Genomic DNA, 55,573 nt, shown 5'->3' on the forward strand with positions numbered 1-55,573 from the left:
GCCCTCCAGGTGCCGACACTGATCCTCCACGGCGACGCCGACGCCTCCGCCCCCCTCCACCTCACCGGACGCCGCCTGGCACAACTCGTACCCGACAACATCTACAAGGAATACCCCGGAGCGGGACACGGCATCTTCCTCACCCACACCGAGCAACTCAACCAGGACCTGCACGACTTCATCGAGGACGCCTCCTCCTGAAGACGGTGTGGGCGACACGAACGCGTCCGACCACGCACGTCTACGGGATACCGCGCGGCAGCTCCACGGCCGCGGCGCGGCGAACCACCCCACCTCCGCTGCGGCAGGGCCATCGTCTTCCCAGCCCAGTCGTGTACCACTGTCGTGCACCACTGACCGCTGTCCGGCATCGCGCGCATGGCCGCTCAAGGCTGCCAGCGGGGAGCCTCGTCGTCAGGAGTGTCCGGGCTGGCGAAGTGGAAGGGAACCGAGAGGCGAGCAGCAAGGGCACCACCCACCCGCTCGGCGGCTACCGCCGCCAAGTGGCGTGAGCCGTAGTCCTCATTCCCCCCGAGATACCGCGCCGCCGTGGACCTGTAAACGGTGGCCACCGCATGGTCCCCTGCGGGGTCAACGGTCACGGCCAGCAGCCTCACGAACCAGTCGTGGACGGTGTCGCCGTCCCAAACCGCTTCGATCACCACAATGCGGCCGGCACAGCCGGAAGCACGGTAGGTCAGGGACTCCAGGTCGAGAGGGCTCTCCGGGGTGCGGGCGACGCGGTCCCCGTAGTGCAGGTAACGGTCATTGACGATGAGCTGAGCGGCGCCGACGCCTATGTCATGGGCAACGAGGCCGACATCGACGACAACGCGCACCGCCCTAAGGAAGGAGTCCTGGAGAACGTACCCGTCGATCTCGTCGCGGATCCCGGCCGGCAGGCTCTCCCACCACTCGGTCCTGGCCGCCTCGTCCATGATCCTCCAGAGCTCCCGTTCCCCGTGCCGCCGTCACGACAGGCCACGCACACCTTACGCATGCGGCGCGGACGTCCGTGCGGCCGCTGCGCGAGGGTGCTTTTTTCACTGAAGTGTGGAGCGCAGCCCCGAGTATCGGAGCCAAAGGCGACTGGGAGGCGGGAGCCGAGGGAGAGATTGAATGCCCGCCGGGTGACCGCCGCCGCCCGTCGAGTGGGGCACGCAACCCCACCCGACCGCAGGGCGATCCGACCCGACGCCCGAATTCAGCTGAGGTCGATAGCGTCGAGCAAACCAGGATTTCGGCTTGCACGACGCATCGAAGGCCCCGCCTCCATCTTCAGGCGGGGCCTTCTCTTCGGGCTCTTCGGGTTCGAACTCTGCGTGGTCTGCTGGGAGTTCGCGTCTACCGGATCGGCATCCCCGACAGCGTGCGGGCGATCACCAGGCGCTGGATCTCGCTGGTGCCCTCGAAGATGGTGTAAATGGCGGCGTCGCGGTGCATGCGCTCGACCGGGTATTCGCGGGTGAAGCCGTTGCCGCCGAGGATTTGTACGGCCTGGGCGGTGACCTTCTTGGCGACCTCGCTGGCGAAGAGCTTGGACATGGAGCCCTCTGCGGAGGTGAAGGGCTTGCCGGTGGTGGCCATCCAGGAGGCGCGCCAGACCAGGAGCCGGGCCGCGTCGATCTGGGTGCGCATGTCCGCGAGCTGGAAGGCGACGCCCTGGTTGTCGATGATCGGGCGGCCGAACTGTTCGCGGGTCCGGGCGTACTCCAGGGCCTCTTCGTAGGCGGCGCGGGCGGTGCCGACCGCCATGGCGCCGACGGCCGGGCGGGACGCCTCGAAGGTGGCCATCGCGGCGTTCTTCACCCTCCCCCAGCCTCCGGCCGGGGGGACCCCCACGCCGCCCGCCTTGGCCTTCTCGCGGGCCCGGGCGAGGCGCTCGTCGAGCTTCTCCTTGCCGCCGAGCAGGCAGTGGCCGGGGACCCGTACGTCCTCCAGGACGACCTCGGCGGTGTGCGAGGCGCGGATGCCGTGCTTCTTGAACTTCTGGCCCTGGCTCAGGCCGGGGGTGTTCGGGGGGACGATGAAGGAGGCGTGCCCCTTGGAGCCCAGGTCGGGGTCGACGACCGCGACGACGACGTGGACGTTGGCGATGCCGCCGTTGGTGGCCCAGGTCTTGGTGCCGTTGAGCACCCACTCGTCCTTGGCCTCGTCGTAGACCGCACGGGTGCGCATCGAGGCGACGTCGGAGCCCGCGTCGGGCTCGGAGGAGCAGAAGGCGGCGACCTTGACGTCGTTCGGGTCGCCGTACATCTGCGGGACCCAGGTGCCGATCTGTTCCTCGGTGCCGTTGGCGAGGACGCCGACGGCGGCCAGGCCGGTGCCGACGATGGACAGGGCGATACCCGCGTCGCCCCAGAAGAGCTCCTCCATGGTCATCGGGATGCCGAGGCCGGTCGGGTCGAAGAACTGCTGGGCGTAGAAGTCCAGCGAGTACAGCCCGATCTTGGCGGCTTCCTGGATCACCGGCCAGGGGGTCTCCTCGCGCTCGTCCCACTCGGCGGCGGCGGGCCGTACGACGTCCGCGGCGAAGCCGTGAATCCAGTCACGGACTTCCTTCTGCTCGTCGTTGAGCTCCATGGTGAACTCGGCCATGTCCCCTCCAGTGATGCAGGCAGTACGGTGTTACTAGCGGTAACGCGCAGTGTGTTACTCGCCAGTAAGGGATGTCAACTCCCCGGAGGACGAATTCGACGGGGAGTTCGGGTGTTACGTTGCGCGAGCGCCACGGATCACAAGGGTGGGGAGCACGACCATGGAGAGCACAGAGCGCAGCGGCCGCGGGCAATCGGCGACCGAGCGCAGACGGCGGGAGCTGCTGGAGGCCGCCGAGCGCATCGTGCTGCGCGACGGCCCGGACGCCTCGATGAACGCCATCGCCGCCGAGGCCGGCATCACCAAGCCGATCCTCTACCGGCACTTCGGCGACAAGGGCGGGCTCTACCGCGCGCTGGCCGTACGGCACACCGACGCCCTGCTGGCCAATCTGCGTACCGCGCTGGACGCCCCCGTCCTGCGCCGCGACCGGGTCGAGGCCACCCTGGACGCCTATCTGCTCGCGATCGAGGCCCGCCCGCAGGTGTACCGCTTCCTGATGCACCCGGCCGAGGGCGACAACGCCTCGGAGTCCGGCTTCGACGTGGGCCGGCACTCGGCCCCGCTGCTGCGCCGGCTCGGCGAGGAGCTCGCCAAGGTGATCACCGACCGGCTCGACCTGGGGCCGGGCGACGAGCTCACCGCACGGGTGTGGGGGCACGGCATCGTCGGCATGATGCACGGCGCGGGCGACTGGTGGCTGCGCGAACGCCCGTGCTCGCGCGAGCAGTTGGTCGCGCAGCTGACGGATCTGCTGTGGGGGCAGCTGGCCGCGGTCGAGGACCGCGCGGACGGCCCCGGCTTCTGACGGCGCCGGCGGAGAGTCGGCCGCTTCAGCGGCCGGACGCCTCCGCCTCGCCGGCCCACGGGGCCCGGGCCGCCGCGCGCAGCGCCCGGCGGCGGCGCAGCCCGGTGAGGCGGTCGACGTACAGCCCGCCGTCGAGGTGGTCGCACTCGTGCTGGAGGCAGCGGGCGAAGAACCCGGTGCCGGTCACCGTCCTGGGCTCACCCGTGGCGCTGAAGCCGGTCACGACGGCGTGGTCGTGGCGCGGGGTGCCGGCCTCGATGCCGGGGAGCGAGAGGCAGCCCTCGGGTCCGCGGATGATTGGGCCGTCGGTCTCGACGAGCCGGGGGTTGACCAGGTGCCCCAGATGGCGGCGGTCCTCGTCGTCGGGGCAGTCGTAGACGAACACCCGCAGCGGGACGCCGATCTGGTTGGCGGCGAGCCCGACACCGTGCGCGGCATACATCGTCGCGTACATGTCCTCGATCAGCCGGGCCAGCTCGCCGTCGAAGGCGGTGACCTCCTGACCGGGCGCGGTCAGGGCCGGATCGCCGAGCAGGCGCAGGGGGCGGGGCCGGCCGGAACTGCCGGGGATGGTGCGGGGTGGCATGGGATCCAGCGTACGGTCCTCCACGCACCGGATGACGTCGTACGGGTGGCGGGGTTCGGGCCCGGCGCCGGATCTCGATAGGCTGATCCCCGACCGAAGCCTCCGGCCGGTCATCGGCTGGGAGGGGGCGTTCCACCGGCAGCCTGACCCCAGGCGAGCGCCGGATGCAAGGAGGATCAAGGACGATGGCAGGCAACACGGAGCCGCTGTCGCCGCGGGCCAAGCTGGCCGTGACGGCGGGCAAGGCCGCGGCGGCGGTATCGCGCGCGGCGGGCCGCGGCAGCGGATCGGTGATCGGTGGGCGGGTGGCACTCAAGCTCGACCCCGACCTGCTGGCGCGGCTGGCGGGGCACCTGGACGTCGTCCTGGTGTCGGCGACCAACGGCAAGACGACCACGACGCGGCTGATCGCCGAGGCGCTGCGGGCCAGCGGCCCGGTGGTCTCCAACGCGCTCGGCGCGAACATGCCGGCCGGCATCACCTCCGCGCTGGCCGGCGGCTCGGACGCCAAGTACGGCGTCATCGAGGTGGACGAGAAGTACCTCGCCGGCGTGGCACGCGATGTGACGCCGAAGGCCATAGCGCTGCTGAACCTCTCGCGCGACCAGCTCGACCGGGCCGCCGAGACCCGCATGCTGGCGGAGAAGTGGCGCGAGGGCCTGGCCGGCTCCAAGGCCCTGATCATCGCCAACGCGGACGACCCGCTGATCGTCTGGGCGGCCTCGTCGTCCGCGAACGTGGTGTGGGTCGCCGCGGGCCAGGAGTGGAAGGACGACGCCTGGTCCTGCCCGTCCTGCGGCGGTGTGATGCAGCGCCCGGGCGAAGACTGGTTCTGCGCCGAGTGCGGCTTCCGCCGTCCCACGCCCAGCTGGGCGCTGTCCGGCGACCACGTCCTCGACCCGCACGGCAGCGCCTGGCCGATCAAGCTTCAGCTGCCGGGCCGGGCCAACAAGGCCAACGCGACCACCTCGGCCGCGGTCGCGGCCGCCTTCGGGGTGCCGCCCCAGGTGGCGCTGGAGCGGATGTTCTCCGTGCAGGCCGTGGCCGGCCGTTATGACGTGGTCACGTTCATGGAGCGGGAGCTGCGGCTGCTGCTGGCGAAGAACCCGGCCGGCTGGCTGGAGACCTTCTCGCTGATCGACCCGCCGCCGACCCCGGTGATCATGTCGGTGAACGCGCGCGGCGCGGACGGCACGGACACCTCCTGGCTGTGGGACGTCGACTACACCCGGCTGGCCGGACACCCGATCTTCGTGCTCGGTGACCGCAAGCTGGACCTGGCGGTACGGCTGGAGGTGGCCGGCCTCGACTTCCAGGTGTGCGAGAGCCTGGACGAGGCGGTGCAGCTGGCGCCGCCCGGCCGCATCGAGGTCATCGCCAACTACACGGCCTTCCAGGACCTGCGCCGCCGGGTGGGTAACTGACCGTGATCCACCCACCTTCACGACAAGGACGAGCAAGCATGAGTGACAACAGCCTGCGCCTGGTGTGGATCTACCCGGACCTGCTGAGCACCTACGGCGACCAGGGCAACGCCCTGGTGGTGGAGCGGCGGGCGCGCCAGCGCGGTCTGGACGTCCAGCGCGTGGACGTACGGTCCGACCAGCAGATCCCCACCTCCGGTGACATCTATCTGATCGGCGGTGGCGAGGACCGGCCGCAGCGGCTGGCCTCCGAGCGGCTGATCCGGGACGGCGGCCTGAGCCGTGCGGTCTCCAACGGCGCGATCGTCTTCTCGGTGTGCGCCGGCTACCAGATCCTGGGCCACGAGTTCATCAACGACCTGGGTGAGCGACAGCAGGGCCTGGGGCTGCTGGACGTGGTGAGCACCCGCGGTGAGGGTGAGCGCTGCGTCGGCGATGTGCTGGCCGACATCGACCCGCAGCTGGGGCTGCCGCCGCTGACCGGCTTCGAGAACCACCAGGGCGTGACGCACCTGGGCAAGACCGCCCGGCCGTTCGCCAAGGTGCGGTTCGGCAAGGGCAACGGCGTCGGCGACGGCTACGAGGGCGCGTACAACGACACCGTCTTCGGTACGTACATGCACGGCCCGGTGATGGCCCGCAATCCGCACATCGCGGACCTGCTGATCAAGCTGGCCCTGGACGTGAACGCGCTGCCGCCGGCGGACGACCGCTGGTACGAGGCGCTGCGCCAGGAGCGGATCGCCGCGGCGACCCAGCCCGCTTAATCACTTTTCACCCCTTTTCGTACGCCCGCAGTCCCGCACTGCGGGCGTACGTGTGCCGGGGTGCCCCGCGCTTGTAGGGTGAGCGGCATCCAACCGGACGACGGGGTCCGGGCGCCCGGTTGAGTTGCAGAGGGTTTTTCGAGCAATGCGTATTGGTGTACTCACCTCCGGCGGCGACTGCCCCGGTCTGAACGCCGTCATCCGCTCCGTCGTCCACCGCGCCACCGCCGACCACGGCGATGAGGTGATCGGCTTCCGCGATGGCTGGAAGGGCCTGCTGGAGTGCGATTACCGCAAGCTCGACCTCGATGCCGTCGGCGGCATCCTGGCGCGCGGCGGCACCATCCTGGGCTCCTCGCGGGTGCAGCCCGCCCATCTGCGGGACGGCGTCGAGAGGGCCCGCGGGCACGTCGCGGAGCTGGGCCTGGACGCGATCATCCCGATCGGCGGCGAGGGCACGCTGAAGGCGGCGCGGCTGCTGTCGGACGCCGGACTGCCGATCGTCGGCGTACCGAAGACCATCGACAACGACATCGCGGTCACGGACGTGACCTTCGGCTTCGACACCGCGGTGGGCGTCGCCACCGAGGCGCTGGACCGGCTCAAGACCACCGCCGAGTCCCATCAGCGAGTGATGATCGTCGAGGTGATGGGCCGGCACACCGGCTGGATCGCGCTGCACTCGGGCATGGCGGCCGGTGCGCACGCGATCGTCGTGCCGGAGCGGCCCTTCGACATCGACGAGCTCGCCGCGCGGGTCTCGGCACGGTTCGAGGCCGGCAAGAAGTTCGCCATCGTGGTCGTCGCCGAGGGCGCCAAGCCGCGCGAGGGCACCATGTCCTTCGACATCGGCGGCAAGGACATGTACGGGCACGAGCGGTTCGCCGGCGTGGCCCGGCAGCTCTCCGTCGAGCTGGAGAACCGGCTCGGCAAGGAGGCCCGCCCGGTCATCCTCGGCCACGTCCAGCGCGGCGGCACCCCCACCGCCTACGACCGGGTGCTCGCCACCCGCTTCGGCTGGCACTTCCGGTGCCGGCGCACCTCCCCGCGGGCGGGGCGCCGGACTCAGCCGTCTAGTCTGGTCGCCGGAGCATTGGTACGAATCAGGAGCGAGCGGATGGATCACGGCGGGCACGGCATGGACGGCATGAACATGGATCTGCCGCCGTTCACGCTGGGGCGGGGCCTGGAGTTCGGGGGTGATCCGGTCTTCCTCGTGGGCTGCCTGCTGGGTCTCGGGCTGTACGCCTGGGCGGTGGTCCGGCTGCGGCGGCGCGGCGACGCGTGGCCGGTGGGCCGGGTCGTCGCCTGGGCGCTGGGCGTGGTGACGGTGGCACTGGTGATGTGCACCCGGCTCAACGACTACGGCATGGCGATGTTCAGCGTGCACATGGTCCAGCACATGGTGATCAGCATGCTCTCGCCGATCCTGCTGCTGCTCGGTGCGCCGGTGACGCTGGCGCTGCGCGCGCTGCCGGCCGCCGGGCGCGGGCGCAAGGGCCCGCGCGAACTCCTGGTGGCGCTGCTGCACAGCCGCTACATGCGGATCATCACGCACCCCGCCTTCACCATCCCGCTCTTCATCGCGAGCCTCTACGCCCTGTACTTCTCCCCGCTGTTCGACTTCCTGATGGAGTCCCGCGCCGGGCACATCGGGATGATGGTGCACTTCCTCGCGGTCGGCCTGGTCTTCTTCTGGCCGATCATGGGTGTCGACCCGGGGCCGCACCGTCCGGGCTACGTGATGCGGATGCTGGAGCTGTTCGCGGGCATGCCGTTCCACGCCTTCTTCGGCATCGCGCTGATGATGGCCACGGAGCCGATGGTCAACACCTTCGTGCACCCGCCGGCCTCGCTGGGGATCGAGGCGCTGGCCGACCAGCAGGCCGCCGGCGGCATCGCCTGGGCGTTCAGCGAGATCCCGTCGGTCGTGGTGCTGATCGCCCTGGTCTACCAGTGGTACAAGTCCGAGGCGCGCCAGTCGCAGCGCGCCGACCGCGCCGCCGACCGCAACGGCGACAAGGACCTGGCCGACTACAACGCCTATCTGGCCTCGCTCAACGCACGGGGGCAGTGAGGCCGAGCCTCTGGCGGTACGGGCCGCGGCCGGGGACGATGGTCCCATGGCCGCGGCCCGTGGCATGTGCGCTCCGAGCCGCCGTGAGGAGGGTGCGGGTATGCCCGGATCTGCGAGGACGATGGCCGTACTGACGGTGAGCGGGCTGGTGGTGGCCACCGCGTACACCGTCGCGATGGGTGCCAACGGCTGGCTCTGGTTCAGCTGGGTGGTGCTGGCGCTGGTGTCGGTCGGCGTCTGGGCGGCGGCCCGCCCCGTCTGAGGACCGTCCCGAGGCCCTCCGCGCTCCGGTCCGGGGAAGGCGGCGCCGGCTCAGAAGCGGAAGACCGGCCCGGTGGCGGAGTCCAGCATGCAGGCGTTGGGGAACTCCTTGTGCCACTCGACCGGGCCGCCGCGCCAGGTGCCGGTCGCGCTGACGGTCACCGGGTTGTACTGCTTGGTGCAGGCGTGCGGTTCGCCGGGCAGTGCGTCCAGGTCGCCGCGCGCCCACGTCAGCGCGTCACAGGCGGCGCGGGCGTGCGGATGTCTGCCGTGGATGTCAGGGCAGCTGAGCCGTACGCCGCGGATCCAGCTGTTGCGGTCACCGGACACGGTCAGCAGCAGGCCCTGGTCGGCCACGGGCGGCTGGGGCTCGGTGACGGCCGGCGGCCGGGGGTCGGCGGCGCCTGCCGCGGCCGGCGGCGGCGGCTCGGCGGCGCCGGCCGGGGCGGCGCAGAACGTGCCCGCCAGCGCCGCGGACACGGTGGCGAGCAGCGCGCCGGGCACGGCGGCCCGGGCGGATCGGCGTCGACGGCTCACGGGCATCGGGTCTCCTGGGGGCGAGGGTGGGTTCAGGCCACCTCGCCGGGCCCCGGTGCACAAGCGGCCACGCCGTCGGGTCGCCCGTACGGGCCGCCGGCCCCGTCCGGTGGGCGTAGGGACGGACCGGCGGACGAACGGGAACAGGGTGGCCGGCGGCGGAGGAGGCGGCTCCGTCGCCGGCCACCGGACCGGGGCTAACCCACGCGCTCGATGCGGGCGCGGCGGATCAGGAACTTGCCCGTCTCACGGACCTGCTCGAAGGCCGCGTTGTTGAGCAGCACGCAGCTGCCCGAGGCCGAGGTCACGGAGACGGTCGTCGACTTGTTGTTGTCCAGGTTGGTCACCTTCAGTTTGGTCCCGGTGGGGAACTGGTTGCTGGAGGCCGCCGGTGCGCCGCCCTCGCCGGAGAGGGTCACCGTCGAGCCGGGACAGACGACGTCACCGTCGGCGGCGGGGGGTGCGGCCGAGGCGGACGGGTCACCGGCGGCGGACGGCTCGGCCGAACCGGGGGGTTGTTCGGCCGCGGGCGGGGCGCCGGCGGCCTCGCCCCCGCCTCCTCCCGTGCAGCCGGCGGCTTGCTGCTTGACCTGGATCTCCTTGATCACGGCTTGCCGGTTGGCGATCCGTGCCGCCGACTGCGCGTCCGGATGGGCCTGTTGATCGGCGATGAACTTCTGGTTGTTGCTCAGGGCGGTGGCCAGTCCGTCGCACGCCACCGATGCCTGGCTGGTGCCCGTCGTGACGATGGCGATGCCACCGACCAGCGCCGCGGCGCTGATGCCGACGACGATCTTCTGACGCCGGGTCACTCTTCTCTTGCGGGACATGTTCGGCTCCTGTCCTCGGGCCGGGCCCCCGGTGGGGTCCAGGCTCGTTCGACGGGGAGTACGGAGCGCCAACACGGGCTCGTTCAGGGCGAGTTCAAAGTTGTCCGCGCATGCCAAAGCCGACGCCGAAGCCGACGTCGGAGCCGCTCGGGCCGAGGCGGTGCCGGACGGCGGACGGGGTGTTGCGAAGATGTCGGGGTGCGCGTACTGATGCCGGTCCCCGACCGCGATTTCGACGTCACCGAGGTGGCGGTGCCCTGGCGGCTGCTCACCGAGGCGGGGCACGAGGTCGTCCTCGCCACCGAACGGGCCGGGACCCGGCCCGCCTGCGATCCACGGCTGCTGACCGGTGTCCTCTTCGGGGCGCTCGGCGCGGCGGCGGAGCCCCGCCGTTTCTACCACCAGCTCACCGAGAGCCCGGAGTTCTCCGCGACGGCCGGCTGGGCGGACCTGGACCCGGAGGCGTACGACGGGCTGCTGCTGCCCGGCGGTCATGCGCCCGGTATGCGGCAGTATCTGGGCTCGGAGGCGCTGCGGCGGCAGGTCGCCGGGTTCTGGGCGCTCGACCGTCCCGTCGGGGCGATCTGCCATGGCGTGCTGGTCCTGGCGCGGACCACCGACGCCGCGACCGGCCGCAGCCTGCTGGCGGACCGGCGGACGACCTGTCTGCCCAAGTACATGGAGCGGTCGGCCTACCTGGCGACCGCCTGGCGGCTGGGCCGCTACTACCGCACGTACCCGGCGTACGTGGAGGACGAGGTCAGGGCGGCGCTGGCGGACCCGGCGCGGTTCGAGCGCGGGCCGCGGGTGCTGGCCGCACGGGGCACCGCGACCGACGACACCGCGGCGTTCGTGGTGCAGGACGGCCGCTATCTCTCGGCACGCTGGCCGGGCGACGCCTACCTCTTCGGCCGGCGGTTCCTCGCGCTGCTGGAGGGCACGGCGCACTGACGGCGGGGCCGGGGGGCGCGCAGGGGCCCGGGCCGCGCCGATCCGGCCGGAGGTGGTTACCGGCGGACGCGGTTGCCCATAAACTCACTGCCCGCCCGGGGCCCTCATGACCTGGAACGACGCGGCCGCCGGGGCGATCCGACGGATGAGGGAGCGGCCCGTGTTCTACCAGGTGCTGAAGTACGTCCTGCTGGGGCCCTTACTGCGGCTGGTCTTCCGGCCGCGGATCGAGGGACTGGAGCACGTGCCGGAGGAGGGTGCGGCGATCATCGCCGGCAACCACCTCTCGTTCGCGGACCACTTCGTGATGCCGGCGATCGTGCCGCGCCGGGTGACGTTCCTGGCCAAGGCCGAGTACTTCACCGGGCCCGGTCTGAAGGGACGGCTCACCGCGGCGTTCTTCCGGGGGGTGGGGCAGATCCCGGTGGACCGGTCCGGTGGCCGCGCCTCCCGGGCGGCGATCTCGTCGGGGCTCGCCGTGCTGCGCAAGGGCCGGGTCCTGGGGATCTATCCGGAGGGCACCCGCTCGCACGACGGCCGGCTCTACAAGGGCCGTACCGGGGTCGCGTCGATGGCCATCCGGGCCGGGGTCCCGGTCGTACCCTGCGCGATGATCGGCACGTTCGAGGCGCAGCCGACCGGCCGGCGGCTGCCGCGCATCATGCGGATCACCATCCGCTTCGGGGCGCCGCTGGACTTCTCGCGCTATGCCGGGATGGCCGACGACCGCATCGCGCTGCGCGCCGTCACCGACGAGATCATGTACGCGATCCTCACCCTGTCCGGGCAGGAGTACGTCGACATGTACGCGGGCGAGGCCAAGGCCGCGGCGCAGGAGCGGGCGCGGGCCAAGGGGCGGCGCGGGCAGGGCGGCGGGGACGGCGGGCCCCCGGCGTAGTGGCCGGCCCGTCCGGGCCGCTTCCGCTTCCGCCGTCGGTGAACCGTGCCGTGCCGGTCTCCTGACGGCTCGTAAGGTCGCGCCATGACGACATCGGGCAGCGCAGTGGTGATCGGGGCGAGCGGGCAGATCGGGCGGGCGGCGGTGCGGGCGCTGGCGCGGGACGGCTGGCAGGTGCGGGCCGCCTCCCGAGGGGGCGGGTGGGACGACTCCTGGCCCGGGGAGGTGCGCCGCGTGGCCATGGACCGGGAGGACGATGCCGCGCTGGCCGCGCTGGTCGGTGACGGCTGTGACGTCCTGCTGGACTGTGTGGCCTACGGGGCGGCGCACGCCCGCCAGTTGACCGGGCTGGCGGACCGGATCGGGTCGGCCGTGGTGATCTCCAGCGGAGCCGTGTACGAGGACGACCGCGGGCGGAGCTTCGCGACGCAGGACGAGCCGGACGGTTCGCCGGCCTATCCGGTGCCCCTCCCGGAGTCCCAGCGGACGGTGCCGCCCGGTGAGGAGAACTACTGCACGCGCAAGATCGCCCTGGAGCAGGCGCTGCTGGCGGCCGGCGACCGGCTGCCGGTGACGCTGTTGCGGGCGGGTGCGATTCACGGTCCGTACAGCCCGCTCCCCCGTGAGCTGTACTTCGTCAAGCGGGTGCTGGACGGCCGCCGGGTGCGGCTGCTGGCGTACGGCGGGCGCAGCCGTTTCCATCCGGTGCATGCGGACAATCTGGCGGAGCTGATCCGGCTGGCCGCCCGCCGGCCGGGCTCGCGGGTGCTCAACGCGGGTGATCCGCAGGCGCCGACGGTCGCCGACATCGCGGTCGCGGTGGACGGTGCGATGGGGGCGCCGGCGAGCGAGATCGTGACGATCGACGGTGCCGCGCCGTCGTCCGACGTCGGTGAGACACCGTGGTCGCTGCCGCATCCGATGGTCTTCGACATGTCCGCGGCGGAGCGGGAGTTGGGCTACCGGGCCGTGACGACGTACGAGGAGTCGCTGCCCGCGACGGTCGCCTGGCTCGCCGACCGCATCAAGGGGCGGGACTGGTGGGAGCTGTTCCCGACGATGGCGTCCGTCTATTCCGACGCGTCGCTGTTCGGGTACGCGGCGGAGGACGCGTGGCTGGCCGGGCGGGGCGCCTGAGCGCCGCGGATCCGGGGGCCCGCCCGGGGCCGAAATCGGTTCGCGGGCGCGGCCGCGCGCCCGTACCGTGATCACCATGAGTGAGCGGATACGGGGGTGCCGACGATGAGCGCCCGGCTGCGGGGGATGGCGCAGGAGACGGAGCGGATCGTCGCGGCGGGGGTGTACCGCGCGCCCGGCGGGCGGACGGTGGACCTCGCGGCGGCCGTCGCGCGGGCGCGGGCGGGGACCCGGATGTACGGGCCGGGTCCGGTGGCGGTCGAGGGGCTGCCGCCGGCGCCGGGGGCGACGGTGTTCGAAGTGACGGGGGAAGGGAGCCTGACGGCCGGGCGGCGGCTGGCCGCGGCGGGCGGCGGCCCGCTCGCGGTGCTGAACTTCGCCTCGGCCCGGAATCCCGGCGGCGGGTACCTCAACGGCGCGCAGGCGCAGGAGGAGGCGCTGTGCCGGGGGTCGGCGCTCTACAGCTGCGTGCGCGAGGCCCCGGAGTTCTACGCGGCGCACCGCGCCGACCCCAGTCCCTTCTACAGCGACCGGGTGATCCTCTCCCCCGGCGTGCCGGTGTTCCGGGACGACCGGGGTGCGCTGCTCGACGAGCCGTACGAGGCAGGGTTCCTGACCGCGGCGGCGCCCAACGCGGGGGTGATCGCACGGCAGCGGCCGGCCGAGGCGGGGCGGGTGCCGGCCGCGCTGACGGCGCGGGCCGAGCGGGTGCTGGAGGTCGCGGCGGCGAGCGGGCACCGTCAACTGGTGCTCGGCGCCTGGGGCTGCGGGGTGTTCCGCAACGAACCGGCCGAGGTGGCGGGGGCGTTCGCGGCCGCGCTGCTGGGCGCGGGGCGGTTCGCCGGCTGGTTCGACCGGGTGGTGTTCGCCGTGCTGGACCGCCGGGAGCCCTCCCCCACCCGGGCCGCCTTCGAGGAGGCGTTCCCGGCGTCCGGCGGGCCGGCCGCGGGCACTGAGGGGGAAAGGAGCGGGGCGGCCGGACGCCCTCGGGCATCCGGCCGCCCCTTCTGCAGGTCACTGCAGGGTGGTTACCGCGCGGCCGGGAGGTCGGCGGTGCCCTTGGCGACGGCCTTGGCCGACGGCTTCGCCGGCTGCGGCGTGGCGTGCGGGGCGCAGGTCACGTCCTTGGCGTCGGTCTTCCCCTCCAGGAAGTACGCGTCGACCCGGTCGTTGATGCAGGGGTTGACCAGGCCGGTGACGCCGTGCGAACCGGCGTCCCGCTCGGTGATCAGGCGCGAGCCCTTGAAGCGCTTGTGCAGTTCGACGGCGCCCTCGTACGGGGTGGCGGCGTCGCGGGTGCTCTGCACGATCAGCACGCTCGGCAGGCCCTTGCCGGTGCCGACCTCGACCGGCCGCTGCTGCTTGGCCGGCCAGGTGGCGCAGGGCAGGTTCATCCAGGCGTTGGCCCAGGTCATGAACGGCGCCCGCTGGTGGATGCGGGTGTTGTCGCGGTCCCACTTCTGCCAGCTGGTGGGCCACTTGGTGTCGGTGCACTCGACGGCCGTGTAGACCGCGTTGCCGTTCTCCGAGGCGATGTTGCCGGCGGTGTCCTTGAGGTTCGGCCCGGCGTTCTCGACGAGGGGCTTGGCGTCGCCGGAGCGGTAGGCGCTCCAGACCTCGGCGACGGTGGCCCACATCGAGTCGTAGTACGGCGCGTTCTGGAAGAAGCCGGTCAGCTCGGCGGGTCCGACGACGCCGCCGATCGGGTTCTTCTTGGCGGTCGCCCGCAGCGTCTCCCAGGCGGCCTGGACCTTCTCGGGGGTGTTCCCGATGTGGTACGTGGCGTCGTTCTTGGCGACCCACTTCTTCCAGTCGCCCCAGCGGGTCTCGAAGGCGATGTCCTGGTCGAGGTTGGCCTGGTACCAGATCTTCTCGCGGGCCGGATCGACGACGCTGTCGACGAGCATCCGGCGGACGTGGCCCGGGAAGAGCGTGCCGTAGACGGCGCCGAGGTAGGTGCCGTAGGAGACGCCCAGGTAGTTGAGCTTCTTCTCACCGAGCGCGGCGCGGATGACATCGAGGTCGCGGGCGGTGTTGGTGGTGGTCATGTACGGCAGGAGGGCGCCACTGCGCTCGGCGCAGCCCTCGGCGTACTCCTTGGCGAGCTTGCGCTGGGCGCGCTTGTCGGCCTCGCTGTCCGGCACCGGGTCGGCCTTGGGGGCCTTGACGAACTCCTGCGGGTCCATGCAGGAGATGGGCGCCGAGTGGCCCACGCCGCGCGGGTCGAAGCCCACGAAGTCGTACGCCTTGGCGGTCTTGGCCCACAGCGGGTTCTTGGTGGTGATGCGGGTCGGGAACCGCATGCCCGAGCCGCCGGGTCCGCCGGGGTTGTAGAGGAGGGCGCCCTGCCGCTCCTGCTTGGTGCCGGTGCTGACGGCGCGGTCGACGGCGATCTTGATGGTGCGTCCGTTGGGCCGCGCGTAGTCGACCGGGACGGTGACGTAGCCGCACTGGACGGGGGACTTCATGCCCCAGTCCGCGGGGCAGTCCTGCCAGTCGATGCCCTTCTTGGCCGCGCGGGCGGCAGCGGTCTGGACACCGCGCGCTTCGGCCTTTCCGCTCGTGTGGTGTTCGCCCGCGCTGGCGGGCGTGGCGGCTATCGCTCCGGTGAGGAGCGCTCCGGTCACCAGGGTGCCGGCGGTGCCGAGCACTGCTTTTCTTCTCACGTGGTCGTTTCCCCCTGCTCGGTGGGCCACTTGTGGCGGCGTTGATCACAGGTCTACGAGGGGATCCTGTCGTCTCTCGTCCCCTCCTGAACAGGTTTGACCGGCAATTCTTTACCAAGCTGTAGGTTTCCGGGCGGGCGGATACCGGACCGGGAACGGCCGGACATGGCGCCGGAACCCCACCTTTTTCGGCCAAGCGGGGCGGGCGGCGGGGCAACGGATCGCGCGCCCCGCGCGGCGCCCGGGGAAGGGCCAACGCGTCGCGGGCGCAGGTGCGTTGACGAGCGCGGAGGCGTCCGGCGGGCGAGCCGTACGGTCGGTCCGTGGTGGCCGGCGGGACGCCGTCCGGAGCGGTTCGGTTGGCTGCCGGAACACCAACGAGGGGCGAGAACAGGTCAATTGCCGTGGACCTGCCCAGGAGGCATGTGCCAATCGCGCACCTTCAGTAACCTTCCGTGAAGGCTCTCCCACGCACTGCCACAAGGGAGGGCCTCGGCGTTTTCACGCCCGTCCAAGCCGCCGCGAAGGAGTTCCGAAGTGCCGGGTATCGATCAGGTGTTGTCCCAAGCCATGGGAATCCCGGGCGTTTTGGGCGCCGCCCTGATCGACTGGACCAGCGGCCTCACGCTCGGTACGGCCGGGCGGGCACCGCACGGCGACCACGACGCGGCCGCCGCGGACACCGCCGACGTCGTGCAGGCCGTCGCGCGCAACGCCACGTTCGACACCTCGGGCGGCACGGACGGCCCGGCCCTGGAGGACCTGATCATCACGGCCGCCGGCAGCTACCACCTGATCCGTTTCGTGCACACCGCGTTCGACAGCCAGACCTACCTCTACCTCTGGCTGGACCGCGCGCAGGCGAATCTCGCGGTCGCCCGGCTGCGGCTGCGCGATCTGGCGGCGGAGCTGGTCCCGTCCTGACCACCCGGCTCCGCCTGCTCGCACGAACGGTTAGGGAACCAGCCATGGGCCTGCCCATATCTCCTCACCCGCCCGCCCCGGCCGGGCTGCTCGACCGGTTCGCCGCCGAGCGCGTCACCGGCGCCCTGCGCGGCCCGCACGGCTGCTTCTACCTCCTGGACGGCGCGGTCACCTGCGTCGAGGACGCCGCTGCGCCGGGCATCGACGTCCGGCTCAGCGCGGCCGGCAAGGTGCCGCCGCAGGGCTGGCGGTACGCCGCGGAGCGGGCCGGGCCGCAGCGGCGCGGCGGCCAGTTCCTGGTCAGTGAGGGCTGGTTGACACAGGGCGAGCTGGAGGTGTGCCATCTCGCCGCGCTGCTCGACGCCGCGTTCTTCGCCCTGCCGCTGCCGCCCGACGCCACGTCCTTCACACCCGGTACGGCCCACTGGCTGGGCGTCGTCCGCCCGGTGAGCGCGGCCGCCCTCCAGCAGGCGACGGCCCGCCGCCGGGCACTGCTGGACCGGCTGCGCCGCTGGGCGGCGGCCGACACCTCCCCCGTCGTTGCGGTCCCCACGGACGACCGCGCCCCCGCGCCCACGAGCCGGCAGCGGCGGCTGCTGGCCCATGCCGACGGCCGGCGCACCCCCTACGAACTGGCCCGCACGCTGGGTCAGTCCGCCTTCGTGACGCTGCTCGACGTCCGCCGGCTGGCCGCGGCCGGTCTCGTCCGCATGCCGCCGGCGCCGGGCGGACTCCCCCGGCGCCGGCCCGGCGCCAGTCTCGACGGCTCCGCCCCGCCCGCCGCCGCAGGACCCCGTCCCCCCACCTGGCAACTCCCGGTACCGGACGTTCTCCATACCGCCGATCCGGATATTGCCCTCCTTGTCCGACTGCGTACGGCACTGGAGGAAAACCTGTGAACCCTTGCGCGCGAAGACCGTGCACGGCATGAGGCGCGCGCTCAGAAAACGCGCCGCGAAAAGGAGACTGATGACGATCGAACCCCGGATACGGGACGAATTGCACACGCTGCGCGATCAAGTGCGGCATTTCCAGGGCGGAATGGTCGCGAGCGTGGACGGCATGGTGATAGCCCACGATCTGCCCGATATCGAACCGGACGGCCTGGCCGCGCTCACCGCCGCGGCCATCGGGGTCGCCAAGCGCCTCACCGAGGCGACCGGGCAGGGTGCCTTCGAGGAGACCCTGACCCGCGGCTCCGACGGCTACATCGCGGCCTACTCGGCCGGCCGCCGCGCCGTCCTCACGGCCGTGGCCAGTCCGCACACCAACGTGGGACGACTCCATCTGCAGGCCAGGCGGGCGGCCGAGCGCATCGGCGCGCTCGTCGACTCGGCCCCGCGCCCGTAGTCGCCCCGCCGGGACCCTCCCGGCAGGCAGCGGCAGCTGCCACCCGGAAACACCTCAGAGAATGCGAAAGGTCACACCCCTCATGGCTCAAATGGAAACCGCTCTCGCCGACGCCATGTCGAACATCGAAGGCGCAATAGGCGTCGCCCTGGTCGACTACACCAGCGGAATGGCGCTGGCCACCCTCGGCGACCACCAGACCTTCGATCTCAATATCGCCGCCGCCGGCAACACCGATGTCGTCCGCGCGAAGATGCGCACGATGGAAATGCTGGAACTCCAGGGCGCCATCGAGGACATGCTCATCACCCTGACCGCGCAGTACCACATCATCCGTCCGGTGTCGGGCAAGAGCGGCAGCGGCCTGTTCCTCTATCTGGTGCTGGACCGCAAGCGCGCCAATCTCGCCCTGGCCCGCCACCGGCTGGCCCGGCTGGAGGCCGACCTGGAGGTGTAGGGCGCGCTCACCCGGTGACGGCGCGGGCGGCCTCGTCCAGGAGGCGGCGCAGCCGCAGCGCGTCGGGGGCGACGGCGGTGGCCAGCGCCCCGGGTCCGGCGAGCGGGGCCAGTACGCCCTGCCCCGGGCCGTCGCCGGGCTGCCCCTCCGGCGCCCCGCCGAGCAGCCGCACCTCGGCCGGCCCGTCCTCGAACTCCGGTCCCACGACGAGGAGTTGACCGAGGGCGCGGTTGCCGTCCAGCACGGCGGAGGTGTCCCAGCCGGGGCCGCCGGGCCCGTAGGCCGTCTCCTGGTCGAGCAGGGTGCGGCCGGCGCGGCGGACGATGAGCCGGCTGCGCAGTGCTCCGGTCTCCTCACCGCTGCGTCCCAGCACCTGCTCCTCGCGGAGCACCAGGCGCGCGGTGGGGGCCAGCTCGACGGTGGTGGTCATCCGCAGGTCGCTGCCCCGGGCGGAGATCAGCGGCTCCGGCAGCCAGTCGAGCCGCGCCCCCTCCCCGACGGTCAGGCGCACGTCGTAGGTGGCGGTTTCCCCGGTCCGGCCGGGCAGCGCGACGGTCGCCGCGGCGGCCGTGACGTGCAGTGCGGTGCCGGCCTCCGCGGTCGCCTCAAGAGCCAGCCGGTCGCCGCCGAGCGGGGCGCTCATCGCGCTGACGACACAGACCCGGGCCTGCCCGGCACCCGCGCGGATGCGGCGCAGCGCCAGCGGACCGTCGCCGTCGAGGACGGGCAGCCGGGTGGCACCGGCCGCGTCGGCCCGCGCGACGATGCGGGCGGTGGCGTGCAGCCCGGCGGACGGGGGTGCGGGAGCCGGCGGCCGGACCGCCCGTGGGGGGAGCGCGAGGGTCATGCCGGGCCCACGGTCCACTCCGCCAGGCGGGCGCGCACCCAGTCCGCCACGGGCCGGACACCGTTCTCGGCCTTCAGCGCCGTGAAGGCGACCGGCAGCTCACCGCGCTGCGCCTTGGCGTCGCGCGCCATCCCTTCCAGGTCGACGCCCACGTACGGCGCCAGGTCGGTCTTGTTGATGACGAGCAGATCGGCGCTGGTCACGCCGGGGCCGCCCTTGCGCGGGATGTCGTCGCCGCCCGCGACGTCGATGACGAAGATCTGGGCGTCGACCAGGCCCTTGGAGAAGGTCGCGGTGAGGTTGTCGCCGCCGGACTCGACCAGGACGAGGTCGAGCGGGCCGTTGCCCTCGGCACCGACCGCGGCCTCCAGGTCCTCCACCGCCTCCAGGTTGGCGGAGATGTCGTCGCGGATCGCGGTGTGCGGACAGGCCCCGGTCTCCACCGCCGAGATCCGCTCGGGCGGCAACACCGCCTCGCGGAGCAGGAATTCGGCGTCCTCGCGGGTGTAGATGTCGTTGGTGACCACCGCGATGGACAGCTCGTCGCGCAGGGCGCGGCAGAGCGCGGCGACGGTGGCGGTCTTGCCGGTGCCGACCGGGCCGCCCAGGCCGATGCGCAGCGCCCGCCGGGTCCCGTCCGGGCGTACCGGAGCGGCGGCGCTGTAGGTGTACCGCTCGGGGAAGGTGTCCTTGTGGTCGAGGTGCATGGTCACTCCGGTGGTTCGTACGGCCGCCGGGGGCGGCGGGGGTCCGGCGGGCGGCCGGGGGTCAGGAGGCGAAGAGGCGGACCGGCCAGGCGGCGTGTGCTTGCGCGGTGATGTCGAGCAGGGGGGCGGACGCGGCGGGCAGTGCGTCGATCCCTTCGGTGGCGACGCGTTCCGCCGCCGCGGCGGCTTGCCGGGCGACCAGGTCGACGTCGGCGGCCAGGTGCGCGAGCACGGCGGTGGCGTCGAAGGGGTCCAGGCTCAGCAGTCGGACGGTCGCGGTGGCCGGGCCGCTGATGCTCTCGTACGCCACGGCGTAGGCGGCGTCGAGCGGCGCGAGGCCCGCGGAACGGGCCGCCAGGCCCAGGACCACGGGCTGGTGCGCGCCGCGCGGGCGGGCCGCGGCGAGCGCGTCGAGGGCGGGGTCCGGCCAGGTGGCGCGGGCCGCCCGCATCATCTGGCGGCCCAGCCGTCTGGCGACCTGCCGCAGCGCCGGTACGGGCGTACGGGCGTCGGCCGCGTCGTCCAGGAGGAGCGGGTCGCAGCCGGCCGCGGCCGCGGCGGCGAGTGCCGCGGCGACCAGGCCGGCGGTGTGCAGCCGGCCCCGGCAGAATCTCTCCAGGGTGGCGGCGTCCTTGATGCGTCCCGCGGCGACGGCCGGTTCGGCGCCGCCCGAGTGGGCGTGTCCGCCGGCGGGAAACCGGCCGTCGGCGAGGACGAGCAGCGCGGCGCGGCTCATCGGCGGTCCAGGGTGTGCGTCGAGTGCTTCATCGTGGCGCGTCAGAAGAGGAAGTACCGCTGGGCCATGGGCAGTTCGGCGGCGGGCCGGGGTTCGACCAGCTCGCCGTCGATGGTCACCGTGAAGGTGTCGGGGTCGACCTGGACCCGGGGCAGCGCGTCGTTGTTGCGCATGTCCGCCTTGGTGACGCCCCGGGTGGAGCGGATCGCCTCGTACCGCTTCGCCAGCGGCAGGCGCTCGGGGAGGTTGTCCTCCAGGGCCTGCTGGGAGACGAAGTTGACCGAGTTGCTGCCGGGGGCCTTGCCGGTGGCGCCGAACATCGGGCGGGGCAGGACCGGCTGCGGGGTCGGGATGGACGCGTTGGCGTCGCCCATCTGCGCATAGGCGATCTGGCCGCCCTTGATGACCAGTTGCGGTTTGACGCCGAAGAACGCGGGGTCCCACAGCACGAGGTCGGCGAGCTTGCCGTTCTCCACCGATCCGACGAGGTGGTCGATGCCCTGGGCGAGGGCCGCGTTGATGGTGTACTTCGCGACGTAGCGCCGGGCGCGGTGGTTGTCCGCGCCGCCGTCGCCGGGCAGGGTGCCGCGGCGCCGCTTCATGACGTGGGCGGTCTGCCAGGTCCGCAGCACGACCTCGCCGATCCGGCCCATGGCCTGGGCGTCGGACGACATGATCGAGATGGCGCCGAGGTCGTGCAGGATGTCCTCCGCCGCGATGGTGGAGGGCCGGATCCGGGACTCGGCGAAGGCCAGGTCCTCGGGGACGGCGGGGTTGAGGTGGTGGCAGACCATCAGCATGTCGAGGTGTTCCTCGACGGTGTTGACGGTGTGCGGCCGGGTGGGGTTGGTGGACGCCGGCAGCACGTTCGGCTCGGAGACCATCGCGATCATGTCGGGGGCGTGGCCGCCGCCGGCGCCCTCGACGTGGAAGGCGTGGATCGAGCGGCCCGCGATGGCGGCGAGGGTGTCGCCGAGGAAACCCGCCTCGTTCAGGGTGTCCGTGTGGATGGCGAGCTGGGCGCCGCTCTCCTCACAGATGTTCAGACAGGCGTCGAGGACGGCGGGGGTGGCACCCCAGTCCTCGTGGATCTTGAAGCCGAGGACGCCGGCCCGCAGCTGGTCGCGCATCGAGGTGAGGGAGGTGGTGTTGCCCTTGCCGAGCAGTCCGACGTTGACCGGCAGGGAGTCCATCGCCTCGAACATCCGGGCCACGTGCCAGGCTCCGGGGGTGATGGTGGTGGCCTTGCTGCCCTCGGCCGGACCAGTGCCGCCGCCGACGAGGGTGGTCACGCCGGAGGCCAGCGCCTCGTCCGCCTGCTGGGGGCAGATGAAGTGCACGTGGGTGTCGATGCCGCCGGCGGTGAGGATCTTGCCGTTGCCCGCGATGATCTCGGTCTCGGGCCCGATGACCAGGTCGGGGTGGACGCCGTCCATGGTGTCGGGGTTGCCGGCCTTGCCGAGCGCGGTGATCCGCCCGTCGCGGATGCCGACGTCGGCCTTGACGATGCCCCAGTGGTCGAGGACGACGGCACCGGTGATCACGGTGTCCGGGGTGCCCTCGGCGCGGGTGGCGCGGGACTGGCCCATCGACTCGCGGATCACCTTGCCGCCGCCGAAGACGGCCTCGTCGCCGGCCCGGCCCGGGCCGCCCGAGCGGTCCTCGGTGATCTCGATGACCAGGTCGGTGTCGGCGAGCCGGATCCGGTCCCCGGCGGTGGGGCCGTAGAGGTCGGCGTACGCCTGGCGGGTGAGCTCAGCCATCGAGGGTGCCTCCGGTCTCGCCGCGCAGGCCCGGGACGATCCGCTTGCCCCCGACGGGGACCAGCTCGACCTCGGTGGGGATGCCGGGCTCGAAGCGTACGGCGGAGCCGGCCGCGACGTTGAGCCGCTTGCCGTGCGCGGCCGCACGGTCGAAGTCGAGGCCGGGGTTGGCCTCGGCGAAGTGGTAGTGGGAGCCGACCTGGACGGGGCGGTCGGCGGCGTTGAGGACGGTCAGGCGCGTGACGGGGAGCCCTTCGTTGAGGCGCACCGGCTCGTCGGCGTGGAGGATCTGTCCCGGGATCATCGTCTGCTCTCCCCCGGTCAGCTGATGGGTTCGTGAACGGTGACGAGCTTGGTGCCGTCCGGGAAGGTGGCCTCGACCTGTACGTCGTGGATCATCTCCGGCACGCCCTCCATGACCTCGTCGCGGGTGAGGACCTTGCGGCCGGAGGACATCAGCTCGGCGACGGTGCGGCCGTCCCTGGCGCCTTCGAGGATGTGCACGGTCAGCAGCGCGATGGACTCCGGGTGGTTGAGCTTCAGCCCCCGAGCCCGTCGCTTTTCGGCCACGTCTGCCGCCACATGAATCATCAAGCGCTCTTGCTCATGCGGGGTCAGCTGCATACGTTCCACCTCACCGTCTTCCCACCCGGACGCATTTGCCCAGGTCACAGGCGTAAGCACACCTGTGACGATAGGTGTACCACGCAGTAATTAAAGGAGGAGCAAACCGACTTCCAGCACTTGGCCATCAAGCGCCCCACACGTGGAGGCTAGTTCGGCGGGATTTCGGTGGCGTTACGACGAGGGTCCTGTCCGCGCCTTCCCCTTCGCCGCTTGTAACAGGGCGACACCACCGCCCGTCACGGCGCGGCAATGCGATTCCCGGTATCGCCGCACGGCTCCACTCCCCGGCGCGGCACCGGGAAATCCCGGCCGACTCCCGCCCCCTGACGCCGCGTCGAGCCCCCGGAACCGCCGGCCCCCACGCCCCGGCGTCCGCCACGATCACCACAAAACCGGCATGTCCCGCTCTGCGGACGCAACTGTCCGGTATCCGCTCTTGACGATCTCCAGGGCCCTCGGAATCCTCAGGTGCGCGTCAAATCAAGCTCCAACCCCCCACATCAGTATCGGAGCCCTACTGTGTCTCGTTCTGCACACATACGCCGGGCCGCGCTGGCCACCGGCACCGTGGCCGCCCTGGCCGCCACCCTCTTCACCACGGCCGCGGCCTCCGCCGATCCGGCACCGGCGGCCGCCCCTGACATCGACGTCAAGGCCGTCAAGGCCGATCTGGACCAGCTGCAGTCGATCGCCGACGCCAACGGCGGCAACCGCGCCCACGGAAAGGCCGGCTACAAGGCGTCCGTCGACTTCATCAAGGGCAAGCTGGACCAGGCCGGCTTCAAGACCCAGCTCCAGGAGTTCGACAACAACGGCGCCAAGGGCTACAACGTCATCGCCGACTGGCCGGGCGGCGACGAGAGCAAGACCGTCATGACGGGCGCCCACCTCGACTCGGTCGACGCGGGCCCCGGCATCAACGACAACGGTTCCGGCTCGGCCGGCACCCTCGAAGTCGCCCTCGCGGTCGCCAAGTCGAACCTCAAGCCCACCAAGCACCTGCGGTTCGCCTGGTTCGGCGACGAGGAGGACGGGATGGTCGGCTCGCAGGCGTACGTCAGCAAGCTCGGCGCCGACAAGTCGAAGATCGACGCGTACCTGAACTTCGACATGATCGGGTCGCCGAACCCCGGCTACTTCGTCTACGACGACGACGCGCGCCTGGAGAAGGTGTTCAAGGACTGGTTCGCCACCAAGAACATCGCCACCGAGAAGGAGACCGAGGGCGACGGCCGCTCCGACCACGCCGCCTTCAAGGATGCGGGCATCGCCGTCGGCGGCCTCTTCTCCGGCGCGGACTACATCAAGACCGAGGCGCAGGCGAAGAACTGGGGCGGCGAGGCGGGCAAGGCGTTCGACGCCTGCTACCACCAGTCCTGCGACACCTCGAAGAACCTCGACGAGAAGGCGCTGGACAACAACAGCGACGCCATCGCCAACGCCGTCTGGCAGCTCAGCTCCTGAGCCGCCCCTTCCCCGCAACGGTCAGCGCGCGCTGACCGTTACCTCTCCCGACCCGGTCGCCGGTCCCCGGCGGCCGGGTCGCGGTGTTCCGCGGCGATCCCGAACCGCCGCCGTTCGCCCGGAGCGGACGGGAGCTGCCGCACGGTCGAGACCGTGCTGATCACCTGCTCGTCCTCCGTACCCTCCTCGCGCCGCCCCAGCTCTTCGAGTAGCTGCAGGTCAGCGGCGGATACCAGCGCCACCAGCGGCTTGCCGTGACGGGTGACGACCACCCGCTCACCGCCGTAGACGACGCGGTTGATCAGATCCGCCAGCTCGGCCCGGGCTTGCGTCACCGGAATTTCGTAGGCCATGCTCCCATTCTAACGGGATGTACATCCTGTACATTTTTTACAGAAGAGAGGAGCGGTCATGCTGCGACCGACGGCCCGCTATGTCCTTCCGGAATTCACCGAGCGCACCTCACAGGGGACGCGCACGATGGACCCCTACTCCAAGCTGCTCAGCGAGCGCATCGTCTTCCTGGGCACCCCGATCGACGACGCCGCCGCCAACGACGTGATGGCGCAGCTGATCCACCTCGAACACGCCGCGCCCGAGCGGGACATCTCGCTCTACATCAACTCCCCCGGCGGCTCGCTCACCGCGATGACCGCCGTCTACGACACGATGCGCTTCGTGTCGTGCGACGTGGAGACCGTCTGCCTCGGGCAGGCCGCGTCCGCCGCCGCGGTACTGCTGGCCGCCGGCACCCCCGGCAAGCGACTGGCGCTGCCCGGCGCCCGGGTGCTGATCCACCAGCCGTCGCTCGACGAACCCATCGAGGGCCAGGCCACCGACCTGCAGATCCAGGCAGAGGAACTGCTGCGCGGCCGCGCCATGCTGGAGGAGATGCTGGCGCGGCACACCGGACAGCCGCGGGAGCGGATCGCCGCGGACATCGAGCGGGACAAGATCTTCGACGCCCCCGCCGCCCTGGAGTACGGCCTGATCGACGGCCTGACCCGCAACCGCAAGCGCTCGCCCCTCCAGCCCGTCGCGCGGTGAGCCGGATGCTGCCGCCCGAGCCGCCGCCGCTGCCGGCGCTGACCCGCGCCGAAGGAGAGCTGATCGACTGCTACCTGGAGGTGCTCGACCTGCTGGGCCGGATCAATCCGGCCCGGGCCGGCCATACCTACAGCGGTCTGCGCGCCGCCCAGGCACTGGTCGGCAAGGCCGGTGCGCTGCGCGACGCGCTGACGCTGATGCACAACCGGGGCGAGAGCGAGTTCCACCGCGCGACGCTGGCGCAGGCGATGCGGGTGCTGGACGGCGAGCGCCGGGCCGGTCTGGTGACCGTACCGCCGCCCAAGGAGTCCTGAGGCGCGACACGGACGGCGAACGGCTGCCCGGACGGCGTAGCGTCCGCGGCCGCTTGAGGGAGGCGACGAATTGCGGGGGACGGACGAAATTCCTGGGGTCCTTGATGTTTCGCCCCAGGTCCCGGGGGTGCGACACCCCCTCTCCCGCCACCTGAAGGAACAAATCTAACCAATCGGCCCAAATGTGGCGCATGTCACATACGGCATTTTCAACTCGGTATTCCACCAGTGAGTGCGTGACGATCCCTTCGACGACAAGACCCCGCCACAGCGGCGGGGCGGTCCGGACGGGCGCCCAATCCCGCCGCCGTGCCGGATGACCGGTCGACGAGGTGGATCGGCGGGAGCGGAGGACCCGAGCAGAACGGGGTGCGGGCCTTGCGGCCACGGACTCCTTGGGGTGAAGCCGTGCAGACGGCCGGGCATCTTCGCCTGCCCGAACCCGACAGGTCTCCCTTCGCAGGCGGCTGACGAAGGGTTTGCGCATGACCGTGCGCACGCACACGCCGAACCTGCTGGCGCGGGCCGGCACCGTTTCCGCCCTGACGCTGGCCACGCTCGGCGCGGCCACCCTCACGCCGGGGGTGACCCCGGACGCCGAGGCCGCGACCGTCGCCACCCATGCGCTGCGGGTCGCGGCCTCCAAGCGGGGCTCGCCCTACCAGTACGGCGCTCAGGGACCGTTCCGTTTCGACTGCTCGGGCCTGATGCTGTACTCGTTCAAGCGCGCCGGCCGGGCCCTGCCCCGCAGCGCGGCCGCCCAGTACGCCCACACCCGGCACATCTCCCTCGCCGCCCGCAAGCGCGGCGACCTGGTCTTCTTCCACTCCAGCCGCGGCATCTACCACGTCGGCATCTACGCGGGCAACGGCCGGATCTGGCACGCGCCCAAGACCGGCGACGTGGTCCGGCTGGAGAAGATCTGGAGCCGCTCGGTCTGGTACGGGCGGGTCCGCTGAGCCGCGGGCGGGGCCGGTCCGCCGCCGGTGCCACGGGCCGGGCTCCGCCGTGCCCGGCCCGTTGTCAGTGACCCACGGTAATTTGACGGGGTGACTTCACCGCTGGGCAACGTGCTGGCCGCCGCGGCGCGAGGAAGCTTCCCGCCACCGGACGGATCGGTGACGGTGCTCCCCCAGCCGTCCGCGCGGGACGTCGGAGTGCTGGCCTTCACCTGCCATGCCGTGGTGTTCGCGGACGTGGAGCCCTCGTGGGTGCGGGAGCGGATATCCCCCGGGGACCTCGCGGGGCCGCTCGCCCCGCCGTTCCTCACCGCGCTCGGCGGGCGGACCGGCCGCGAGGCGAACAACATCGACATGGTCACGGTCGCCGGAGCGCTGCCCGGCCCGCCACCGTTGGAGCTGGTGGAGACGGCGGACCGCGGTCACCCCCGCGCCGTCCGGGCGCTGCGCCACCGCGACGCGGTGCGGGCCTGGACGACCCCCGACGGCGGGACGCTGACCCTCGGCCGCGGGGTGGCCGGCCGCTGGGAGATGTCCTTCGAGGTCGCGGACAGCGGTCAGGGGCGGGGGCTGGGACGTGGGCTGGCGCGGGCCGCCCGGCACCTCATACCGGCCGACGAGGTGCTGTGGGCGCAGGTCGCCCCGGGTAATGCCCGTAGCGTCCGGGCCGTCCTGGCAGCCGGTTTCCTGCCGGTGGGCGCGGAGGTGCTGATGGTCCCGCCCGGGGACCGCGGCTGAGTGCCGTCCCGGAAGTTCCGCTCCGGTCGCCGGTCAGCCGGTCAGCAGCCGGCCGGCGAAAGGTTCCTGCAAGAGCGGGTCAGGGGACCGCGACCTTCCACGGCACCCTGATCCAGACGGTCTTGCCGCCGGACGCGGTGGGCACGACCGAGAGCCGGCCACCGGCTTCGGCGGCGAGGAAGCGGATGATGACCATGCCCCGGCCGTTGTCCTGCTGGACCGCGGCGGGCAGCCGGCGCGGACGGCGCGGGTGACTGTCGGTGACGCCCACCGCCAGCACCTCGTCGCGGTCGAGACGCAGTTCGACGGTGAAGGTCGGGGACTGGCCGCCGGTGTGCTGGACGGCGTTGGTGGCGAGTTCGGAGACGATCAGCCGCACGGAGTCTGCGATGCCGGAGTCCGCGGGCAGCCCCCAGCCGGCGAGCACCTCCAGAGCGTGTCTGCGGGCCAGGGCGACCGAGGCCGGCGCGCTCGGCAGGGTGAGTGAGGATTCCTGGTGGTCTGCCATCACGACGCCGTCCCTTTCCCACCGAGGCCGGCTCCGCTCCGCTGCGCTGGAACCGGAAGGGTGCCGCTGGGGGCACCGGTCCGGCCTCGGACCACTCGCAGAGCGTCAGAGTGCCACTCGGGCCGCCCGTGGTGGGCGGGATCCACCAACATCTACGGATATCTGTCGCCCGATGCGGTGAACTCTGCCACGCGAGACCGGATTTGGAGGGTGCGCCGGCGGCCCGGCGGCGCACCGCTTCAGGCGGCCGGCGCGGTGGCGAGGATCGTTCCGACCGCCCGATCGAGCTGATCTTGCGTCAGGTCGGCCCGGGCGGTGAGCCGCAGCCGGGAGATCCCGTCGGGTACGGACGGCGGCCGGAAACAGCCGACCGCGAGACCGGCCGCCCGGCAGTCGGCGGCCCAGCGTACCGCGGCTTCCGGCGACGGGGCGCGTACGGAGATAACCGCGGCGTCCGGCCGTACCGCGCTCAGGCCCGCCGCGGTGAGCCGGCCGTGCAGCTCGCGGGCGATCTGTCCGGTACGGGCGGCGCGGTCGGGTTCGCGGACCAGGAGCCGGAGCGCGGCGAGCGCACCACCGACCGCCGCCGGGGCGAGTCCGGTGTCGAAGATGAACGACCGGGCGGTGTTGACCAGGTGCTCGATCACCCGGGCCGGGCCGAGCACCGCGCCACCCTGCGAGCCGAGCGACTTGGAGAGCGTCACGGTGGCCACCACGTCGGCGTCACCGGCCAGCCCGGCGGCGGACAGCGCGCCGCGGCCGCCCTCCCCCAGGATGCCCAGGCCGTGCGCGTCGTCGACGAGCAGCGCGGCTCCCCGGCTGCGGCAGGCCGCGGCGAGTTCCGGCAGCGGCGCGGCGTCCCCGTCGACCGAGAACACCGAGTCGGTGACGGCCAGCGCCCGGCCGTCGTGGCCGGTCAGCGCGGTCCGTACGGCCTCCGGGTCGACATGCGGGGCGACGGCGACGCGCGCCCGGGAGAGGCGGCAGCCGTCTATGAGGGAGGCGTGATTGCCCGCGTCGGAGACGACCAGGGTGCCGGGCGCGGTGAGCGCGGTGACGGCGGCAAGATTCGCGGCATAACCGGATGACAGCACCAAAGCGGCCTCGAAGCCGCAGAACCCGGCGAGTTCCGTCTCCAGGTGGGCGTGCAGCTCGGTACTGCCGGTCACCAGGCGGGAGCCGGTCGCACCCGCGCCCCAGCGGTGAGCTGCCTCGGCGGCGCCGTGGGTGACCTCGGGGTGCCGGGCGAGCCCCAGGTAGTCGTTGCCCGCCAGATCGAGCAGCAGGGAGCGGGCCGGCCGGGGGCGCAGCGTGCGGACCAGACCGGCCCGTTGACGCTCGGTTTGCGCCACGTCGATCCAGTCGAAGGCCGCGCGGCGGTCCTGCCCGACGGGCGCGGCCGGGGGCTCCGTGGGAGGCGCGGGCGGGGCGTCGCGGAGCAGCGGCGGGGCGGAGTCCTGCGGCATCGGCGTCCTTCGTCTGTCGGCCTCGATTGTGGGCTGTCGATAGACGTTAGCGGTCGTTCCGCACGGCCACGGTGTGGCGATACACACACCCCGATCGGGACTCGTTGTGGGAATCCTCCTTGGCCGGGGGCGGTGGCGTAGGCCAGGATCATCGTCATGGACCTGCTGAACACACTGGTGGACAAGGGACTGCGGCGCGAGTTGCCGACCCGCGAAGAGGCGCTGGCCGTCCTGGCGACGTCCGATGACGAACTGCTCGACGTCGTGGCAGCGGCCGGAAAGGTACGCCGCCAGTGGTTCGGGCGGCGGGTCAAGCTCAACTATCTCGTCAACCTCAAGTCGGGCCTGTGCCCCGAGGACTGCTCCTACTGCTCCCAGCGGCTGGGATCGAAGGCCGAGATCCTCAAGTACACCTGGCTCAAGCCCGATGACGCCTCCAAGGCGGCCGCCGCCGGAGTGGCCGGCGGCGCCAAGCGGGTCTGTCTGGTGGCCAGTGGCCGCGGCCCGACCGACCGGGACGTGGACCGGGTCTCGGAGACCATCTCCGCCATCAAGGAGCAGAACGAGGGCGTGGAGGTGTGCGCCTGTCTGGGGCTGCTCTCCGACGGCCAGGCCGAGCGGCTGCGCTCGGCGGGCGCCGACGCGTACAACCACAACCTGAACACCTCGGAAGCCACCTACGGCGACATCTGCACCACGCACGACTTCTCCGACCGGGTCTCCACCGTCCAGCAGGCGCAGGCGGCGGGCATGTCGGCCTGCTCGGGTCTGATCGCCGGTATGGGCGAGACCGACGCCGACCTCGTCGACGTAGTCTTCGCACTGCGCGAACTCGACCCCGACTCGGTCCCGGTCAACTTCCTGATCCCCTTCGAGGGCACCCCGCTCGCCAAGGAGTGGAACCTCACCCCGCAGCGTGCGCTGCGCATCCTGGCGATGGTCCGGTTCGTCTGCCCGGACATCGAGGTGCGGCTGGCCGGCGGTCGCGAGGTCCATCTGCGCAGCATGCAGCCGCTCGCACTGCACCTGGTCAACTCCCTCTTCCTCGGCGACTACCTGACCAGTGAGGGCCAGGCCGGCAAGGACGACCTGGCGATGATCGCGGACGCCGGGTTCGAGGTCGAGGGCACCGACACCACGACGCTGCCCGAGCACCGGCGGGCGGGCTGCGGTGGTGCACAGCCCGCGGCCGACGCCGCCGAGGCGCCCGCCGCGACCGTTCCCGCCCCGTCCGACGAGACCCGCCGCGACCTGGTCGCGGTGCGCCGCCGCGGCGCCGGCACCGACCTGCCCCCCAATGCCTGAGCCGCTCGCCCCCCGCGATCTGCTCGCGCTCGACCGGCAGCACGTGTGGCACCCGTACGGGCCGATGCCCGGTACGGCCACGCCGCTGCTGGTCGAGTCGGCGTCCGGAGTCCGCCTCCGGCTGGCCGAACCGGCCGAGGGCCAGGATGAGTTGGTGGACGGCATGTCGTCCTGGTGGTCGGCCGTGCACGGCTACAACCACCCGGTGCTCAACGACGCCGCGCGCGGCCAGCTGGAACGGATGAGCCATGTGATGTTCGGCGGGCTCACCCACGAGCCCGGCGTGCGCCTGGCGAAGCGGCTGGTCGACATCACCCCGGAGCCGCTGCAGCACGTCTTCCTCGCCGACTCCGGCTCGGTGTCGGTCGAGGTCGCCGTCAAGATGTGTCTCCAGTACTGGCGCTCGGTCGGAAAGCCCGCCAAACAGCGGCTGCTGACGTGGCGGGGCGGCTACCACGGCGACACCTGGCAGCCGATGTCGGTGTGCGACCCGGAGGGCGGGATGCACGAGCTGTGGCAGGGGGTGCTGCCGCGGCAGATCTTCGCGGACACGCCTCCGGCCGGCTTCGACGCTCCGCCCGACGAGGCGTACGCGGCACACCTCCGCGAGCTGATCGGCCGGCACGCCGACGAACTCGCCGCGGTGATCGTGGAGCCGGTGGTGCAGGGCGCGGGCGGGATGTCCTTCCACTCCCCCGGCTATCTGCGCGTACTGCGCGAAGCCTGCGACGCGCACGGGGTGCTGCTCGTCCTCGACGAGATCGCCACCGGGTTCGGCCGTACGGGCGCCCTCTTCGCCGCGGAGCACGCGGGCATCGCGCCCGACGTCATGTGCGTCGGCAAGGCCCTGACCGGCGGCTATCTCACGCTGGCCGCGACCCTGTGCACGACGGCCGTCGCCGAGGGCATCTCGCGCGGCGAACTGCCGGTGCTGGCGCACGGCCCGACGTTCATGGGCAATCCGCTCGCCGCGGCCGTCGCCGACGCCTCGATCGGACTGCTGCTGTCCCAGGACTGGGCGCGGGAGGTCAGGCGGATCGAGTCCGGCCTGACCGAGGCGCTGGCGCCGGCCGGCCAGCTCCCCGGGGTCCGCGATGTCCGCGTCCTCGGGGCGATCGGTGTCGTCCAGCTCGACCACCCGGTGGACCTGGCCGCCGCGACCCGGGCGGCGCTGCGCGAGGGCGTCTGGCTGCGCCCGTTCCGGGACCTGATCTACACCATGCCGCCGTACATCACCGGTGACGACGACGTGGCACGCATCGGCGCCGCGGTGTGCGCGGCGGCCCGCGAGGGCTGAGGGAAAGGCGAAGAAGATGTCGGTGCTGTACGTGTCGGGCACGGGCACGGAGATCGGCAAGACCGTGACGACGGCCGCGATCGCCGCGACCGCGCTCGCCCGGGGCTGCTCGGTGGCGGTGCTGAAGCCGGCCCAGACCGGCGTCGCGGCCCACGAACCGGGCGATGTGGCGGAGGTCGAACGCCTGGCGGGCAAGGTCACCACGCTCGAACTTGCCCGCTACCCCGAGCCGTTGGCGCCCGCGACGGCCGCCCAGCGGGCCGGGCTGCCGCCCGTGGGCCCGCAGGAGATCGCCGAGGCGGCCGCGAAGCTGGACGCCTCGCACGACCTGGTCCTGGTCGAGGGCGCCGGCGGGCTGCTCGTACGCTTCGACGCGGACGGCCACACCCTCGCCGACGCCGCGCGACTGTCCGACGCGCCCGTGCTGGTGGTCGCCCAGGCCGGCCTGGGCACGCTCAACGCCACCGCACTGACCGCGCTGGCCCTGCGCACCCATGGGCTCAGCTGCCCGGGCGTCGTCGTCGGCAGCTGGCCGGCCGCCCCCGACCTGGCCGCCCGCTGCAACCTCACCGACCTCCCGACCGCCGCGGACGCCCCCCTCCTCGGCCTGATCCCGGAGGGCGCGGGCGCACTTGCACCGGGGACGTTCCGGGCTACGGCGGTGCGGGACGCTTGGATTTCCCACGTTTTTGTCTGACCCGCCGTGGTGGTTGCTCACCATGGCGCCTGCGGCGGGCCGGGTTGTTGTGGGTGCGGTGACGGACCTCCGGGGCCTGTTGTGTGGACTGCTTCGCTTTACGCTCCGCTGCGCTCCGCCTTCGCTCCTTATCGAGCCCTTGGAAGCGAAGCCCACACAACAGGCCCCTCCGGCCCGTCCCCTCCCGTGGGAGGGAAAGTTGAAGGCCGGTGGGGGCGAGCGTCCGTAAGACGCCCGCCCCCACCGGCCTTTTCCCTCCCCACTACGGGAGGGGCCGCGCCGCAGGACGAAGTCCGGAGGAGCGGCACCGCACCCAACACCAACCCAGCCCGCCGCAGGCGCAACGGCGAGACGACACACGGCGGGAAAGCCAACAACGTACGCGGCGCCGCAAAGCGCAACGGCGAGCAACCACCACGGCGCCGCAGACAAAAACGTGGGAACTACACCGCCCACGTCCGCAGCTCGGACGCGATCGCGCGCACGTCTGCCGTTCCCTCCTTGACCAGGCGGGCGAGGTCGCGGACCTGTTCGGGGGAGGTGGCGATCTTCAGGCCGCTGGCCACTAGGTAGCCATAGGCGACGGCGGTCGCGAACATCGCGTTGGAGCGCTCCAACGCCGGCACCTGGAGCAGGAGTTGGAGAAGGGCCGCGGCACGGTCCGGCGGGTCGGGGTACACGGGGACGCCGAATATCTCCGCCTCGTGGCGGCTGACCGCGGCCACGAGGGCGCCCCAGTCGGTGACCTGGGGGTCTCCGGGGGTGTGCTGTTCGGCGATGAGAAGGAGCCAGGCGAGATCGATACGCAGTGTCACGTCGTGCCCGGCTGCCCTTCGGGGTTGCCGGCGGGCGCGGCGGGGCCGGGCGCGCCATCCGCGTCCAGGCCGAATTCCTCGGCGAAGACCCGCTCGTACTGCTTCATGAAGTCGGAGGCGGCCTCAACGAAGGTCTGTCCGACCTCGCCGGCGTCCTTCAGGACCAGCTCCTCGATATAGCGGTTCATGCTCACTCCCCGCTGCAGGGCGCGCTCCCGCGCCGCTTCGGCGGTGGCCTCGTCCACGCGGACGTTCAGCTGCGTCTTCGCCACGCTTCCAAGCTAGCGCGCATTCGCTAGCACCGGCAAGCACCGGCGTCCGCATCCCGGTCCGGGCCCGCGCGCCGCTGCCGGGGCGGGCGGACCGGATGCCGCACGATGTGATCGGTCGTGAGAGGAGGCCCCCGCCGTGTCCGTCCCGGTCTCCGTCCCGCATCTGAAGCGCAGCCTGCGCCGCTTCGACATCATGGCGATCGCGGTCGCCGCGGTGATCTCCTTCGACGTGATCGGGCAGATCGCCGCCGGCGGGGGCCAGGCCGTCACCTGGATCGCGGTCATCGCGGTGGGATTCCTGCTGCCCTACGCCCTGGTTTTCGCCGAGACCGGCGCCGCGTTCCCGCAGGAGGGCGGTCCGTACGTCTGGGTGGAGCTGGCGTTCGGCCGGCTGACGGCCGTGCTGACCACGATGTTCTACTGGGTCACCAATCCGGTCTGGCTCGGTGGCTCGCTGGTGTTCGTGGCGGCGGCGGCCTGGGACCGCTTCGTCTTCCCGCTCGGCTCGGCGACGGTGGCCGACTACGTCTTCAAGCTGGTCTTCATCTGGGCCGCGATCCTGACCGCGGTGATCTCGCTGCGGCGCGGCAAGTGGATCACCACGGCCGGCGCGGGGGCCAAGCTCCTGGCGCTGGCCTTCGTCACCGTCACGGCGGCGGCGTACGGCATCCGGCACGGCTTCCGCGGACTGCACGACGCCGGCTTCGCCCCCACCGGCGCGGGGTTCCTGGCGCTGGTTCCGGTGCTGCTGTTCGCGTTCGTCGGCTTCGAGGGTCCCAATGCCGCGGGGGACGAGATGCTCGATCCGCAGCGCGACGTACCGGTGGCGATCGGGGTGTCCGGTGCCATCGCGACCGTCAGCTACCTGCTGCCGGTGCTGGCCATCGTCGCCGTCTCCCCGGGCGGGCGGATCACGGGGGTGGGCGGTTTCATGGAGGCCGCCCGGCTGGTCTTCGGGATCTACGGGGACGCGCAGGGGGCGCTGCTGGCCTTCGTCGCGGTGCTGTTCGCGGTGGCGCTCCTGACGCAGGGCAGCGCGTGGATGATCGTCGCCGACCGGATGCAGGCCATGGCGGCGGCCGACGGCGGTTTCTTCAGCCGGGGCCTGGGCGTCTTCCATGCGCGGCTGGGCACGCCGGTCCGGATGAACCTGCTGTCCGGGGTCACCGCCACCGCCTTCATGGTCGCCGCCATGCATCTGGCGAGCGGGGACACCTCGGCCATCTTCGGCGTGGTGCTGACCGTCGCGATCACCACGTTGCTGCTGTCGTACATCGCCGTGATCCCCGCCCTGCTGGCGCTGCGGCTGCGCCACCCGGAGGCGCCCCGACCGTACCGGGTGCCCTTCGGCATCGGGGGCTTCGCCTGCGCGGACCTGCTGGTCTATGCCTGGATCCTGCTCGGCTGCTGGGTGGCCCTGTTTCCCGGCACCCTGGAGCGGTTCGTCGGCTTCCCGTACGACTTCCGGGCGACCTGGGGCGTCTCGCGGCTGACCTTCGAGACGTTCACGCTGGGCACGGTGGGGGTGCTGCTGGCGGTCGCCGCGGCGGGGTACGCGACCCAGCGGATGCGGTCCCGGACCCGGTAGGGCGGTACCGGCCGCGGGTGAATGTCCGGCACCTGCCCCGGCGTTGGGGGGATCGTGATTGCATGATCACGATCCGGGCGGATCGGCCCGGCCGCACAGTCTTCCAGGGGGTCTCATGCCACGTCCGTTCCGTTTCGGCGTCAACATGCTCGCCATCGATACGGGTGCCGCCTGGCGCGAGAAGTGCCGGCGCGCCGAGGCGCTCGGCTATGACGTCCTGCTGGTCCCGGACCACCTGGGCATGCCGGCGCCGTTCCCCGCGCTGGTCGCCGCGGCGGAGGCGACGGAGCGGCCGCGGGTGGGCACCTTCGTCCTCAACGCCGGCTTCTTCCCGCCGGCGCTGCTGGCCCGCGAGGTGGCCACCACCGACGCGCTCACCGGCGGCCGGCTGGAGCTGGGGCTGGGGACGGGGTACGTCCGCGCGGAATTCGAGGCCGCCGGGCTGCCGTGGGGTACGCCCGGTGAGCGGGTGAACCGTCTGGTGCGCACCGTCGAGGAGCTGGACCGGCTGCTGGGCGATCCGGAGCACGCCCCGCGGGCGGCTCAGCGGCCGCGTCCGCCGCTGCTGATCGGCGGCAACGGGCCGCGGATGCTGCGGCTGGCGGCCGAGCGCGCCGAGATCGCGGCGTTCACCGGAGGACGGCAGGCGCCCGGCAAGCCGGAGGGCACGTTGGAGCTGCTGCCTGCCGTGGAGCTGGCGGCGTCGGTGGCCAGGTATCAGGGGTACGCGGCCGGGCGCCCGGAGCCCGCCGAGCTGAACATCCTCGTACAGCGGGTACTGGTCACCGACGACCGGCGGGCGGCGGCCCGGGAGATCGCCGCGCTGGGCGTCGGCCTGGACGAGGAGCAGGCGCTGGAGGCGCCGACGCTGCTGATCGGGACGGTGCGGCAGATGGCGGAGCAGCTGCGGGAGCGCCGCGAGCGGTACGGGTTCTCGTACATCACGGTCCTCGATCCCTACCTGGAGGCGTTCGCGCCGGTGCTGGAGGAGCTGCGGGGCAGCTGACGCCCGGCCGGCGGCGTCCGGCCTGTGGAAAACGTTCGACAGCGCGCTCGGGCCGGTGGTGGGATCGCGGAATGACTGATCTTCAGGTTCGGGCCGGGACGCCGGCCGATCTCGATGCCGTGCTGGCCTTCTGGAAGGGTGCCGCCGAGGGCACCAGCATCAGCGACGACACCGACGGTGTGGCGCGGCTGGTGGCCCGCGACCCCGAGTCGCTGCTGCTGGCCGAGCGGTCCGGCGAGCTGGTGGGCACGGTGATCGCCGGCTTCGACGGCTGGCGCTGCCATCTCTACCGGCTGGCCGTGCACCCCGAGCACCGACGTCAGGGCATCGGCGGTGCGCTGCTGGCGGCCGCCGAGGAGCGGTTCCGCGCGCTGGGCGGCCGGCGCGGTGACGCGATGGTGCTCGACCGCAACGAACTGGCCCGGCATGCGTGGCGTGCGGCGGGCTACGCGCCGGAGCCGCAGTGGAGCCGCTGGGTCAAACACCTGGGCTGAGCTGGGCTGACCGCCGCAGAACCCTCTTGGGCCCGCCCCGTCCCACGGGGCGGGCCCACCCGCAACTTTGCTCATCCTTTACCATGGTGTTTCCTCTCCCCGATGAAAGGTGTGTGAGCGTCCAGTCATGGGCGAGCCTCCCAGTTGTCGAACACCGCGGCGACACAGCGCGAACCTCCCGATCCTGTTCGATCATGGGACGGAGGTGACTCGATGACCGACCTGCTCCTCCTGGCCGTGGCACTCCTGCTGACCTTGGCCTGCGGTGTCTTCGTGGCGGCGGAATTCTCGCTGACGACCGTCGAGCGCAGCGACCTCCAACGGGCCGCCGAGCGCGGCGACCGGGGCGCGGACAGCGCCCTGAAGGCGGTCCGCAACCTCACCTTCCAGCTCTCCGGAGCCCAGCTCGGCATCACCGTCACCGGCCTGGTCATCGGCATGCTCTCCAAGCCGGCGATCGCCACCCTGCTGGCCGGACCGCTGGACGCGATCGGGCTGCCGCCCTCCGTGGCGGAGTCGCTGGCCCTGGTCCTCGGGACCGCGATCTCCACGGTCGTCCTGATGGTGGTCGGCGAGCTGGTCCCGAAGAACTGGGCCATCTCCAACCCGCTCGGCGTGGCCAGAAGGGTCGCCACCGCCCAGCGCGGGTTCAGCCGCGCCTTCAGGCCGTTCATCCGGCACCTGAACAATGCCGCGAACCACATGGTGCGCCGGATGGGCCTGGAGCCCGCCGAGGAGCTGGCGTCGGCCCGCGGCCCCCAGGAGCTGGTGGCGCTGGCCCGGCACTCCGCCAAGGAAGGCGCGCTGGAGGCCGACACCGCCGAGCTGTTCGTCCGTACCCTCAACCTCGCCGACCTGACCGCGGAGAACGTCATGACGCCGCGGGTGCAGGTGGTGGCGCTGGAGGTGCAGTCCACCGCCGAGGACGTCGCCAACGCCACCCGCGCGACCGGCCTGTCCCGCTTCCCCGTCTACCGCGGCAGCCTGGACAGCGTCGTCGGCGTGGCGCACATCAAGGACGTGTTGGCCATCCCGGCCGAGCGCCGCCCCCGCCACCCGGCCTCCGAGCTGCTGCGCGAGCCCCTGCTGGTGCCCGCCACGCTGACCGTGGACCGGCTGCTGGACCGGCTGTCGGGCAAGCGGACCATGGCCGTGGTCATCGACGAGTACGGCGGCACGGCCGGTGTGGTGACGCTGGAGGACATCGTCGAGGAGGTGGTCGGCGAGGTCCGCGACGAGCACGACCCGCTGGAGACCCCCGACCTGGCACCGGCCGGCACGGACGCCGAGGGCCGGCAGGTCTACCAGGCCGACGGCGCGGCCCGCACCGACCAGCTGGAGCGGATCGGCCTGCGGCTGCCGGACGGCCCGTACGAGACCCTCGCCGGCCTGATCGCCACCGAACTGGGCCGGATACCGGCCGCCGGTGACCGCCTGGAGGTGGCCGGCTGGACCATGGAAGTCCTGGATGCCTCCGGCCATCGCGCGGCGCGGGTGCTGCTGCACGCGCCGCTGCCGGGCAACAGCACCGACGAGCACAGGACGGAGGCCGGCCGGTGACCGCGCTACAGCTCTTCGTCGGCCTGCTGACGCTGGTCGTCAACGCCTTCTTCGTCGGCGCCGAATTCGCCCTGATCTCGGTGCGCCGCAGCCAGATCGAGCCGTACGCCGAGCGCGGTGACCGCCGCGCGACCAGTGTCATGTGGGGACTGCAGCACGTCTCGGCCCTGCTGGCGGCCGCCCAACTGGGCATCACGCTGTGCACCCTGGTGCTGGGCGCGGTCGCCGAGCCGGCCATCGCGCATCTCCTGGAGCCGGTGTTCAACGCGGTGGGCATCTCCGAGACCCTGGTCCACCCGATCTCGTTCGTGATCGCCCTGTCCCTGGCGACCTATCTGCACATGCTCTTCGGCGAGATGGTGCCGAAGAACGTCGCGCTCGCCGAGCCGGTGCGCAGTGCGCTGATGCTGGGCCCGCCGCTGGTCGCGCTGACCCGGGCGCTGCGCCCGGTGATCTTCGCGATCAACGCGCTCGCCAACGCGCTGCTCAAGGTGCTGCGGGTGGAGACCAGGGACGAGGTCACCGCGACGTTCTCGGACGCCCAGCTCGCGCGGATGGTCGAGGACTCCCGGCAGGCCGGACTGCTCGACGAACGGGCCCAGGACCGGCTGCGGGACGCCCTGGAACTGGGCCGCCGCCCGGTCCGGGACGTGGTGCTGCCGGTGGAGAAGGTCGTCCACGCCCGGATGGGGGTCACCCCCGAGGAGCTGGAGCAGCTGGCCGCCGAGTCCGGCTTCTCCCGCTTCCCGGTCGTCGACGAGACCCGCCGCATCCTCGGCTACCTGCACGTCAAGGACGCACTGGACGCCACCCCGCGGCATGAGCCGTTCCCGGTCTCGGCGCTGCGCCCGATCGCCCGCGTCAAGGCCGCGACGCCACTGGACGACGTACTGACCGCGATGCGCGGCTCCCGCACCCACCTTGCCGCGGTGATCGGCGACGACGGCCGCCTGGCGGGACTGGTGACGATGGAGGACGTACTGCGGGAGCTGGTTCTTTAGCCCCCAGCAGGTCAGGGGGCGGATACACCGGCACCGGAGGGCGGACGCCCGCCCCCACCGACCACCTCCAGAAGCCGAAAACGTGGGCCACTAAACTCATCGCTTCATGGAGATGAATGCCCCCTACACCAGTTTCGTCGCAGTCGGCGACAGCTTCACCGAAGGCATGTCGGACGGCCTGCCGGACGGCTCGTACCGCGGCTGGGCCGACCTGCTCGCCGCCCGGCTGGCCGCGCTGAGCCCCGGGTTCCGCTACGCCAATCTCGCGGTGCGCGGCAAACTGATCCGGCAGATCGCCGACGAGCAGTGCGGCCCCGCGGCCTCGATGGGCGCGGACCTGGTGACGCTGGTCGGCGGCCTCAACGACGTGCTGCGGCCCAAGTGCGACGTGGAGCAGGTGTGCGCCACGCTGGAGGACGCCGCGGGGCTGCTGGCCAGGGGTGGCGGCCAACTGGTGCTGATGCGCAGTCCGGCGCGGCAGGGCCCGGTGCTGGAACGCTTCCGGCCGCGCATGGAGCGCCTGTTCGCCCGGATCGACGAGCTGGCCGTACGGCACGGAGCGGTGGTCGTGGACCTGTACGGGTCCCGCGCGCTGGCCGACGCCCGGCTGTGGGCGGACGACCGGCTGCATCTGAACGCCGAGGGGCACCGCCGCGTGGCGGAGGCCGTCTGGCAGGCGCTCGGCCTGCCGGCCGCATCGGACTGGGACGCGCCGCTGCCGGCCGCGGTGGCGCCGGGCTGGGGTGCCCGCCGGGCCGCGGATCTGCGGTTCGCGCGGGAGCATCTGGTGCCGTGGATAGGGCGGCGGCTCACCGGCCGGTCCTCGGGGGACGGCCGGACGGGCGCGCACGCCGGTCCTGAGCCGGGCGGAGCGTTCTGGGTGAGCCCGGCGGACCACACGGACCCCGGACCGGTGACGGGGTGGGGACGCGCGGGGGCGTGAGCCGGCATCCGTCGCCGGACTCCGGCCGGTGCCGGTGCGGGGCCTGTAGGAAACCACAGGTTGGGGCGGGGCGCTGGCCTGCGGGAATCGCCAGTAGACTCTGACCACGTGACTGCTGTGTCTGCGAAGCCTCGCATCCCCAATGTCCTGGCCGGCCGCTACGCCTCCGCGGAGCTGGCTGTGCTGTGGTCCCCCGAATACAAGGTCAAGCTGGAGCGGAAGCTGTGGCTTGCCGTGCTGCGTGCACAGAAGGACCTGGGGGTGGCGGTCCCGGAGGAGGCGCTGGCCGACTACGAACGGGTCCTGGAGAACGTCGACCTGGCGTCGATCGCCGAGCGTGAGAAGGTCACCCGGCACGACGTCAAGGCCCGTATCGAGGAGTTCAACGCCCTCGCCGGCCACGAGCAGGTCCACAAGGGCATGACCTCCCGCGACCTGACCGAGAACGTCGAACAGCTGCAGGTGCGGCTGTCGCTGGAGCTGATGCGGGACCGTACGGTCGCCGTGCTGGCCCGGCTGGGCTCGCTGGCCGCCCAGCACGCCGAGCTGGTGATGGCCGGCCGCTCGCACAACGTCGCCGCCCAGGCCACCACGCTGGGCAAGCGCTTCGCGACCGCGGCCGACGAGCTGCTGGTGGCGTACGCGCGCCTCACGGAGCTGCTCTCCCGCTACCCGCTGCGCGGCATCAAGGGCCCCGTCGGCACCGCTCAGGACATGCTGGACCTGCTGGGCGGCGACGCGGACAAGCTGGCAGAGCTGGAGCAGCGGATCGCCGGCCACCTCGGCTTCGGGCAGGCGTTCACGTCCGTCGGCCAGGTCTACCCGCGGTCGCTGGACTACGAGGTGGTGACGTCGCTGGTGCAGCTGGCCGCCGCGCCTTCCTCGCTGGCCAAGACGATCCGGCTGATGGCCGGGCACGAGCTGGTGACCGAGGGCTTCAAGCCCGGCCAGGTCGGTTCGTCGGCGATGCCGCACAAGATGAACACCCGCTCCTGCGAGCGCGTCAACGGCCTGATGGTCATCCTGCGCGGCTACGCGTCGATGGCCGGTGAGCTCTCCGGCGACCAGTGGAACGAGGGCGACGTGTCCTGCTCCGTGGTGCGCCGGGTCGCCCTGCCGGACTCGTTCTTCGCGCTGGACGGCCTGCTGGAGACGTTCCTGACGGTGCTCGACGAGTTCGGCGCCTTCCCGGCGGTCGTCGCCCGTGAGCTGGACCGCTACCTGCCCTTCCTCGCCACGACGAAGGTGCTGATGGCGTCCGTACGCGCCGGTGTGGGCCGCGAGGAGGCGCACGAGGCGATCAAGGAGAACGCGGTCGCCTCGGCGCTGGCCATGCGGGAGCAGGGCGTCGAGCGCAACGAGCTGCTGGACAAGCTGGCCGCCGATGCGCGGATCCCGCTGGACAAGCCGCAGCTGGACGACCTGATGGCGGACAAGCTCTCCTTCACCGGCGCGGCGGCCGCCCAGGTCGCGTCCGTCGTCGCCCGGATCGAGGAAGTCGCCAAGCAGCACCCGGAGGCGGCGGCCTACACCCCGGGCGCGATCCTCTGACGGGACCGTCGTGCGTTTCACCCCCGAAGAACTGGAAGCCGCTCGCGACCGCCTCGTCCCTGACGTGGTCGCGAGCGGCCTTCACGTGCTGTTCTGCGGAATCAACCCCGGGCTGATGACGGCGGTGACCGGCCACCACTTCGCGCGGCCCGGCAACCGCTTCTGGCCGGTGCTGCACGCCGCAGGCTTCACGCCCCGCCGGTTCCGGCCCGACGAGCAGGAGGAGCTGCCGGCGCACGGCCTCGGCATCACCAACGTCGTGGCCCGGGCGACGGCCAGGGCGGACGAGCTGACCGCCGCGGAGTACCGCGAGGGCGGGCGGCTGCTGGCCGAGAAGGTGGCCCGGCTGCGGCCGCGCTGGCTGGCCGTCGCCGGGGTCACCGCGTACCGCGTCGCCTTTGACGACAAGCACGCCGCGATCGGGCCGCAGGAGCGGACGCTGGGCGACACCCGCATCTGGGCGCTGCCGAACCCCAGCGGTCTCAACGCCCACTGGACACTGCAGACGATGGCCGAGGAGTACGGGCGGCTGCGGGCGGCGGCATTCGCGGAGGTCGACCCCGCATAGGGCTCCGCGGGCGGGGGCGCGGCGGGCGCGTTTGAATGGAGGAACCGGGGCCTTCTGCGGACCGTACGGACCTTCGCCCCGGCCGCTCAGCTGCCGTTCGGCTGCGCGTCACCTTGAAGGCGTGTACATGCCACGGTGACAGCTCTACGCTGTCGCCGCCCGCGTACCCCCACTTCCGTACGGAGGCCCCCGTGCCTGCTCCGTCCCCCTCGCCGTCCTCGTCCTCGCACCGCGTCCGCCGCTCGCGGCGCCACCGGCTCACCGCGCTCGCCGGGGCGTTCGGTCTCGCCGCCGCCGGGCTCGGCATCTGGGCCGGCAACGGCTTCGGCGCCGAACCGGCCGCGGCCGCCGTGCCCACCCCTGACCACGTGGTCGTGGTGGTCTTCGAGAACCACGCGTACAACCAGGTGATCGGCAGCTCCAGCGCCCCGTACATCAACTCCCTGGCCTCCGGCGGCGCGAGCCTCACCGCTTCGTACGCCGAGACCCACCCCAGCCAGCCCAACTACTACGCCATGTTCTCCGGCGACACCCAGGGCGTCACCGACGACAGCTGCGTCACCCCGGGCTTCAGCAGCGCCCCCAACCTCGCCTCAGAGGTCACCGCGGCCGGCAAGTCCTGGGCCAGCTACAACGAGTCGCTGCCGGCCGAGGGCTCCACCACCTGCAAGTCCGGCAAGTACGCGCAGAAGCACAACCCCTGGTTCGGCTTCAGCAACGTGCCGGCCAACACGGCACACACCTTCGACGCCTTCCCCACCGACTTCACCAAGCTGCCCACCGTCTCCTACGTCGTGCCGAACCTGTGCAGCGATATGCACGACCGCTCGGTGTCGACCGGTGACACCTGGCTGAAGGACCACCTCAAGAGCTATGCGGACTGGGCCAAGACCCACAACAGCCTGCTGCTGCTCACCTTCGACGAGGACAACCGGCTCAGCGGCAACCGCATCCCGACCGTGTTCTACGGCCAGCAGGTGACGCCCGGCTCGACGTCGGGCACCACCTACAACCACTACGACGTGCTGCGCACCCTGGAGGACATGTACGGCACCTCGCACGCCGGCAAGGCCGCCAACGCCAAGGACATCAGCGGCATCTGGGCGAGCTGAACGTGTATCTCGCAGACCGCCGCGCCACTCCCGCGGCGGCCGTTTCGGGCGCGCGCCCGGGCCGGCCGCCGCGGGCTGCCGTGCCCGCCACCGTGCTCGTACTGGGCACCGTCAGTCTGATCACCGACATCTCCTCGGAGATGGTCACCGCGGTCCTGCCGCTGTACCTCGTCGCCGAACTCGGGCTGTCGCCGCTCGGGTTCGGGCTGCTGGACGGGGTGTACAACGGGGTGAGCGCGCTGGTCCGGCTGATCGGGGGACGGGCGTCGGACCGCGGCCGGGGCGGCGGCCACAAGACCGTGGCGGCGCTCGGCTACGGGCTGTCCGCCCTGTGCAAACCCCTGCTGCTGATGGTGCACACCCTGCCGCTGATCGGTGCGGTGCTCGCCGCGGACCGTACCGGCAAGGGGCTGCGCACCGCACCGCGCGACGCGCTGATCTCGCTGTCCTGCGAACCCGCCACCCGGGGGCGGGCGTTCGGGGTGCACCGGGCGATGGACACCGCGGGCGCGCTGCTCGGACCGCTGGTCGCGTTCCTCGTGCTGCGCGCCGCGGCCGACGGCTATGACGCGGTGTTCACGGTCAGCGGCTGTGTGGCCGCGCTCGGCGTGGCCGTCCTGCTGCTCTTCGTCCCCGGCCGCGCGCGGACCTCCGTGACGCCCCGGCCGGACACCGCCGCCCGCCCCACGGTGGGTAGCCTGCTGCGCCGGCCGGCGGTGCGCCGCCTGACCGGCTGTGCCGTCCTGCTCGGCCTGACCACGGTCAGCGACTCCTTTCTCTATCTCACTCTCCAGCGCCGGCTCGGCCTGTCCGAGGCGTGGTTCCCGCTGCTGCCGCTGGGCACCGCCGCGGCCTTCCTGCTGCTGGCCGTGCCGCTGGGCGCGCTCGCCGACCGGATCGGCCGCCGCCGGCTGTTCCTGCTCGGCCATCTCGCCCTGCTGGCCGCCTACGGGCTGCTGCTCGCCCCGCTCGGCGGGTCCACGGTCCTGACCTGCCTGGTGCTCGCCCTGCACGGCGGTTTCTACGCCTCCACCGACGGTGTGCTGGCCGCGGCCACCGCCGATGCCGTGCCCGAAGAGGTGCGCGGCAGCGGGCTGGCGGTCGTGCAGACCGGCCAGGCCGCGGCGCGCTTCGGCTGCTCGCTCGCCTTCGGCGCGGCCTGGACCGCGTGGGGCGACCGCTGGGCCCTGGGGCTGGCCACCGGCGGCCTCGCCCTCGCCGCCGCCCTCAGCGCCCGGCTGCTGCGGCGCGTACCGGCACCCGCCGTCCCCCTCTCGGAGCCCGTCACATGAATCGCACCTCCCGCCTCGTGGTCCTGCTCGTCACCGTGGTCGTCCTGGGCGCGGTCGCCGTCGGCGCGACCCTGCACGCCGCGGGGCGCGCCGCCCGCAAGGACCGTGCGCAGGCCGGCGGGCCGGCGGTGACCCCCGGGGCCGTACGGCTCGACGACCCGCACCGCGCCTTCTTCCGCAACATGGCCTGGGGGCCGCACCGCGACGAGATCACCGCGGTGCCGGCCGGCCGACTGTCCGGCCCGCGCACCGCGTCCGGCGTCCGCTGCCTGCGCTTCCACGCGGCCGCCGGCACCGGCATCTGCCTCGAGGCCGTGCACGGCGAACTCCGTGACAGCTACCGCGCCGTCGTCCTCGACCGCCGGCTGCACGCGCTGCGCCGCTACGACCTGGCCGGCACCCCCACCCGGGCGCGGGTCTCTCCCAGCGGCCGCACCGTCGCCTGGACCGTGTTCGTCAGCGGCGACTCCTACGCCGGAACCGCCTTCTCCACCCGTACCTCGGTCCTCGACACCCGCTCCTGGCACCTGGACGCCAACCTGGAGACCTATGCGCTGACCGTCGACGGGCACCGGGTCCACACGGCCGACATCAACGTCTGGGGCGTCACCTTCGCCGACGACACGCACTTCTACGCCACCGCCGCGACCGGCGGGACGACGTACCTCGTCCGTGGCGACCGCACCGCCCGCACCCTCCGGGCACTGCACAGCAACGTCGAATGCCCCTCGCTCTCCCCCGACGGCACCCGCATCGCGTACAAGAAGCGGGTCCGGGGCGCCGATCCGGACGCGCCGTGGCGGCTGTACGTGCTGGACCTGCGCAGTCTGCGCGAGACCGCGACCGGTGAACACCGCAACGTCGACGACCAGGCCGTCTGGCGCGACGGGCACACCCTGGTCTATTCGCTGCCCGGCGACTTCGGCTCCGATCTGTGGACCGTGCCCGCGGACGGCACCGGCGCGCCCCACCTCCTCGTCAGCGCGGCGCTCGCGCCCGCCTTCGACCGCTGACGACCCGTCACCGGGCCCCGGAAACCGCCGGCGTGGCCACGTCCCCCTCCCCCACCGCCACCAGCAGTTGCAGCGGCAGCTCACGGCCGCCCTGCCCCACCCCCACGCCGACCCAGCGGTCCCGCACCCGCCACCCGTGCATCCGCGGGACGTAGCCGCACAGCGTGTCGAGCGGCGGCCGCACCGGCAGCCCGACGGTCATCCGCTCCAGGGCGGGGGTGAGATCGAGCAGCGCGGGCCGGCCCCACCGTAAGGAGAGCGCCTGCACCAGCGCGGTCAGCGCGGCTTCGAAGTCCTCCTCGGCCTCCGCCACCTCGGCGGGGTCGGCGTCCCAGAACTCCCCGCTGACCCGCAGCCCGGCTATGTGGAAGCCCGGACCGCTCTCGACCGGGGCGGAGCGGCCCCGCCGGTCGGGGAAGTCCCGCAGGCGGAGCGCGTCGATCGTGGTCAGCTGCTCGTCAAGCGTCATGCCTTCAGTAAACCGGTGGGGTCTGACAATTGACGTTTCCTCGGCCGACGTCTCCGCTGTCCCGCAGGTCCTTCCCGCCTGCCCCGCCGCCAGGACCGTCTCCCCCTGCCGGGGGAGGTGCGCTGTCAGTGGCCGCTGGCACGATGACGGGGTGTCCTTCTCGCTCTCGACGGTGTTCCGTCCGCTCACCCGGGCCGTCACCTACACGCGCTGGCTGCACCAGCTGATCGCCTCGGTGGCCGGGACCCTGGCCGGCTTCGTGCACGGCGGGACGTTCCGCTCGACCGGCATGGAGGTGTGGCTGTGGATCGCGGTCCTGCCCGTGCCGGTGCTCCTCGCGGCCGCGCTGATACCCGCGGTCCGGCGCGTCGAGGGCCTCCAGGCGCAGTTGCTGCTGACGCCGGGCCCGCAAGGGCCCGAGGAGCGGGCCGGAACCGGCATCTCCACGAGCCCCTCGCTCTCCTGGCGTGATCGGGGCCGGACGGCCGGATGGCTGCTGCTGCGGCTGGCGGTGGGGGTGCCGGTGTCCGCCCTGACCGTGCAACTCCCTGTACTGAGCTTCGCGTTCCTCCAGGCCGCCGCCGGTCACCGCACGCACTTCCGGGGTCTGCCGGCGATCGACGCACCTCATGGGTGGTACGCCCTGCTCGTACCGCTCCCGCTCGTGGTGCTGCTGGCGGTCGCCGTGTGGGCGGGGTCACTGATGGCCGCCGCGGCAGGGCGGCTGCTGGGGCCCTCGGCCGCCGAGCGGCTGGCCGTGCTGGAGGCCCGTACGGAACGCATCCTGGAACACAACCGGCTCGCCCAGGAGTTGCACGACTCGATCGGCCATGCGCTGACCGTGACCGTCCTCCAGGCCGGCGCGGCCCGGGCCGCCGGCTCGCCGGAGTTCACCGACCGGGCGCTGGCTGCCGTCGAGGAGACCGGACGGCAGGCGCTGACCGATCTGGAACGGGCGCTGCGGCTGCTGCGCGAGGACGTGCCGCACCCCGCCGCACGCCCGGTGCTCGCCGACGCGGAGCGCCTGCTGGAGTCGGCGCGGGCCGCGGGCTCGACGGTACGCGCCGAGCTGAGCGGCCCGTTGGCGGCGCTGCCCGGCCCGGTGTCCCGGGAGGGGTACCGGATGGTGCAGGAAGCCCTGACGAACGTGCTGCGGCACGCCGGCCCGGTGCCGGTGTCCGTCCGGATAGCCGCCGACGCCGACGCGCTGGAACTGGAGGTGCGCAACCCGATGCCCGCTTCCCCGGCACCCGCCGCCGTCGGCCGCGGGCTGCGTGGCCTCCGCGAACGGGCGGCGCTGCTGGGCGGCAAGGCCGTCGCCGGACCGGACGAGGACGGCGAGTGGCGGGTGCACGCCCGGCTCCCGCTGGCCCGGCTGAGGTGATCCGGTGCCGGTATCCGTACTCCTCGTCGACGACGAGCCGCTGGTCAGAACCGGGTTGCGGGCCATTCTGGAGGCGCAGCCCGACATCGAGGTGACAGGTGAGGCGGCCGACGGTGCGGCCGTCGTCCCGCTGGTGCGGCGGCTGCGGCCGGATGTGATCGCCATGGATGTGCGGATGCCGCTGCTGGACGGCATCGAGGCGACGCGCGCGGTGTTGCGTTCGGTGCCCGAGCCACCGCGGATCCTGGTCGTCACCACCTTCGAGGACGACGACTACGTCTACGAGGCGCTGCGGGCGGGCGCGGACGGCTTCCTGCTCAAGCGCGCCCGGCCGGCCGAAATCGTGCACGCCGTACGGCTGGTGGCCGAGGGTGGTTCGCTGCTGCTCCCGGCGACGCTGCGCACCATGGCCGCCGGCCGCCGCAACGACCGGGCCCGGGCGGACTTCGACCGGGCGGCGCTCACGGAACGGGAGCGGCAGGTGTTGCGGCTGATGTCCCGGGGGCTGTCGAACGCGGAGATCGCCGCGGCCCTCGTGCTCGGCGCGGAGACCGTGAAGACCCATGTCAGCTCGGTGCTGGGGAAGCTGGGCGCCCGGGACCGCACCCAGGCCGTGATCGCCGCGTACGAGTCGGGTTTCGTCACGCCGGGCTAGGAGGTGGCCCGGAGATCGGCCCGCGGCGCTCCCCTAGGCCCGACCCGGCCACGGGGGGCTCGCCGCACACCCCCTGACCGGCTACGATCCGCCAGACACGGCAAGCTAGGGAGACGGACGTTGGGGCGGCTCACCGGCGGGGACCCCTCCCTGCTGCGACGGATCAACTCCGCGGTGGTGCTGCACGCACTGCGCGCCGCGGACTCCCCCACGCTCACCCACCTCGTCCAGGTGACGGGCCTGTCCCGGCCGACGGTCGAGGGCGTGGTCGAGGGACTCATCGAGACCGGCCTGGTGGTCGAGGTGCCCGCCGAGGAGGGCGAGGCGCGGCGCCAGGGGCGCCCGGCCCGCCGCTTCCGGTTCCGTGCCGAGGCCGGGCACCTGCTGGGCATCGAGATCGGTCCGCACCGGATCTCGGCGCTGCTGGCCGATCTGAGCGGGCGGGTGCGGGACACCGCGCAGCGCGCGGTCGAGGAGTCCGCGCCGGCGGACGAGCGGCTGGAACGGGTCCGTGCGGTGGTGGCCGAGTTGCTGCGTCGTACGGGCGTGCCGCGCAGTGCGCTGCGGGCCGTCGGGGTGGCCACCCCCGGCATCGTGGAGGCGGACGGCACGGTACGGCTGGGCACGGCATTGCCGGGCTGGACGGGACTGCCGCTCGGTGACCGGCTGCGACGCTCGTTCCGCTGCCCGGTACTGGTGGAGAACGACGCCAACGCGGCGGCGGTGGCCGAGCACTGGCAGGGCGCGGCGGCCGGCTCCGACGACATCGTGTTCGTCCTGGCGGGGCTGAGCCCCGGTGCCGGCTCGCTGATCGGCGGGCGGCTGCACCGCGGCTTCGGCGGGGCCGCCGGGGAGATCGGTGCGCTGCACCTGCTCGGCCGTGAGGCGACGCCGGAGAAGCTGCTGTCGACGACCGGCACGCCGCTGCACCCGCTGGACGAGGCGCAGGTCGCCACGGTCTTCACGGCGGCGCGGGACGGCGACGCGCGGGCCCGGGACGCGGTGGACCGCTTCATCCGGCGGCTGGTGCACGACGTCGCGGCGCTGGTGCTGGCGCTCGACCCCGAGCTGGTGGTGATCGGCGGCTGGGCGGCCGGGCTGGACGGCGTGCTCGCGCCGCTGCGCGAGGAGCTGGCCCGCTACTGCCTGCGCCCCCCGCAGGTCGCGCTGTCGCGGCTGGGCGAGGCGGCGGTCGCCACCGGCGCGCTGCGGCTCGCCCTGGACCATGTGGAGGGCGAACTCTTCGCGGTGGAGGGCACGGTGACGGCCCGCAGGTGAACCGGCGGGCGGATACGGCGGATGTGGCTGCGGGCGGGCCCACTGCTCGGCCTCACGCTGATGGCGGCCCGGCGGCCGGCGCCCGTCCGCCGGCCACAGGACCGTGGAGGGCGGCGGCTCAGCCGGCCAGCAGCGGCATCGCGTCGGTCTCGCCGAAGGTCAGCCGGCAGGTGTCCGCGCGGTACGTGGACACCGCGACGGCGGCCGGGCGGCCGGCGGAGACGTAGCGGGTCGTCACGACGAGGACGGGCGCGCCGGGCAGCCGGTCGAGCTCCTTGGCGTCCTCCGCGCGGGCCGAACCCAGCTCCACCGTGCGGTCCTGGCCGTCCAGTTCCCGTTCCTGCAGCGCGCGCAGCACCGCCCGGGCACTTCCCGGTGCGCTGAGCGAGGCCGCCGCCGTGCAGTCGGGGACCGTGGCCGCCGGGACGTAGAGGAGTTCGGCGGCGACGGGCTGGCCGTGCGTGACCCGGCTGCGGCGCACGATGTGCACCTGCTCGCCGGGGGCGGTCTCCAGCAGACGGGCCACCGGCGCGGGCACGGTGTCGCTCGTGGCGGCGTCGACCGGCTGCCAGTCGTCGCCGGGGGCGCCGGGCCAGGTGTGCCGGGCGGGGTCGACGGCGACGCCGACGCGCGGCGGGGCGACCGTGGTGCCCACGCCGCGGCGCCGCTGCAGCCTGCCCTCCAGCTCCAGCTGTTCGAGCGCCTGCCGGAGCGTGGCCCGGGCGACGCCGAAGCGCGCCGCCAGCTCGCGTTCGTTGGGCAGAATCTCGCCGACCGCGAACTCCGAGTCCAGCGCCTCGCTGAGCACGGTCTTGAGGTGCCAGTACTTCGGTTCCGGCGCCGTTTCGAGCTGCGTGGTCCCCACCCTGTCCTCCGCACTGGCCATTGCCCCGCGGGGCAGCACTCCCATGGAGCCGGGCCCGCACGCGGGGTGTGGTGACGGGCCCCGTACGTGCGCGTCCGTTTATGAGCGCTTCTTTATTAAAGGTTGTTGCAGTATCCCGACGATATGGCTGCCTCCACCCTTGGTCAAGACCAATCCCGCATCCGTTTCCCCCCGCACGGCCGTGCTCACCGTGCTGCACACCTCGCCCGACCAGGCGCCGGTCGGCGACGCGCGGCGCGACGAGAGGGCAGGTGGCATGGCGCCGCGTCACCTGGTGCGTCACCGAACTCCTCGGCCCGGCAAGGGCGCAGGAGCCCTGGGCGAGGGCGCAGGAGGCCGCCCGGGCGCTCGGAGGCGGCGGCCGGCACGGGCTCGCCGCCGGCCCCGGATCGACGTGGCACCCCGCCGCGCGGCTGCTGCGCGACGGGGCGCCAGGTGCTCCACAGCCCCCGGAAACGGGCTGCGTGCCGTCGCTCAGCCGGTTGCCAGCGACCCCAGCTTGTCGGGGTTGCGCACGATGTAGATCGTCTGGATCCGGCCGTCCTTGACGCCGAGCTGGATGACGGAGTCCGGCACCTCTCCGATGTGCCCCAACAGCGCGATACCGCCGTTGAGTTCGCGAATGGTGAACTCCAGTCCGGGCGGTGCGGACCGGGCCACGCCGAAGACGAAGCGGGCGATCTTGTCCGCGGACTCGATGACCCGCAGCGGCGCCTTGGCCTTGCCGCCGCTGTCGCCGACCAGCCGGGCGTCCGCCGCGAGCAGGGCGAGGAGTCCCTGCAGATCGTCGCCGGCCGCCGCGGCCAGGAACCGCTCGGTCAGATCGCGCTGCTGCTCCGGGTCGACCTCGTAGCGCGGCCGGCCGTCCTCCACGTGCTTGCGGGCCCGGCCGGCCAGTTGGCGCACCGCGGCGTCGCTGCGGTCCAGGATGGTGGCGATCTCCGCGTACGGATAGCCGAATGCCTCGCGCAGCACGAACACGGCGCGCTCCAGCGGGGAGAGCGACTCCATGACGACGAGGACGGCGAGGGTGACGGATTCGGCGAACACCGTCCGTTCGGCGCCGTCCGGCGCGGTGCCGACGGTGTCGGTCGCGAGCGGTTCCGGCAGCCAGGGCCCCACGTAGGACTCGCGGCGCGCCTGGACCTGCCGCAGCCGGTCGATGGCGAGCCGGGTGGTGATCCGTACGAGGAAGGCGCGCGGCTCGCGCACCTGGGTCCGGTCCGCGCCCGTCCAGCGCAGCCAGGCGTCCTGGACGACGTCCTCGGCGTCGGCCACCCGGCCGAGCATGCGGTAGGCCACCCCGAACAGCACGGGGCGGTGGTCTTCGAAGACGTCGGTCGCGGTTTCCTTCAGCACCCTTCCATCCCAGCGGGCCACCTCCGCGTTGTCCAGCGGAAACGGCGCGGTGCGACGCGTGCCACGGCGACCGCACGGCCGCGGCACACGTCGTCCTGACCTACGAAAGCCGCTGCCGCTTCAGGAGTTGGACCAGTCGCGGCGGGAGAGCACCAGCCGGTACCCGTCGGGGTCCTCCAGGGTGACGCCCCACTCGTCCCAGTACGGGTTGTACGCCGCGACCCGCGTACCGCCGACGCGCTCCAGCCGCTCGATCAGCTCGGCCGGCACCTCCTCGCCCAGGTAGACGACGAGCAGGTCGTCGGCCGTCGGGGAGGGCAGGTGCGTGCCGGTCGGGTCGAAGGTCAGCTCCAGGTGCCACCCGGCGTCCGGTCACCTTCCTCGGGGCCGCCGTGCGGCGGCGCGTACCGGGACCGTAAACGTCCCGGTCGCATCCTGGCGATCGGCCGATGGTCTTGCGACCATGGCCCGGGTCCGGTGGGTCGCGGGACCCACGCCCCGGGGTGCGGCCGGGACCGAACGGGCCGCTGTTCACCGGCCGTTCCCCCACCCGGCACCGAACACCGATACGAACAGGTCATCACCGAGTCCGGTCGAGGCATGGAGGTTTCAGATGGCGCAGGGATCCGACGGCGGCTTCGGACGGCGGTCGTTGCTGCAGGGCGCGGCGGCGGGTTCCGCGGCGCTGACGCTGCCCGTGCTCTCCGGCGCCGCGCCGGCGCAGGCCCGCAGCGGTCGGCCGGGCGCCGACTGGGGCGTGCAGGTCGGGGACGTGACCACGTCCTCGGGTCTGGTGTGGGTGCGCGCGGACCGGCCGGCGCGGATGGTGGTGCAGACCGCGGCCACCGAGTCGTTCCGCAACGCCAGGACGTGGCACGGGCCGGTGCTGGGGGCGGGGACGGACTTCACCGGCGTCACCTCGCTGCACGGTCTGCCGGCCGGCGAGCAGATCCACTACCGGGTGCTGCTGGCCGACCCGGACGACCCCCGGCGGTCCGGCGAGCCGGTCACCGGCACCTTCCGTACGGCCCCCGGGGACCGGCGGCAGGACGTCCGCTTCCACTGGTCGGGCGACCTCGCGGGCCAGGGCTGGGGCATCAACCCGGAGCGCGGCGGCTACCGCATCTACGAGGACATGCGGCGCCGGAACCCGGACTTCTTCCTGTGCAGCGGCGACAACATCTACGCGGACAACCCGATCACCGAGAAGGTGACGCTCCCGGACGGCCGGATCTGGCGGAACGTGACGACCGAGGAGAAGGCGAAGGTCGCCGAGACGCTCGCGGAGTTCCGTGGCGCGTTCCGCTACAACCTGCTGGACGACAATCTGCGCCGGTTCAACGCCCAGGTGCCCACGATCACGCAGTGGGACGACCACGAGGTGCACAACAACTGGTATCCGGGGCAGTTGCTGGCGGACGACCGGTACACCGAGAAGGACGCCGATGTGCTCTCCGCGCGGTCGCTGCGCGCCTTCGGCGAGTACTTCCCGATCCGGACGCTGCGGCCGGACGGCGGCGGCCGGGTCTACCGGGTGGTGCGCCACGGCCCGCTGCTCGACGTGTTCGTGCTGGACATGCGCCGCTACCGCAACGCCAACTCGCCCGACCGGCAGACCGACGATCCGCAGGGCATCCTGGGCGCCGAGCAGCTGCGCTGGCTCAAGCGGGAGCTGTCCCGCTCGCAGGCGGTGTGGAAGGTGATCGCCTCCGACATGCCGCTGGGCCTGGTCGTCCCCGACGGCAAGACCGACTTCGAGGCGGTGGCACAGGGTGATCCGGGCGCTCCCCTGGGGCGCGAGCTGCAGATCGCCGAGCTGCTGCGGCACATCAAGCACGCCCGCATCACCGGCACCGTGTGGCTGACAACGGACGTCCACTACACGTCGGCGCAGCACTACGCACCGGAGCGGGCCGCCTTCAAGGATTTCGCGCCGTTCTGGGAGTTCGTGTCGGGGCCGCTGAACGCGGGCGGGTTCCAGGCCGTGAAGCTTGATGGAACCTTCGGGCCCGAGCAGGCGTTCATCAAGGCACCGGACCGTGCCAATACCTCCCCCGCGGAGAGCCCGCAGTACTTCGGGGAGATCGATATCGACGGGGGCAGCGGGGAGTTGACGGTGCGGTTGCGTCAGGAGGGCGGAGAGGTGTTGTTCAGCAAGGTGCTCCAACCGGGACGGGTAGGACAGTAGAAACGAATGCGCCGATTGCGTCTTTTACCCGTCGGACACAAAGTGTTGGCGATCAGGCAACACCTGTCGGCCAGGCTGTATGCATGACTGAAGCATCCTCTGCGCGTTCCTCCCGTCGCCACCACTGGCGGCGGGACGTCATCGAGCTGGCCGCCCTCTTCACGGCCGTGGCGGTGGCCGACGCCGTCGCCAACATCGTCGCCCACGGCCCGTCGGGCCCGGTGCTGCTGTGCGCCTCGGCGGTGGCCCTGCTGGCCACGGCGGTCTTCCACGTCTGGTGGTCACGACGCCACGAAAACGCCCCGCCGCCGACCGATACCGGCGCCACGGCGGCGTCCCCCAGAGACCGGGCCCCCGGGGCCGGCGGCCGGGAGACGACGCTGTGGCGGATGCGGACCACGGTCCGTGACGAGCCGGGCAGCCTGGCCGAGGTGTGCACGGCGCTGGCCGCCCGGCAGGTGGACATCCTCAGCCTGCAGACCCACCCGCTGTCCGACGGCACGGTCGACGAGTTCCTGCTGCGCGCGCCCGGCTCGCTGGCTCCCGGGGAGCTGACCCGTACGGTGGCCGGCGCGGGCGGCCGGCACAGCTGGCTGGAGCGGGCCGACGCGCACGACCTCGTGGACGCGCCGACCCGGATGCTGGGCCTGGCGACCCGTACGGCTCTCGACTCCGCCGAACTCCCGCTCGCACTGCGCCAGTTGCTGGGGCGCTGCACGATCCACTCGGTACCCGCCCGCTCGCTCACCGGTCAGCCGCTCGCCGAGCAGGTGCCCGCCGAGGGCGTACTGGAGGACCACACCATGAAGTTCCGCGATCCCTCCGGGGGGTCCTTGACCATCGAAAGGCCGCAGCTGCCTTTCACCCCCACCGAGTTCGCGCGGGTCCGCGCGCTGGTCGAGCTGGACGCCCGGCTCGGCCAGCGGGTGCCGCCGCGGCGTGAGGTGCTCACGCTCCCGGAGGGCAACGAGATCACCGTCCGCCGGGCCGACACCTCCGACCTGGCGGCGGCCCGCGAGATGCACGACCGCTGCTCGCCCCGGACCCTGGCGCTGCGCTACCACGGCCCGGTGGGCGACGCGGACCGCTACCTCGGGCACCTGCTGAGCCCGCGCTTCGGCCGCACCCTCGCGGTGGAGACCGCTTCCGGCCGGCTGGTGGCGCTCGGCCATCTGCTGTGGGACGGCGACGAGACCGAGGTGGCCCTGCTGGTCGAGGACACCTGGCAGCAGCGCGGTATCGGCGCGGAGCTGCTGCGCCGGCTGGTGGCGATGGCGGACGAGGCCGGCTGCGAGAGCGTCTACGCGATCACCCAGGCGTCCAACACGGGGATGGTGGCGGCGATGCGCGGTCTCGGCCTGCCGCTGGACTACCAGATAGAGGAGGGCACGCT

57 protein-coding genes, 3 pseudogenes and 1 riboswitch (1 of these 61 cut by a window edge) are annotated in these 55,573 nt (G+C 72.6%); of the genes and pseudogenes, 39 read left to right on the top strand and 21 right to left on the bottom strand.

What is annotated here, in order from left to right; genetic code table 11:
* Positions 1-201 (top strand): alpha/beta fold hydrolase (locus OO62_RS21845; protein ID WP_033269220.1); only part of this gene is annotated, 201 nt, incomplete at its 5' end.
* Between the two features lie 185 nt (positions 202-386).
* Here OO62_RS21845 and OO62_RS21850 read toward each other — a convergent pair.
* Positions 387-938 carry a hypothetical protein gene (locus OO62_RS21850; protein ID WP_051733509.1) on the bottom strand — a complete coding sequence of 184 codons (552 nt, stop codon included), beginning with the start codon at positions 936-938 and terminating at the stop codon, positions 387-389.
* 406 nt (positions 939-1,344) lie between these two features.
* Positions 1,345-2,598, bottom strand: a complete 1,254-nt coding sequence (locus OO62_RS21855; protein ID WP_033269221.1) for an acyl-CoA dehydrogenase family protein — start codon at positions 2,596-2,598, stop codon at positions 1,345-1,347.
* Positions 2,599-2,758: 160 nt separating this feature from the next.
* On the opposite strand from OO62_RS21855, the gene OO62_RS21860 reads away from it, so the two are divergent.
* Positions 2,759-3,406: a TetR/AcrR family transcriptional regulator gene (locus OO62_RS21860; protein ID WP_033269222.1), complete on the top strand. Its 648-nt coding sequence runs from the start codon at positions 2,759-2,761 to the stop codon at positions 3,404-3,406.
* 25 nt (positions 3,407-3,431) lie between these two features.
* Here the strand turns inward: OO62_RS21860 and def are convergent, their stop codons facing one another.
* Entirely contained in the window at positions 3,432-3,992 is a 561-nt protein-coding gene (gene def, locus OO62_RS21865; protein ID WP_033269223.1) for a peptide deformylase, read from the bottom strand.
* 185 nt (positions 3,993-4,177) lie between these two features.
* Here def and OO62_RS21870 point away from each other — a divergent pair, with 185 nt between their 5' ends.
* The 5 genes and pseudogenes from OO62_RS21870 to OO62_RS40010 all read left to right on the top strand — a co-directional run bounded on the left by OO62_RS21870 (position 4,178) and on the right by OO62_RS40010 (position 8,522).
* Positions 4,178-5,416: a Mur ligase family protein gene (locus OO62_RS21870; RefSeq protein ID WP_033269224.1), complete on the top strand. Its 1,239-nt coding sequence runs from the start codon at positions 4,178-4,180 to the stop codon at positions 5,414-5,416.
* 38 nt (positions 5,417-5,454) lie between these two features.
* Complete coding sequence (locus OO62_RS21875) at positions 5,455-6,183, top strand: type 1 glutamine amidotransferase (RefSeq protein ID WP_033269225.1); 729 nt, start codon at positions 5,455-5,457, stop codon at positions 6,181-6,183.
* 145 nt (positions 6,184-6,328) lie between these two features.
* Positions 6,329-7,207: pseudogene (locus OO62_RS21880) on the top strand (6-phosphofructokinase); the annotation flags it as partial.
* A gap of 93 nt (positions 7,208-7,300) precedes the next feature.
* The gene (locus OO62_RS21885) at positions 7,301-8,260 is read left to right on the top strand and encodes a cytochrome c oxidase assembly protein (RefSeq protein ID WP_033269325.1); all 960 of its coding nucleotides are present in this window, start codon (positions 7,301-7,303) and stop codon (positions 8,258-8,260) included.
* Positions 8,261-8,360: 100 nt separating this feature from the next.
* Complete coding sequence (locus OO62_RS40010; protein ID WP_033269226.1) at positions 8,361-8,522, top strand: hypothetical protein; 162 nt, start codon at positions 8,361-8,363, stop codon at positions 8,520-8,522.
* Between the two features lie 50 nt (positions 8,523-8,572).
* Here the strand turns inward: OO62_RS40010 and OO62_RS21895 are convergent, their stop codons facing one another.
* Positions 8,573-9,064, bottom strand: a complete 492-nt coding sequence (locus OO62_RS21895) for an SSI family serine proteinase inhibitor (RefSeq protein ID WP_033269227.1) — start codon at positions 9,062-9,064, stop codon at positions 8,573-8,575.
* A gap of 191 nt (positions 9,065-9,255) precedes the next feature.
* Positions 9,256-9,888, bottom strand: a complete 633-nt coding sequence (locus tag OO62_RS21900; RefSeq protein ID WP_033269228.1) for an RlpA-like double-psi beta-barrel domain-containing protein — start codon at positions 9,886-9,888, stop codon at positions 9,256-9,258.
* A gap of 198 nt (positions 9,889-10,086) precedes the next feature.
* Here OO62_RS21900 and OO62_RS21905 point away from each other — a divergent pair, with 198 nt between their 5' ends.
* The 4 genes and pseudogenes from OO62_RS21905 to OO62_RS38240 all read left to right on the top strand — a co-directional run.
* Positions 10,087-10,839, top strand: coding sequence for a type 1 glutamine amidotransferase domain-containing protein (locus OO62_RS21905; protein ID WP_051733510.1), 753 nt, complete (start codon positions 10,087-10,089; stop codon positions 10,837-10,839).
* A gap of 160 nt (positions 10,840-10,999) precedes the next feature.
* Positions 11,000-11,737 (top strand): lysophospholipid acyltransferase family protein, encoded by a 738-nt coding sequence (locus OO62_RS21910; RefSeq protein WP_033269229.1) that lies wholly within the window; start codon positions 11,000-11,002, stop codon positions 11,735-11,737.
* An 84-nt stretch (positions 11,738-11,821) separates the two neighbouring features.
* Complete coding sequence (locus tag OO62_RS21915; protein WP_228332608.1) at positions 11,822-12,874, top strand: NAD-dependent epimerase/dehydratase family protein; 1,053 nt, start codon at positions 11,822-11,824, stop codon at positions 12,872-12,874.
* 105 nt (positions 12,875-12,979) lie between these two features.
* Positions 12,980-13,801 (top strand): annotated as a pseudogene (locus OO62_RS38240) (TIGR02452 family protein); the annotation flags it as partial.
* A 101-nt stretch (positions 13,802-13,902) separates the two neighbouring features.
* Here the strand turns inward: OO62_RS38240 and OO62_RS21930 are convergent.
* Positions 13,903-15,540 (bottom strand): alpha/beta hydrolase, encoded by a 1,638-nt coding sequence (locus OO62_RS21930; protein WP_078617310.1) that lies wholly within the window; start codon positions 15,538-15,540, stop codon positions 13,903-13,905.
* Between the two features lie 537 nt (positions 15,541-16,077).
* Between OO62_RS21930 and OO62_RS21935 the strand changes: the two genes are divergently transcribed.
* The 4 genes from OO62_RS21935 (at position 16,078) to OO62_RS21950 (ending at position 18,271) form a co-directional block, all read left to right on the top strand.
* Positions 16,078-16,464 (top strand): hypothetical protein, encoded by a 387-nt coding sequence (locus tag OO62_RS21935; protein ID WP_033269233.1) that lies wholly within the window; start codon positions 16,078-16,080, stop codon positions 16,462-16,464.
* Between the two features lie 44 nt (positions 16,465-16,508).
* Entirely contained in the window at positions 16,509-17,363 is an 855-nt protein-coding gene (locus OO62_RS21940; protein WP_051733512.1) for a hypothetical protein, read from the top strand.
* A 70-nt stretch (positions 17,364-17,433) separates the two neighbouring features.
* Positions 17,434-17,814, top strand: coding sequence for a roadblock/LC7 domain-containing protein (locus OO62_RS21945; protein ID WP_033269234.1), 381 nt, complete (start codon positions 17,434-17,436; stop codon positions 17,812-17,814).
* A gap of 82 nt (positions 17,815-17,896) precedes the next feature.
* Positions 17,897-18,271, top strand: a complete 375-nt coding sequence (locus OO62_RS21950; protein WP_033269235.1) for a roadblock/LC7 domain-containing protein — start codon at positions 17,897-17,899, stop codon at positions 18,269-18,271.
* A 7-nt stretch (positions 18,272-18,278) separates the two neighbouring features.
* On the opposite strand, the gene OO62_RS21955 is transcribed toward OO62_RS21950, so the two are convergent.
* The 6 genes from OO62_RS21955 to OO62_RS21980 all read right to left on the bottom strand — a co-directional run bounded on the left by OO62_RS21955 (position 18,279) and on the right by OO62_RS21980 (position 22,948).
* Entirely contained in the window at positions 18,279-19,118 is an 840-nt protein-coding gene (locus OO62_RS21955) for an urease accessory protein UreD (protein ID WP_033269236.1), read from the bottom strand.
* Positions 19,115-19,825: an urease accessory protein UreG gene (gene ureG, locus OO62_RS21960; protein ID WP_033269237.1), complete on the bottom strand. Its 711-nt coding sequence runs from the start codon at positions 19,823-19,825 to the stop codon at positions 19,115-19,117. Before ureG ends, OO62_RS21955 begins: the two co-directional genes overlap by 4 nt.
* A 61-nt stretch (positions 19,826-19,886) precedes the next feature.
* Positions 19,887-20,561, bottom strand: a complete 675-nt coding sequence (locus OO62_RS21965; protein ID WP_033269238.1) for an urease accessory protein UreF — start codon at positions 20,559-20,561, stop codon at positions 19,887-19,889.
* 41 nt (positions 20,562-20,602) lie between these two features.
* On the bottom strand, positions 20,603-22,324 hold the full coding sequence (locus tag OO62_RS21970; protein ID WP_033269239.1) for an urease subunit alpha: 1,722 nt from the start codon (positions 22,322-22,324) through the stop codon (positions 20,603-20,605).
* Positions 22,317-22,628 carry an urease subunit beta gene (locus tag OO62_RS21975; protein WP_033269240.1) on the bottom strand — a complete coding sequence of 104 codons (312 nt, stop codon included), beginning with the start codon at positions 22,626-22,628 and terminating at the stop codon, positions 22,317-22,319. The genes OO62_RS21970 and OO62_RS21975 overlap by 8 nt, the downstream gene beginning before the upstream one ends.
* A 17-nt stretch (positions 22,629-22,645) precedes the next feature.
* Positions 22,646-22,948 (bottom strand): urease subunit gamma, encoded by a 303-nt coding sequence (locus tag OO62_RS21980; protein WP_033269241.1) that lies wholly within the window; start codon positions 22,946-22,948, stop codon positions 22,646-22,648.
* 522 nt (positions 22,949-23,470) lie between these two features.
* Between OO62_RS21980 and OO62_RS21985 the strand changes: the two genes are divergently transcribed.
* A complete protein-coding gene (locus OO62_RS21985; RefSeq protein WP_033269242.1) occupies positions 23,471-24,415 on the top strand; it encodes a M28 family metallopeptidase in 945 nt (314 codons plus the stop codon).
* A 38-nt stretch (positions 24,416-24,453) separates the two neighbouring features.
* Here the strand turns inward: OO62_RS21985 and OO62_RS21990 are convergent, their stop codons facing one another.
* Entirely contained in the window at positions 24,454-24,768 is a 315-nt protein-coding gene (locus OO62_RS21990; protein WP_033269243.1) for a type II toxin-antitoxin system Phd/YefM family antitoxin, read from the bottom strand.
* A 58-nt stretch (positions 24,769-24,826) separates the two neighbouring features.
* On the opposite strand from OO62_RS21990, the gene OO62_RS21995 reads away from it, so the two are divergent.
* The 4 genes from OO62_RS21995 to OO62_RS22010 all read left to right on the top strand — a co-directional run bounded on the left by OO62_RS21995 (position 24,827) and on the right by OO62_RS22010 (position 27,473).
* Entirely contained in the window at positions 24,827-25,462 is a 636-nt protein-coding gene (locus OO62_RS21995) for an ATP-dependent Clp protease proteolytic subunit (RefSeq protein ID WP_033269244.1), read from the top strand.
* Positions 25,463-25,467: 5 nt separating this feature from the next.
* Positions 25,468-25,776, top strand: coding sequence for a hypothetical protein (locus OO62_RS22000; protein ID WP_033269245.1), 309 nt, complete (start codon positions 25,468-25,470; stop codon positions 25,774-25,776).
* Positions 25,777-26,091: 315 nt separating this feature from the next.
* Positions 26,092-26,257, top strand: a riboswitch (cyclic di-AMP (ydaO/yuaA leader).
* Between the two features lie 4 nt (positions 26,258-26,261).
* Positions 26,262-26,735, top strand: a complete 474-nt coding sequence (locus OO62_RS22005; protein ID WP_033269246.1) for a C40 family peptidase — start codon at positions 26,262-26,264, stop codon at positions 26,733-26,735.
* A gap of 90 nt (positions 26,736-26,825) precedes the next feature.
* Entirely contained in the window at positions 26,826-27,473 is a 648-nt protein-coding gene (locus OO62_RS22010; protein ID WP_033269247.1) for a GCN5 family acetyltransferase, read from the top strand.
* Positions 27,474-27,552: 79 nt separating this feature from the next.
* On the opposite strand, the gene OO62_RS22015 is transcribed toward OO62_RS22010, so the two are convergent.
* Both OO62_RS22015 and OO62_RS22020 read right to left on the bottom strand, forming a co-directional pair.
* On the bottom strand, positions 27,553-27,981 hold the full coding sequence (locus tag OO62_RS22015; RefSeq protein ID WP_033269248.1) for an ATP-binding protein: 429 nt from the start codon (positions 27,979-27,981) through the stop codon (positions 27,553-27,555).
* 239 nt (positions 27,982-28,220) lie between these two features.
* Entirely contained in the window at positions 28,221-29,447 is a 1,227-nt protein-coding gene (locus tag OO62_RS22020) for an 8-amino-7-oxononanoate synthase (protein ID WP_078617311.1), read from the bottom strand.
* 156 nt (positions 29,448-29,603) lie between these two features.
* Between OO62_RS22020 and bioB the strand changes: the two genes are divergently transcribed.
* The 3 genes from bioB to bioD are packed head-to-tail and all read left to right on the top strand — an operon-like array spanning position 29,604 to position 32,746.
* Positions 29,604-30,752, top strand: a complete 1,149-nt coding sequence (gene bioB / locus OO62_RS22025; protein ID WP_033269249.1) for a biotin synthase BioB — start codon at positions 29,604-29,606, stop codon at positions 30,750-30,752.
* Positions 30,745-32,049 carry an adenosylmethionine--8-amino-7-oxononanoate transaminase gene (locus tag OO62_RS22030; protein ID WP_033269250.1) on the top strand — a complete coding sequence of 435 codons (1,305 nt, stop codon included), beginning with the start codon at positions 30,745-30,747 and terminating at the stop codon, positions 32,047-32,049. The genes bioB and OO62_RS22030 overlap by 8 nt, the downstream gene beginning before the upstream one ends.
* Entirely contained in the window at positions 31,991-32,746 is a 756-nt protein-coding gene (gene bioD, locus OO62_RS22035) for a dethiobiotin synthase (protein ID WP_228332607.1), read from the top strand. Before OO62_RS22030 ends, bioD begins: the two co-directional genes overlap by 59 nt.
* A 443-nt stretch (positions 32,747-33,189) precedes the next feature.
* On the opposite strand, the gene OO62_RS22040 is transcribed toward bioD, so the two are convergent.
* Together OO62_RS22040 and OO62_RS22045 are read right to left on the bottom strand one after the other, a co-directional pair.
* Positions 33,190-33,561 (bottom strand): hypothetical protein, encoded by a 372-nt coding sequence (locus OO62_RS22040; RefSeq protein ID WP_033269252.1) that lies wholly within the window; start codon positions 33,559-33,561, stop codon positions 33,190-33,192.
* The gene (locus OO62_RS22045) at positions 33,558-33,833 is read right to left on the bottom strand and encodes a toxin-antitoxin system HicB family antitoxin (protein ID WP_033269253.1); all 276 of its coding nucleotides are present in this window, start codon (positions 33,831-33,833) and stop codon (positions 33,558-33,560) included. Before OO62_RS22045 ends, OO62_RS22040 begins: the two co-directional genes overlap by 4 nt.
* A 136-nt stretch (positions 33,834-33,969) precedes the next feature.
* Here OO62_RS22045 and OO62_RS22050 point away from each other — a divergent pair, with 136 nt between their 5' ends.
* From OO62_RS22050 to OO62_RS22100, 11 genes are all read left to right on the top strand, one after another.
* Positions 33,970-35,421 carry an APC family permease gene (locus OO62_RS22050; RefSeq protein ID WP_033269254.1) on the top strand — a complete coding sequence of 484 codons (1,452 nt, stop codon included), beginning with the start codon at positions 33,970-33,972 and terminating at the stop codon, positions 35,419-35,421.
* A gap of 115 nt (positions 35,422-35,536) precedes the next feature.
* Entirely contained in the window at positions 35,537-36,427 is an 891-nt protein-coding gene (locus OO62_RS22055; protein WP_033269255.1) for an LLM class F420-dependent oxidoreductase, read from the top strand.
* A gap of 71 nt (positions 36,428-36,498) precedes the next feature.
* A complete protein-coding gene (locus OO62_RS22060) occupies positions 36,499-36,921 on the top strand; it encodes a GNAT family N-acetyltransferase (RefSeq protein WP_033269256.1) in 423 nt (140 codons plus the stop codon).
* A 213-nt stretch (positions 36,922-37,134) separates the two neighbouring features.
* Complete coding sequence (locus OO62_RS22065; protein ID WP_033269257.1) at positions 37,135-38,481, top strand: hemolysin family protein; 1,347 nt, start codon at positions 37,135-37,137, stop codon at positions 38,479-38,481.
* Positions 38,478-39,482, top strand: coding sequence for a hemolysin family protein (locus OO62_RS22070; RefSeq protein ID WP_033269258.1), 1,005 nt, complete (start codon positions 38,478-38,480; stop codon positions 39,480-39,482). The genes OO62_RS22065 and OO62_RS22070 overlap by 4 nt, the downstream gene beginning before the upstream one ends.
* A gap of 106 nt (positions 39,483-39,588) precedes the next feature.
* Positions 39,589-40,425 carry an SGNH/GDSL hydrolase family protein gene (locus OO62_RS22075; RefSeq protein WP_033269259.1) on the top strand — a complete coding sequence of 279 codons (837 nt, stop codon included), beginning with the start codon at positions 39,589-39,591 and terminating at the stop codon, positions 40,423-40,425.
* 117 nt (positions 40,426-40,542) lie between these two features.
* Complete coding sequence (purB, locus tag OO62_RS22080) at positions 40,543-41,976, top strand: adenylosuccinate lyase (RefSeq protein ID WP_033269260.1); 1,434 nt, start codon at positions 40,543-40,545, stop codon at positions 41,974-41,976.
* A gap of 10 nt (positions 41,977-41,986) precedes the next feature.
* The gene (gene mug / locus OO62_RS22085; protein ID WP_033269261.1) at positions 41,987-42,544 is read left to right on the top strand and encodes a G/U mismatch-specific DNA glycosylase; all 558 of its coding nucleotides are present in this window, start codon (positions 41,987-41,989) and stop codon (positions 42,542-42,544) included.
* Positions 42,545-42,735: 191 nt separating this feature from the next.
* Positions 42,736-43,656, top strand: coding sequence for an alkaline phosphatase family protein (locus OO62_RS22090; RefSeq protein WP_033269262.1), 921 nt, complete (start codon positions 42,736-42,738; stop codon positions 43,654-43,656).
* Positions 43,657-43,658: 2 nt separating this feature from the next.
* On the top strand, positions 43,659-44,948 hold the full coding sequence (locus OO62_RS22095; protein WP_033269263.1) for an MFS transporter: 1,290 nt from the start codon (positions 43,659-43,661) through the stop codon (positions 44,946-44,948).
* On the top strand, positions 44,945-45,961 hold the full coding sequence (locus tag OO62_RS22100) for a PD40 domain-containing protein (protein WP_033269264.1): 1,017 nt from the start codon (positions 44,945-44,947) through the stop codon (positions 45,959-45,961). The genes OO62_RS22095 and OO62_RS22100 overlap by 4 nt, the downstream gene beginning before the upstream one ends.
* 7 nt (positions 45,962-45,968) lie before the next feature.
* Here OO62_RS22100 and OO62_RS22105 read toward each other — a convergent pair whose 3' ends face one another.
* Entirely contained in the window at positions 45,969-46,430 is a 462-nt protein-coding gene (locus OO62_RS22105) for a hypothetical protein (RefSeq protein ID WP_033269265.1), read from the bottom strand.
* Positions 46,431-46,581: 151 nt separating this feature from the next.
* Between OO62_RS22105 and OO62_RS22110 the strand changes: the two genes are divergently transcribed.
* From OO62_RS22110 to OO62_RS22120, 3 genes are all read left to right on the top strand, one after another.
* Positions 46,582-47,814 carry a sensor histidine kinase gene (locus OO62_RS22110; RefSeq protein ID WP_033269266.1) on the top strand — a complete coding sequence of 411 codons (1,233 nt, stop codon included), beginning with the start codon at positions 46,582-46,584 and terminating at the stop codon, positions 47,812-47,814.
* 4 nt (positions 47,815-47,818) lie between these two features.
* On the top strand, positions 47,819-48,469 hold the full coding sequence (locus OO62_RS22115) for a response regulator (protein WP_033269267.1): 651 nt from the start codon (positions 47,819-47,821) through the stop codon (positions 48,467-48,469).
* A 120-nt stretch (positions 48,470-48,589) separates the two neighbouring features.
* Positions 48,590-49,747, top strand: coding sequence for an ROK family transcriptional regulator (locus OO62_RS22120; protein WP_033269268.1), 1,158 nt, complete (start codon positions 48,590-48,592; stop codon positions 49,745-49,747).
* Between the two features lie 118 nt (positions 49,748-49,865).
* Here OO62_RS22120 and OO62_RS22125 read toward each other — a convergent pair whose 3' ends face one another.
* From OO62_RS22125 to OO62_RS22135, 3 genes and pseudogenes are all read right to left on the bottom strand, one after another.
* Complete coding sequence (locus OO62_RS22125; RefSeq protein WP_033269269.1) at positions 49,866-50,612, bottom strand: GntR family transcriptional regulator; 747 nt, start codon at positions 50,610-50,612, stop codon at positions 49,866-49,868.
* 495 nt (positions 50,613-51,107) lie between these two features.
* Complete coding sequence (locus tag OO62_RS22130) at positions 51,108-51,992, bottom strand: RNA polymerase sigma-70 factor (protein WP_033269270.1); 885 nt, start codon at positions 51,990-51,992, stop codon at positions 51,108-51,110.
* Positions 51,993-52,112: 120 nt separating this feature from the next.
* Positions 52,113-52,364: pseudogene (locus tag OO62_RS22135) on the bottom strand (VOC family protein); the annotation flags it as partial.
* Positions 52,365-52,605: 241 nt separating this feature from the next.
* Between OO62_RS22135 and OO62_RS22140 the strand changes: the two are divergent.
* Both OO62_RS22140 and OO62_RS22145 read left to right on the top strand, forming a co-directional pair.
* Entirely contained in the window at positions 52,606-54,180 is a 1,575-nt protein-coding gene (locus OO62_RS22140; protein WP_033269271.1) for an alkaline phosphatase D family protein, read from the top strand.
* A gap of 83 nt (positions 54,181-54,263) precedes the next feature.
* Positions 54,264-55,573: the 5' portion of a GNAT family N-acetyltransferase gene (locus OO62_RS22145; RefSeq protein WP_033269272.1), read on the top strand. The gene runs 91 nt beyond the window's last position; only the first 1,310 of its 1,401 coding nucleotides appear in the window; its start codon is at positions 54,264-54,266; its stop codon lies off the right edge, out of view.

Source organism: Streptomyces lydicus (genome assembly GCF_000717345.1).
GTDB lineage: Bacteria > Actinomycetota > Actinomycetes > Streptomycetales > Streptomycetaceae > Streptomyces > Streptomyces lydicus.

Coding starts and splice junctions, on each gene's coding strand:
- OO62_RS21850 (WP_051733509.1), bottom strand. CDS start 938: ATGGACGAGGCGGCCAGGACCGAGTGGTGGGAGAGCCTGCCGGCCGGG.
- OO62_RS21855 (WP_033269221.1), bottom strand. CDS start 2,598: ATGGCCGAGTTCACCATGGAGCTCAACGACGAGCAGAAGGAAGTCCGT.
- OO62_RS21860 (WP_033269222.1), top strand. CDS start 2,759: ATGGAGAGCACAGAGCGCAGCGGCCGCGGGCAATCGGCGACCGAGCGC.
- def (WP_033269223.1), bottom strand. CDS start 3,992: ATGCCACCCCGCACCATCCCCGGCAGTTCCGGCCGGCCCCGCCCCCTG.
- OO62_RS21870 (WP_033269224.1), top strand. CDS start 4,178: ATGGCAGGCAACACGGAGCCGCTGTCGCCGCGGGCCAAGCTGGCCGTG.
- OO62_RS21875 (WP_033269225.1), top strand. CDS start 5,455: ATGAGTGACAACAGCCTGCGCCTGGTGTGGATCTACCCGGACCTGCTG.
- OO62_RS21885 (WP_033269325.1), top strand. CDS start 7,301: ATGGATCACGGCGGGCACGGCATGGACGGCATGAACATGGATCTGCCG.
- OO62_RS40010 (WP_033269226.1), top strand. CDS start 8,361: ATGCCCGGATCTGCGAGGACGATGGCCGTACTGACGGTGAGCGGGCTG.
- OO62_RS21895 (WP_033269227.1), bottom strand. CDS start 9,064: ATGCCCGTGAGCCGTCGACGCCGATCCGCCCGGGCCGCCGTGCCCGGC.
- OO62_RS21900 (WP_033269228.1), bottom strand. CDS start 9,888: ATGTCCCGCAAGAGAAGAGTGACCCGGCGTCAGAAGATCGTCGTCGGC.
- OO62_RS21915 (WP_228332608.1), top strand. CDS start 11,822: ATGACGACATCGGGCAGCGCAGTGGTGATCGGGGCGAGCGGGCAGATC.
- OO62_RS21940 (WP_051733512.1), top strand. CDS start 16,509: ATGGGCCTGCCCATATCTCCTCACCCGCCCGCCCCGGCCGGGCTGCTC.
- OO62_RS21945 (WP_033269234.1), top strand. CDS start 17,434: ATGACGATCGAACCCCGGATACGGGACGAATTGCACACGCTGCGCGAT.
- OO62_RS21950 (WP_033269235.1), top strand. CDS start 17,897: ATGGCTCAAATGGAAACCGCTCTCGCCGACGCCATGTCGAACATCGAA.
- OO62_RS21955 (WP_033269236.1), bottom strand. CDS start 19,118: ATGACCCTCGCGCTCCCCCCACGGGCGGTCCGGCCGCCGGCTCCCGCA.
- ureG (WP_033269237.1), bottom strand. CDS start 19,825: ATGCACCTCGACCACAAGGACACCTTCCCCGAGCGGTACACCTACAGC.
- OO62_RS21965 (WP_033269238.1), bottom strand. CDS start 20,561: ATGAGCCGCGCCGCGCTGCTCGTCCTCGCCGACGGCCGGTTTCCCGCC.
- OO62_RS21970 (WP_033269239.1), bottom strand. CDS start 22,324: ATGGCTGAGCTCACCCGCCAGGCGTACGCCGACCTCTACGGCCCCACC.
- OO62_RS21975 (WP_033269240.1), bottom strand. CDS start 22,628: ATGATCCCGGGACAGATCCTCCACGCCGACGAGCCGGTGCGCCTCAAC.
- OO62_RS21980 (WP_033269241.1), bottom strand. CDS start 22,948: ATGCAGCTGACCCCGCATGAGCAAGAGCGCTTGATGATTCATGTGGCG.
- OO62_RS21990 (WP_033269243.1), bottom strand. CDS start 24,768: ATGGCCTACGAAATTCCGGTGACGCAAGCCCGGGCCGAGCTGGCGGAT.
- OO62_RS21995 (WP_033269244.1), top strand. CDS start 24,827: ATGCTGCGACCGACGGCCCGCTATGTCCTTCCGGAATTCACCGAGCGC.
- OO62_RS22000 (WP_033269245.1), top strand. CDS start 25,468: ATGCTGCCGCCCGAGCCGCCGCCGCTGCCGGCGCTGACCCGCGCCGAA.
- OO62_RS22005 (WP_033269246.1), top strand. CDS start 26,262: ATGACCGTGCGCACGCACACGCCGAACCTGCTGGCGCGGGCCGGCACC.
- OO62_RS22015 (WP_033269248.1), bottom strand. CDS start 27,981: ATGGCAGACCACCAGGAATCCTCACTCACCCTGCCGAGCGCGCCGGCC.
- OO62_RS22020 (WP_078617311.1), bottom strand. CDS start 29,447: ATGCCGCAGGACTCCGCCCCGCCGCTGCTCCGCGACGCCCCGCCCGCG.
- bioB (WP_033269249.1), top strand. CDS start 29,604: ATGGACCTGCTGAACACACTGGTGGACAAGGGACTGCGGCGCGAGTTG.
- OO62_RS22030 (WP_033269250.1), top strand. CDS start 30,745: ATGCCTGAGCCGCTCGCCCCCCGCGATCTGCTCGCGCTCGACCGGCAG.
- OO62_RS22055 (WP_033269255.1), top strand. CDS start 35,537: ATGCCACGTCCGTTCCGTTTCGGCGTCAACATGCTCGCCATCGATACG.
- OO62_RS22060 (WP_033269256.1), top strand. CDS start 36,499: ATGACTGATCTTCAGGTTCGGGCCGGGACGCCGGCCGATCTCGATGCC.
- OO62_RS22065 (WP_033269257.1), top strand. CDS start 37,135: ATGACCGACCTGCTCCTCCTGGCCGTGGCACTCCTGCTGACCTTGGCC.
- OO62_RS22075 (WP_033269259.1), top strand. CDS start 39,589: ATGGAGATGAATGCCCCCTACACCAGTTTCGTCGCAGTCGGCGACAGC.
- OO62_RS22100 (WP_033269264.1), top strand. CDS start 44,945: ATGAATCGCACCTCCCGCCTCGTGGTCCTGCTCGTCACCGTGGTCGTC.
- OO62_RS22105 (WP_033269265.1), bottom strand. CDS start 46,430: ATGACGCTTGACGAGCAGCTGACCACGATCGACGCGCTCCGCCTGCGG.
- OO62_RS22140 (WP_033269271.1), top strand. CDS start 52,606: ATGGCGCAGGGATCCGACGGCGGCTTCGGACGGCGGTCGTTGCTGCAG.